The 41,615-nt window shown below is 44.2% G+C and carries 31 protein-coding genes and 1 tRNA gene; 8 read left to right on the top strand and 24 right to left on the bottom strand.

Annotated features, from left to right (window positions below; genetic code table 11):
• Positions 1–100: 100 nt before the first annotated feature.
• The 9 genes from ACED28_RS18095 to ACED28_RS18055 all read right to left on the bottom strand — a co-directional run bounded on the left by ACED28_RS18095 (position 101) and on the right by ACED28_RS18055 (position 11,479).
• Positions 101–193: transfer RNA gene (locus ACED28_RS18095), tRNA-Ser, on the bottom strand.
• Between the two features lie 475 nt (positions 194–668).
• Positions 669–866, bottom strand: a complete 198-nt coding sequence (csrA, locus tag ACED28_RS18090) for a carbon storage regulator CsrA (protein WP_009847619.1) — start codon at positions 864–866, stop codon at positions 669–671.
• 92 nt (positions 867–958) lie between these two features.
• Entirely contained in the window at positions 959–2,140 is a 1,182-nt protein-coding gene (locus ACED28_RS18085) for an aspartate kinase (protein WP_371710406.1), read from the bottom strand.
• 220 nt (positions 2,141–2,360) lie between these two features.
• The gene (gene alaS / locus ACED28_RS18080) at positions 2,361–4,943 is read right to left on the bottom strand and encodes an alanine--tRNA ligase (protein ID WP_371710405.1); all 2,583 of its coding nucleotides are present in this window, start codon (positions 4,941–4,943) and stop codon (positions 2,361–2,363) included.
• 249 nt (positions 4,944–5,192) lie between these two features.
• The gene (locus ACED28_RS18075) at positions 5,193–7,064 is read right to left on the bottom strand and encodes an alpha-amylase family glycosyl hydrolase (protein WP_371710404.1); all 1,872 of its coding nucleotides are present in this window, start codon (positions 7,062–7,064) and stop codon (positions 5,193–5,195) included.
• Between the two features lie 363 nt (positions 7,065–7,427).
• Positions 7,428–8,549 carry an ABC transporter ATP-binding protein gene (locus ACED28_RS18070; RefSeq protein ID WP_371710403.1) on the bottom strand — a complete coding sequence of 374 codons (1,122 nt, stop codon included), beginning with the start codon at positions 8,547–8,549 and terminating at the stop codon, positions 7,428–7,430.
• A 239-nt stretch (positions 8,550–8,788) separates the two neighbouring features.
• On the bottom strand, positions 8,789–9,271 hold the full coding sequence (locus ACED28_RS18065; protein ID WP_167851856.1) for a glycosidase: 483 nt from the start codon (positions 9,269–9,271) through the stop codon (positions 8,789–8,791).
• 98 nt (positions 9,272–9,369) lie between these two features.
• Positions 9,370–10,410 (bottom strand): UDP-3-O-(3-hydroxymyristoyl)glucosamine N-acyltransferase, encoded by a 1,041-nt coding sequence (gene lpxD, locus ACED28_RS18060; RefSeq protein ID WP_371710402.1) that lies wholly within the window; start codon positions 10,408–10,410, stop codon positions 9,370–9,372.
• 37 nt (positions 10,411–10,447) lie between these two features.
• Entirely contained in the window at positions 10,448–11,479 is a 1,032-nt protein-coding gene (locus tag ACED28_RS18055) for a porin (protein WP_371710401.1), read from the bottom strand.
• A gap of 500 nt (positions 11,480–11,979) precedes the next feature.
• Between ACED28_RS18055 and ACED28_RS18050 the strand changes: the two genes are divergently transcribed.
• From ACED28_RS18050 to ACED28_RS18025, 6 genes are all read left to right on the top strand, one after another.
• Positions 11,980–13,224 carry a maltose ABC transporter substrate-binding protein gene (locus ACED28_RS18050; RefSeq protein WP_135444385.1) on the top strand — a complete coding sequence of 415 codons (1,245 nt, stop codon included), beginning with the start codon at positions 11,980–11,982 and terminating at the stop codon, positions 13,222–13,224.
• 127 nt (positions 13,225–13,351) lie between these two features.
• Positions 13,352–14,635 carry a carbohydrate ABC transporter permease gene (locus ACED28_RS18045; RefSeq protein WP_009847628.1) on the top strand — a complete coding sequence of 428 codons (1,284 nt, stop codon included), beginning with the start codon at positions 13,352–13,354 and terminating at the stop codon, positions 14,633–14,635.
• 37 nt (positions 14,636–14,672) lie between these two features.
• Positions 14,673–15,506 carry a sugar ABC transporter permease gene (locus ACED28_RS18040; RefSeq protein WP_029223077.1) on the top strand — a complete coding sequence of 278 codons (834 nt, stop codon included), beginning with the start codon at positions 14,673–14,675 and terminating at the stop codon, positions 15,504–15,506.
• 9 nt (positions 15,507–15,515) lie between these two features.
• Positions 15,516–17,354 (top strand): glycoside hydrolase family 13 protein, encoded by a 1,839-nt coding sequence (locus ACED28_RS18035; RefSeq protein ID WP_371710400.1) that lies wholly within the window; start codon positions 15,516–15,518, stop codon positions 17,352–17,354.
• Positions 17,338–18,399 (top strand): ROK family protein, encoded by a 1,062-nt coding sequence (locus ACED28_RS18030; RefSeq protein WP_371710399.1) that lies wholly within the window; start codon positions 17,338–17,340, stop codon positions 18,397–18,399. Before ACED28_RS18035 ends, ACED28_RS18030 begins: the two co-directional genes overlap by 17 nt.
• A gap of 54 nt (positions 18,400–18,453) precedes the next feature.
• Complete coding sequence (locus ACED28_RS18025) at positions 18,454–19,254, top strand: TrmB family transcriptional regulator (protein WP_009847632.1); 801 nt, start codon at positions 18,454–18,456, stop codon at positions 19,252–19,254.
• A gap of 295 nt (positions 19,255–19,549) precedes the next feature.
• On the opposite strand, the gene recA is transcribed toward ACED28_RS18025, so the two are convergent.
• Positions 19,550–20,590: a recombinase RecA gene (recA, locus tag ACED28_RS18020; RefSeq protein WP_009847633.1), complete on the bottom strand. Its 1,041-nt coding sequence runs from the start codon at positions 20,588–20,590 to the stop codon at positions 19,550–19,552.
• 139 nt (positions 20,591–20,729) lie between these two features.
• Complete coding sequence (locus ACED28_RS18015; RefSeq protein ID WP_135444389.1) at positions 20,730–21,224, bottom strand: CinA family protein; 495 nt, start codon at positions 21,222–21,224, stop codon at positions 20,730–20,732.
• 124 nt (positions 21,225–21,348) lie between these two features.
• Between ACED28_RS18015 and mutS the strand changes: the two genes are divergently transcribed.
• Positions 21,349–23,910, top strand: coding sequence for a DNA mismatch repair protein MutS (gene mutS / locus ACED28_RS18010; RefSeq protein ID WP_122047384.1), 2,562 nt, complete (start codon positions 21,349–21,351; stop codon positions 23,908–23,910).
• Positions 23,911–24,052: 142 nt separating this feature from the next.
• On the opposite strand, the gene rpoS is transcribed toward mutS, so the two are convergent.
• The 13 genes from rpoS to rlmD form a co-directional block, all read right to left on the bottom strand.
• Positions 24,053–25,033, bottom strand: coding sequence for an RNA polymerase sigma factor RpoS (gene rpoS / locus ACED28_RS18005; RefSeq protein WP_041472911.1), 981 nt, complete (start codon positions 25,031–25,033; stop codon positions 24,053–24,055).
• Between the two features lie 98 nt (positions 25,034–25,131).
• Positions 25,132–26,046 (bottom strand): murein hydrolase activator NlpD, encoded by a 915-nt coding sequence (nlpD, locus tag ACED28_RS18000; RefSeq protein WP_029225456.1) that lies wholly within the window; start codon positions 26,044–26,046, stop codon positions 25,132–25,134.
• Between the two features lie 35 nt (positions 26,047–26,081).
• Positions 26,082–26,708 carry a protein-L-isoaspartate(D-aspartate) O-methyltransferase gene (locus ACED28_RS17995; protein WP_009847638.1) on the bottom strand — a complete coding sequence of 209 codons (627 nt, stop codon included), beginning with the start codon at positions 26,706–26,708 and terminating at the stop codon, positions 26,082–26,084.
• Positions 26,709–27,452: a 5'/3'-nucleotidase SurE gene (gene surE / locus ACED28_RS17990; RefSeq protein ID WP_065678044.1), complete on the bottom strand. Its 744-nt coding sequence runs from the start codon at positions 27,450–27,452 to the stop codon at positions 26,709–26,711.
• Between the two features lie 98 nt (positions 27,453–27,550).
• Entirely contained in the window at positions 27,551–28,597 is a 1,047-nt protein-coding gene (truD, locus tag ACED28_RS17985; RefSeq protein WP_371710398.1) for a tRNA pseudouridine(13) synthase TruD, read from the bottom strand.
• Between the two features lie 22 nt (positions 28,598–28,619).
• Complete coding sequence (gene ispF / locus ACED28_RS17980; RefSeq protein WP_029223073.1) at positions 28,620–29,099, bottom strand: 2-C-methyl-D-erythritol 2,4-cyclodiphosphate synthase; 480 nt, start codon at positions 29,097–29,099, stop codon at positions 28,620–28,622.
• Between the two features lie 2 nt (positions 29,100–29,101).
• Positions 29,102–29,803, bottom strand: coding sequence for a 2-C-methyl-D-erythritol 4-phosphate cytidylyltransferase (gene ispD, locus ACED28_RS17975; protein ID WP_371710397.1), 702 nt, complete (start codon positions 29,801–29,803; stop codon positions 29,102–29,104).
• Positions 29,803–30,084: a cell division protein FtsB gene (ftsB, locus tag ACED28_RS17970; RefSeq protein WP_012604777.1), complete on the bottom strand. Its 282-nt coding sequence runs from the start codon at positions 30,082–30,084 to the stop codon at positions 29,803–29,805. Before ftsB ends, ispD begins: the two co-directional genes overlap by 1 nt.
• Before the next feature lie 409 nt (positions 30,085–30,493).
• Positions 30,494–31,792 (bottom strand): phosphopyruvate hydratase, encoded by a 1,299-nt coding sequence (gene eno / locus ACED28_RS17965; protein WP_009847644.1) that lies wholly within the window; start codon positions 31,790–31,792, stop codon positions 30,494–30,496.
• Between the two features lie 81 nt (positions 31,793–31,873).
• Complete coding sequence (locus ACED28_RS17960; RefSeq protein ID WP_012604779.1) at positions 31,874–33,514, bottom strand: CTP synthase; 1,641 nt, start codon at positions 33,512–33,514, stop codon at positions 31,874–31,876.
• A 132-nt stretch (positions 33,515–33,646) separates the two neighbouring features.
• The gene (mazG, locus tag ACED28_RS17955) at positions 33,647–34,462 is read right to left on the bottom strand and encodes a nucleoside triphosphate pyrophosphohydrolase (protein ID WP_029223072.1); all 816 of its coding nucleotides are present in this window, start codon (positions 34,460–34,462) and stop codon (positions 33,647–33,649) included.
• Positions 34,463–34,791: 329 nt separating this feature from the next.
• Entirely contained in the window at positions 34,792–37,017 is a 2,226-nt protein-coding gene (relA, locus tag ACED28_RS17950; RefSeq protein ID WP_009847647.1) for a GTP diphosphokinase, read from the bottom strand.
• 136 nt (positions 37,018–37,153) lie between these two features.
• Positions 37,154–38,473, bottom strand: coding sequence for a 23S rRNA (uracil(1939)-C(5))-methyltransferase RlmD (gene rlmD, locus ACED28_RS17945; RefSeq protein WP_102582621.1), 1,320 nt, complete (start codon positions 38,471–38,473; stop codon positions 37,154–37,156).
• 165 nt (positions 38,474–38,638) lie between these two features.
• Between rlmD and barA the strand changes: the two genes are divergently transcribed.
• Positions 38,639–41,452, top strand: coding sequence for a two-component sensor histidine kinase BarA (barA, locus tag ACED28_RS17940; RefSeq protein WP_017103821.1), 2,814 nt, complete (start codon positions 38,639–38,641; stop codon positions 41,450–41,452).
• The last annotated feature ends 163 nt before the right edge of the window (positions 41,453–41,615 follow it).

Here is a 41,615-nt window from a genome sequence, read left to right as displayed (position 1 = left end):
CCTCCGACCGCCTGGTTCGTAGCCAGGTACTCTATCCAGCTGAGCTAAGGGCGCACATTGTTACTTCTGTGTTTGCTTGCAAATTCAAACGAGCAAGAAATGGCGGTGAGGGAGGGATTCGAACCCTCGATGCGGCTACAAACCACATACTCCCTTAGCAGGGGAGCGCCTTCGGCCTCTCGGCCACCTCACCGTCTTGCGGAGGCACATATTACGTTTTACCGAAAATATGTCAAACACTTTATTGAAAAAAATTGGACAAAAACACTCAACCGTTTGCTATTTAATCAAAGCGCTTGCAAATTGAACTTATAAGCTTCAAATCGCGCTTTTTCCCTTAAAAATTAAGGTGAAAGATTGGCAATAATAAACAGCAGAAAACAATTATCTAATTTATCTCGCAATAAGTGTCACTGCTGTTTGCACCATACTACGGGATGATCTATTTCACCATAGGGTAAGTCAGTAAAACTTGAACTATGGCAAACAAATATCATCATGCTCAACAAGAGTTAACTCAGGCGGCGTAACTTTTCTATATCAAGCATTCAGCCCAACATCTAGAACTAAGCCAGTTATTGAATTAACCAATCACTAACTTGTGATTTTGCTCTCCCAAGATCAAAAAAGGCTAGCAACAATGCTAGCCTCTTCTCTACGCAAAAGTATTAGTAGTTGCCGGGTGCAACGTTACCATTACCTTTTTCAGCTTGAATGCGCATGTAGATCTCTTCACGGTGAACAGATACTTCTTTAGGTGCGTTAACACCAATACGTACTTGGTTACCTTTAACGCCTAGTACAGTAACTGTTACTTCGTCACCAATCATCAGTGTTTCGCCAACGCGGCGAGTCAAAATTAGCATTCTTTGCTCCTTGAGTAATCTCTAAATTTATCTAGCTACGCGAGCATTATCCAACAAAAGTTATATTTTCGTAAACTATCGATTGAGTTTATTTAACCAAAATGCACTTCTTTTTTAGGATAACCCTGTGTTTCACGCGCTACGATGTATGCATTGTGTAATATGTTAGCAGCCATATCGACTTGCGTTGGTGATATCACCAAAGTTAAAGACTGCTGTTGCAATAAGTGATGCTGTACATCAATTTCGCCTTCAGACAACAATCCATGTGAACTGACCACAATTTCTTGTGTTCGGCTTCCTACCACAGTTAACAAACTAACCTGTTCACTATTACGGATTTTCTCGTCAAAAACTAGTTTTAATTTAGCACTTATGTCCGGTTTGATAATGAGTGCTGCCCGTTCTGCTTCCTCGATCACACTACAGACTTCAATCCCTAATAAATGGCAATGCGACATGAGAGACGGTAAATCTTGATTCAAACACTCGACGCGAACCATATCTCTTTGAATGGCTATCCCAGCAATATCATTCAAACAGTCATTACCCGCGATAAGAGTTCCCTCGCCTTCTTCAAAGCTCGAAAGCACTCTCAATGGTACATTGTGTCGCCACGCATGTTGAACACATGGAAGGTGTAAAACCTTAGCGCCTCTGCGAGCCATTTCTTCCATAGAGGGAAAGTCTAAGGTATCTAATTTCTTAGATTGCTTAACCACTCTAGGGTCGCAGGAATATACGCCATCAACATCGGTATATATCTGACACTCTTTCGCTTGAAGGGCGCCTGCCAACGCAACGGCCGTGGTGTCTGAACCACCTCGCCCTAAGGTTGTGATATCACCTTTCGCATTAACGCCTTGAAAACCTGCAACAATGACAATCTGGTCATCATCTAACAGCGCTTTAATAGGAGCGGTATCAATACGCTCAATCGTCGCATTATTATGATTAGAATCGGTGTGTATTTTGGCTTGATAGCCAGTCATCGATGTCGCTTCATAACCCAACTTGTGCAACGTCATCGCCAACAAAGCCATGGAAACTTGTTCTCCGGCCGTTAACAGCACATCCAACTCTCTAGCGTTTGGTACGCTATCAACTTGTGAAGCTAAGTTAACTAACCGATTTGTTTCACCTGACATAGCAGAAACGACAACCAGGATCTGGTTCCCTTCATTTTTCGCTTCAATGATTTTTTCTGCTACATGATGGATTCGTTTAATTGAACCCACCGACGTTCCACCAAATTTCTGCACGATAAGAGGCATTTTCACCCGTCCTCACCTTCCCAAGACCAATGTCTATATATGACAAAAAAACACATACTCCGCGTCATGGCGAAGCAATAAAAAATTAACCAAGGAGTCTAACGTTACCATTAGCCTTCTTGGTTAATCTCAATCAAACCTTTTTCAGACGTTCTTCCAATGGGCTAAATAAAAGATGCCCAATCAGTTGATTGGGCATCTTTGTATCAATTACTTAAGCTTAAAGACGCTCTTCAAGCCAAATACGTACTGATTTAAGCGCTTCAGGTAGTGCTTCAACGTCAGTACCACCCGCTTGAGCCATATCTGGACGACCGCCGCCTTTACCGCCAACTTGCTCAGCAACCATCTTAACGAGGTCACCCGCTTTAACTTTGCCGATAAGGTCTTTAGTTACGCCAGCAATTAAGCCAACTTTACCGTCTGCTACGTTCGCAATCAGGATGATGCCGCTACCCACTTGGTTTTTAGCATTATCAACCATAGTACGTAGGTTCTTGTTGTCTGCACCTTCAATGGCAGCAACCAGTACCTTAATACCAGAGATCTCTTCTACTTTACCCATGATGTTTGCACCTTCAGCTGCAGCCATCTTTTCTTTAAGTAGTTGGATTTCTTTCTCTAGCGATTTCGCTTTCTTAGCTGATTCAGCAAGCTTCTCTTCGTAAGCGTTAGCCTGAGCTTCTACTGCATCTAGAGCTGCTTCACCCGTTACCGCTTCAATACGACGAATACCAGCAGCGATACCACCTTCTGAAATGATCTTGAATAGACCGATATCACCCGTGTTGCTTGCGTGGATACCACCACAAAGCTCAGTAGAGAAATCGCCCATAGACAGAACGCGAACTTCATCATCGTACTTCTCGCCAAACAGTGCCATCGCACCTTTTTCTTTCGCTGACTCGATGTCCATGATGTTCGTTTCAATCACATGATTCTTACGAACTTGTGCGTTAACTAGACGCTCTACTTCTTTAATCTGTGCTGGTGTTACCGCTTCAAGGTTAGAGAAGTCAAAACGTAGGTTGTCTGGCTTAACTAAAGAACCTTTCTGAGCAACGTGCTCACCTAGCACTTCGCGCAATGCTGAGTGAAGTAAGTGAGTTGCAGAGTGGTTTAGTGAGATAGCAGCACGGCGCTCAGCATCAACGCGCGCTTCTACTTTATCGCCTTGAGCAAATACGCCTTCAACTAGCTCACCGTGGTGTGCAAATGCATTACCTAGCTTTTGAGTATCTTGTACTTTGAATAGACCTGACGCTGTGCTTAGCGTACCCGCGTCACCACATTGGCCGCCTGACTCAGCGTAGAATGGTGTCTCTTCAAGGATGATGATTGCTTTGTCGCCAGCCGATAGTGAAGATACTTCTTCACCGTCAACGAATAACGCAGAAATTTCACCCGCACCTTCAGTGCCTGTGTAACCACAGAATTCAGTGTTCGTGTCTACTTTGATCGTTGCGTTGTAATCAGTACCGAACTGACCCGCTTCACGTGCACGCTTACGCTGTGCTTCCATCGCCTTCTCAAAGCCTTCTTCATCGATAGTAAAGTCACGTTCGCGAGCTACATCGTTAGTAAGGTCAGCTGGGAAGCCGTATGTATCGTAAAGTTTAAAGACTGTTTCACCGTCAAGCTCTTTACCTTCAAGTGCGTCTAATGCGTCGTTCAGGATAACCATGCCGCGCTCTAGCGTGCGACCAAAGTTCTCTTCTTCGATGCGAAGTACTTTTTCAACAAGCTCTTGCTGTTTCTTAAGCTCTTCAGCTGCAGAACCCATCACTTCAGCCAGTACACCCACAAGTTTGTGGAAGAACACGCCTTGTGCACCAATCTTGTTACCGTGACGCACTGCACGACGAATAATACGACGTAGAACGTAGCCACGACCTTCGTTTGAAGGCATTACGCCATCAGCGATTAGGAATGAACAAGAACGGATGTGGTCAGCGATAACGCGCAGCGATTGGTTCGATAGGTCGTCGTGACCGACTACTTCTGCTGTCGCTTTGATTAGCTTTTGGAATACATCAATTTCGTAGTTAGAGTGAACACCCTGCATGATTGCAGAGATACGCTCAATACCCATACCAGTATCTACAGCTGGCTTAGGTAGCGGTTCCATAGTGCCGTCAGCGTGACGGTTGAACTGCATGAATACGTTGTTCCAAATCTCGATGAAACGGTCACCATCTTCTTCAGGTGTACCAGGACGACCGCCCCAAATGTGCTCACCGTGATCGTAGAAGATTTCAGTACATGGACCACAAGGACCTGTGTCACCCATTGTCCAGAAGTTATCAGATTCAAACTTCTTGCCACCTTCTTTGTCACCGATGCGAACAATCTTGTCAGCTGGGATGCCCACTTTCTTGTTCCAGATTTCGAATGCTTCGTCATCTGTCTCGTAAACCGTGACTAACAGGCGATCTTTTGGCAGACCTAGTGTTTCAGTCAGGAATTCCCAAGCAAAGCCAATCGCTTCTTCTTTGAAGTAGTCGCCAAAGCTGAAGTTACCTAGCATTTCGAAGAACGTGTGGTGACGAGCCGTGAAACCTACGTTTTCAAGGTCATTGTGTTTACCACCCGCACGTACACAACGCTGAGCCGTAGTTGCTCGAGTGTAGGCACGTTTTTCGGCGCCTAAGAAGCAATCTTTGAATTGGTTCATACCTGCATTAGTAAATAGCAGGGTTGGATCGTTATGTGGAACTAACGATGAACTGTCTACGATTTGGTGTTCTTTGCTCTCAAAGAACTTAAGGAACGCGTTGCGAACCTCATCAGTGCTCATGTACATGCAGCTCTTCCTGAAAATAGTCGAGTTAGAATTTTGCCGTATTGTAGATCATGGTTAAGGCTTCGACTAGTTTTCTTGTAGAAAAGACACCCTTGGGCAGGATTTTAGTTGGAATTCGATAAAATGAAGAATATTCCACTAGTTCAAGCGAAGAAAAACAAAAAAACCTCGCACACTATATGCGAGGTTTATGCTGTTGAGACTCAATCGAAAACCAGTAAAACCGTTATCAATAGCCTGTATTATCTGTTAGTGCTTAGTGCGTAAGATAACCACTTCATTTTGGTCTAGATTAAATGTACCGCTGCCATTAGAAACAACCACTTGGTCAGTGCCTAATACACTGTCGTAAGTTCCATTTGCCAATCCTAAATTCACCGCGTTAACCGATGTACCTTGACCGAGGTTCATTGCAACCACAACTACGTCATCGCCTGCGTTACGTTCATATACCAATACATCATTGCTTATCCAACGCTCGATATAATCACCTTGCTGAACCGCATAGCTGTCCTTACGAAGCTTACTTAATGTTTTTATCATCTTGTAAGCATTGGTCGTTTTATCAAAGCTTGGCATCATTTCACGGTTGTATGGGTCATTACCTTGTTGGCCAAAACCATTGGTAGTGAAGTTAGCTGCGTAGTGCTCTGTTCCATAGTAAATACATGGAATGCCACGAGAGGTCATAATAAGCGCTAAACCCAGCTCCACTCTGTCTTGTGCAAATGCAACACTTTGACGACCACCCCACTTGTCTTTGCCTGCGCCAAAGTTCTTCGCGTCTGAGCGTAAAACGGTAGAGATACGTGACGCATCGTGGTTATCTAAGAACACCACTTGCCAATCACTGCTTGTGAATTTTTGGTCTCTCAGCTTCATGTAGTTATTAATGGCATACATGCCAGTTCCATTGTGTTGTAGCAAGGCGTTTTCGATGGTGTTTCTCAAACCAAAATCAAGCAATGCAGAGCCTGATGTATTGGCAAAATCGATAGAGGCAAAGTTTGATCCCGTTGCGTCAGCACCTGAATCCATCCACTCACCAAAGAAATAGAAATCTTTACCTTGGCTTTTCTTCGCGTACGCGTTTATTTGGCCAGTAAAATCTTGGATAAACTCTTTATCCATATGTTTCACCGCATCAATACGAATCGCATCCACCCCTAAGTCTACCCAGAATTTCGCGCCATCAATCAAGTACTGACGCGCTGGGCCATCTTTACGTTGGTCAAAATCGGTTAAGTTAAACAAGGTTTTATTACGAACTGCCCATGCGTCGTTCCATTCCCAATCTTTACCGTTTTCAGCGATCGCTCCATTATGATGGTAATACCCTGCATTATCATTTTTGTAGTCGGTAACTCGGACACCCTTTTTATAAAGTACACCGTACTCCCCTTCATCATCAGGGTTAGAGTGATTAGGCGCATAGTCCAGCACGAGTTTCATGCCGTAGCTATCCATTTTCGTCTTTAATGCTTTAAAATCGGCAACGGTACCCAGATGCTCGTCGACTTTAAAGAAGTCACGTCCCCAGTAGCCGTGGTAACCCGCTCCCCCCCGACTGTCAGGTACGTTAATATTATCAGCTGGAGGCGTTATCCAAATGGCCGTGATCCCCATATCATGCAAGTAATCTAGCTTTGCGGTTAAACCTTTTAAGTCACCACCAAAGTATTTTTTGAAATCCGATTTGTCTGCCGAATACATGTCGGCACCCGTCGATGTATTATTGGCTGAATCGCCATCATAGAAACGGTCAAGAAACACGAAATACATGGTTTCATCACGCATATCAAAGGGAAGTTTTTCATGGACCACCACTTTATTCGTGTCGTCATAGAAATTAATTTCGTAGGTTTTATTAGGGTCAACAGAGAAATTTGATAGAGGGTAGTTTTCAGACCAATCACCAAAGCGATCAACCTTAAAACTAGGAGAGTTCGTTCCATCACCGGTATTAAATTTTTTCACTATTTGCCAGTGGTTTGCTTTCACTTTAACCATAGATTCAGCTTGCCAGTTATTGGCTGTACCACGGAAATAGGCCTGGTTCCAATCTGCCATAGCAGGTAGGGAAGCCAGTAATGCTGATAGCACAATAAGCTTATTCTTCATGTGTCGTCCTTTATTCACGTTATGTTGGTGTAGGTTATTGTTTTATATTCTTGTCACGCGATTTAACTATCAGGTCGTGTTTCGTGAGCATGCTATATAGTCTCCCTCCCATACAACCATTACGGCCGCGTTAAATAATGTCAGAAGCGATGAAGTCAGCTGTACGAATAAAACCTTCCTTATATAAGTTCTGTTTAATTGAGGCGCGACAGTATCTTGAGAATAATTTCTCAGGATTCATTTATATTTTTATTATACCCTTAAGCCAAAGTGAGATACTTAGGGCATATTATTAAGGAGAGGTGTTAGAACGTTCTATTGAAACCATTCATCTACGATAGTTAATGCCAATAAGGCCTGATTTTACAACGTCAGGTTCTGTTCGGTTTCACCATCAAAAATATGGCAAAAAGCAGAATCAAAATTAAAGCGTACTTGGCTGCCAATATCTGATGTACTTATGCTTTGGTTGTTCACTCGCGCGACAATTTCGTTATCACCCAATTTGAAATACAGGTATTTTTCATTCCCTAAGTTTTCAACCACGGTCAGCTCACCAGGGTGTACGTTCACCATCTCATCATCAGCGGCAATATTTATGTGTTCAGGTCGAATGCCTAGACACACTGGCTTATCAATATGATCCACAAGCTTTTCTTGTAAACGTTTAGGGATAATAATTTGCGCGCCTGGGGCAAGTTCCACGTAAATATCATCACCTAACTTGCGTAGGATTGTGTTCACTAGATTCATGGCTGGGGAGCCGATAAAACCCGCCACAAACTTGTTCTGTGGTGCGTTGTACAAGTTGGTCGGCGTGTCCACTTGCATAATGTTACCTTGATTTAATACACAAATTCGGTCGCCTAAGGTTAAAGCTTCCGTTTGATCGTGCGTGACATAAATCATGGTCGCAGGGTTACCTTCATCTTTAAGAGACTTGTGTAGTTGTGCAATTTTTACACGCATCGAAACACGCAGTTTGGCATCAAGATTGGATAGAGGCTCATCAAATAAGAACACGTCCGGTTTACGAACAATGGCTCGCCCCACCGCGACACGCTGACGCTGACCACCCGACATTTCTTTAGGCTTACGGTACAGGAGATCGGTAATTTCTAGTTTTTCAGCGGCATCTTCTACGCGTTGTTTGATCTCTTCTTTTGGTCGCTTTTGCATTTTCAAACCAAAGGCCATGTTATCGAAGACCGTTTTGTGTGGGTACAACGCATAGTTTTGGAATACCATGGCAATACCACGCTCTTTAGGCGCTAAATCATTCACCACTCTATCGCCAATACGCACTTCGCCTGCTGAGATATCTTCTAAGCCAGCAATCATTCGCAATGTGGTAGATTTGGCGCAACCAGACGGCCCCACAAATACCATGAACTCACCTTCGTGAATATCTAAGTCAATTCCGTGTACGGCTTTAAAACCATTATCGTACTGTTTTTCTACTTTACGCAGGCTAACTGTTGCCATTTGAAACTCCGAATACGGGTTAAATCTTGATAGGTAAAAATCTTTTTAGCCAGTGACTGGAGCTCTCAAGTTACTGGCTAAAAAGACGTAAACGTTAATCATTTAGGGTTTATGTTTAAAACATAGGTACTCTGATATTCAGAGCACCTTTCATCTGTATCACTGCGTTCAACCACGAGTTTATAAAGCGTGGTTATAAATAGTGATATAGAGTGGGTCATGTAGGTTGGCTACATCGCTTATTTACACGCTTTAACCAATGCGCGAACCGGCTTCTTATCTTCGCTAATTTCAACACTCCATAAATATTTGCCATCTTCTGGAATATTAACGGTTGTGTTTTTTGCAAAGCCACCGCGTTTTAGCGCTTTCTCATAACCTGCCGTCATCGACATGCCAGCTGCGGTAAATTGTGGAGACCAGCCCATCGTTGCGAACTGCAAACTTACGTTGCCCGCTTTTTCTTCGCTTACCACTTGGTAAATACCTTTGCCTTTATGCGACATTTGACGGTTTTCCATGTGGATCCACTGGCCATCAGGGAAAGTGCCTATAACATAAAGTGAAGGACGAATTGGCCCGCGATCTTCCACCGTGGCGAGATTACAATCGGCGAAAGGACCTGTTGCTTTCATTTGATCAGCTGCTGGCGTGTCAGCTGTGCTCGCACAGCCCATTAACGCTGAAGATAAAAGTGCGGCTACAAGTAGAGTACGTTTCATTGTCATTTCCTTATTATTTTTTATATATGTAGGGTTCTATTCCGTCTTAGTCATCGCGAGTTAGGGCTTTGATTTTTTAAAGCTCTCGCTTCGGCAACCTATAAACGAAATAGTCTCGCTATTAAGCTCTTTTTCGGTACCACCGCTCTTTTGTCTCTATCAAGTTCTAACGATTTAGAGTTTGGACGGGGGTTACTGTTTTTTTGATGAGTTAATTTGTTCAATACGGCTAAGTTTTTATAATAAGAACGTGCATCTTTCGCCGGATAACCGAACAGATCACTATTGGCAGGGAAAGAGTGGCTCACACCTGATTTGGCTTTAATAACGGAGTTTTTACCGATAGTAAGATGCCCTGCGGTACCGGCTTGACCATGAACAATGACATGATCTTCCAAGGTAGTGTGGCCCGCAAAACCAGCCTGAGATACCAGTAAACAATGCTGGCCTATTTTGCAGTCATGCCCTATTTGCACTAGGTTATCTATTTTGGTTCCACGACCAATAACGGTGTCGCCTAAAGTGCCTCTGTCGATGGTGTTATTACAGCCAATTTCAACTTCATCACCAATGATCACTCGACCCACACTTTCCACGCGTTCATAACGGGTGTTGTGCCCGGTCATGTATTCGAAGCTGTAATTACCAATGGAGTTGTTAGAGTCGATGGTGACATTGTTACCAATCACAGTGCCTTCTTTGATGACTGTATTGGCATGAATTGCAACGTTATTGCCGATTGTTACACCGTTCATGATTTTAACACCGGGCATGAAATGGCAACCTTCACCTATTTGACAATGCTTTCCGATATAAACATCGGGAGTATCTGATGTATTCCCTTGATCAAATAATTGATATTTTTGAACTTTATAATGACGCATTAGTTGATTGAGCTTCTCAGCTTCGAGCTTCTCAATCACGATTTTTGTTTTTGCTTTAGTCTGTAAAATGGCTTCTGGCCCAACAATGACATCAGCCAAAGTTTCAGATAGCCCTTTTAAATCGGCTTTAGCAAAGACAATGGCTAAGCCGCCCTCTTCTACGCTGGAAACTGGGCGAATCTTCGATATTTCTACCGTGTTATCACCTTCAATTTTTCCACCAACGATTTGGGCGATATCTGAAACTTTGATCATAATATTACTCTGTCATTTGAGTTGTGATTAATACCACTTAGAAGCGGTAAAGCGCTTGTAGGTACATTGTTTCTTGTTCTACAGTTTTCTCTTCGCCTTTCAGCTTAGAGAAAGTCTCTGTGTCTTTAGCCCACTCAAGTTCGCCTTTTACCAACCAATCGTCGCCAATTGCTTGCTCATAGCCTAAAGTTGCCTTACGAATATCTTTGAAGAAAGTTTCGTTCTTTGCCCAACCGTCTGTATGTTTCGTTTCGTTTTCACCAATACGAGCACGAACGTACATAGTGCCGGCTTCTTCAAAGCTGTACTGAACGATTGGTTCAATATACATCTCGGTGAAATCGCTGGCTTCATTGAGTGAACCGTTAGCGGTTTTCGCTTTATTTTCTTTAACTTGATAGTAAAGCTCAGCTGCAACTTCCCACTGACCAAAGCGCTTGTAAGGTTTAAATAAGAGGCTGTAACCTTCCTCTTCACGAGAACCCCAAACACTCTTATCTGAATCGTTGTATAGGTACTCTAGGTTTGAATAGAAACCCGCTGAATATTCATTATTCCAGTACGTAAGGTATGGACGAATACTGTGCTCAGCTTTCGTGGTTTTCAAGCCGTCTACTTTCGCAGAGGTAACAATATCACCCTTTGTATATTCCAACTCATAGATCAAGCCCGTTCCCCAGCCATTTCCTAGTTGAAAACTTTTGTTTAATGATAATAAGTGCTTATATCCATTTTCTGTTTCTGCGTAATCGCCTTTCTTTTTCTTACGATTTTCAAGTTTGAACGCGTAAAGTGCGGTCGCATTCCACGCCGCGTTATTATAGAAGACGTTAAACACTTCATGAGTCGTTGTACGCTCTTTAGACTTGCCGCCACCCCATGATGCAAAATCAGTGATGTTTTTCTCTTCGACTTCAATCGATGTTCCAACATGCCCACCAAATTTTAAAGCGTCATAAAAAAAGATATCACTTGGAGACATAGTTCGGTCATCAGCAGCCGAAGCGCCAGCACTAATAAGTAAAGTGTTGGTGATCACTACAGACAATAATGTTTTTTTCACGGTCATTCCTTATTGATTCTTCACTGAATCATTTGTTGTTATTTGTAGGGTTATTTTTGTTCACTGTTTCTCTTTATCTATCCACTGTGTCTCTTGATAGGCTTGCTGATTTCGCAACATTTAACCAGAAAAACATAGTCGTCCGTAATGAACGCCTATTTATTGTTCTAGAATTATAAATGTTTTGCTTCCTATTGAATTTAGAAATGAGAGATCAATCACCCTTGACTGCGGAGATTATTGATCACCATCACAAACGGTAGGCTTTTCATTAATCTAAGTATCAAAAAGAACAAAGCACTGTTCAAAAGCCCCAATAAACAAGACATAAAACCCTATAGCTACTAGATGTAAAAAGCACAAACAGAAGGTGACAATCATCACAAATATGCTGGCATTTTAACCAGGTAATGTTGACATATTGTCGGCGAGACATACCATAGTAGTACTTAACGAACGACTACTAAGAATTTAACTAGCGCGGTGTCAGTATGAAAAATTCAGGAATGAAAAAGAATCTATTCGCGGCAGCCTTAATGGCGGCAACGTTAACGACCAGTACATTAACGGTTGCAGCCGATGCAAACGCAGACACAATTCAGCCAGAAAATGGGGCTGAGTTGTTAATCTGGACCGACAAAACAACACTCGACTACATGGAGTACGCCGCTCAGTCCTTTAATAAGGAGTTAGGATACGATATTGATTTTTCATTCCGTGGGTTAGCGCCTATCGATGCCGCTTCTCGTTTGATTCAGGATGGCGGCTCTGCTCGCGTGGCAGATGTAGTCGAGATTGAACATGACTTATTGGGGCGATTAGTCGTGGCAGGTGGGGCGATGGAGAATCTGGTATCTGCCGAACGTATCTCGAATACTTTTATGCCAAATGCGATTAATGCGTCTCAAGCTGAAGGGGTGAGCTATGGCTTCCCAGTTAGCTTCGCCACTACCGCTCTGTTCTACAATAAAGATTTACTGACTAAAGCACCTGAAACTTTTGAAGAAATTATTGAATTTTCAAAAACTTTCAACAATAAGCAAGAGCATAAATACGCACTGCTTTGGGACATACAGAACTATTACGAGTCTCGTATGTTTGTCACGCTTTACGGCGCATACGAATTTGGTAATAACGGTACCGATGCAAAAGACATCGGCATCAACTCTGAAAAAGCCCAACAAGGCTTAGAAGCAATGAAAACCCTGCAAGTGGCCAACAATTCAAATCCAGTTGATATGCGCAACCCGCAAGTACGTCGTGGCTTATTTAATGAAGGAAAAGTCGCCGCTATTATCGACGGCCCTTGGGCAATCGAAGGGTATCAAGAATCAGGGATAAATCTTGGTGTTGTACCTATGCCAAAATTAGCAGGCCAACAACCACGCACTTTTGCAACTGTTCGTCTTGCGGTTGTGTCTTCTTACACTGAGTATCCGAAAGCCGCACAATTATTTGCTGACTACCTTACTTCCGACGCGATGCTGAAAAAACGCTATGAGATGTCAAGAGCACTCCCTCCTATCCAGTCAGTTATGGAAGAGATCATTGTTGATGCCGATGAAGCAACTTACGCCATTATTACGCAAGGTTTCTACTCAGACGCAATGCCATCTATTCCTGAAATGGGCTTCATTTGGTCACCAATGGCCAGTGCTATTACAGACTACTGGGTAAACGATAAACCTGCGAGTTCTGTTCTAGACCGTGCGCTTTCGATCATCGAAGAACAAATAGAATTACAAGAGTAACCTCTGAACTCCCGTCGCGACTCACAAGCGACTTAGCTCATGCGCTGTGTCATAAAGCCACAGCGCTAGTTCAGGGCGTGACCAGAAAACGAATACATAACGACAACCTAAACAATAGAGATAAACAATGTTGTTAACAGAGAATCAGCCGGCATCGCGAATGCCCGCTTCACTCCTTATTATGGGGAGTACACAGATCGTAAAAGGTCATTGGATAAAAGGCGGTGTATTTTTAGCCATGCAGCTAATCACATTGTTGATTCTCCCGGAGCTGTTGGCCTCGCTAAAAGGCTTAGTCACTTTAGGAGATGTCGCTCAAGTTCGTGAAGGCTTTAAAATATTACAGGGCGATAACTCGGTCTTTATGTTGGTCGAAGGGGTCATAGCCCTACTCTACAGCTTCTTATTCATCTGTCTGTACATCGCTAATGTCCAAGATGCAAAAGTCAGCCTTAAGTCACGACTGAACCTTCGAGAACAATTTAAAGACATTTACGACCAAAAGTTCGCGTTCATCATGCTATCGCCAGCTTTTATTGCCAGTATCGCATTCATTATTTTACCAATCATAATTACGGTACTCGTCTCTTTCACTAACTATTCGGCACCTCATCATATCCCACCAAGAAACCTTGTAGATTGGGTGGGGTTTAAAAACTTTGTTTCACTATTTGAACTGAAAATATGGTCGAGCACTTTCTTCGGTGTCGCTTCTTGGACGGTTCTGTGGGCATTTTTTGCCACCATATGTACTTGTGGGTTTGGTTTTTTACTGGCGCTTGCGCTACAAAATCGAAACATTAAAGCCAAAAAAGCATGGCGCTTTATCTTTATTCTCCCTTATGCCATTCCTGCTTTCGTGACCTTATTGATGTTCCGCTTGCTACTGAATGGTATTGGACCAGTCAACGCAACGTTAAACTCGTGGGGCTTTGATTCGATTGCCTTCTTATCAGACCCTTTCACCGCAAAAATTACCGTTATCGCGGTGAGTGTTTGGGTTGGCGCACCTTACTTTATGCTACTTATCGCAGGGGCGCTGACTAACATTTCAAGCGAACTTTATGAAGCCAGTGAAGTCGATGGTGCAAGCAAGTTCCAGCAATTTAAAGAAATCACCCTGCCTATGGTGTTGCACCAAGTGGCCCCATCGTTGGTCATGACCTTTGCCCATAACTTCAATAACTTTGGGGCGATTTACCTGTTAACCGAAGGGGGTCCTATCAACCCTGAATATCGATTTGCAGGACATACCGACATTCTGATCACTTGGATTTACAAGCTCACGCTCGACTTCCAGCAGTATCAAATCGCTTCGGTTATCTCAATCATTATCTTCTTGTTCTTGTCTGGTATTGCGATATGGCAATTCAGCCGCATGAAGTCATTCAAAGACGATGTAGGTATGTAACATGGCTAATTTAAATAGTACGGATAAGTTAATTAACATGGACAAATACATTGGCAAAATAGGCACCCTAGTCGTGTACTTATTTCTCATTGCCAACGCATTATTAGTACTTGGCCCAGTGATTTGGACAGTACTAGCTTCATTCAAAACGGGGAATAACTTATTCAGTTCTTCTTTCACAAGTATTGACTTTACGCTCGACCACTACCGCGCGTTATTCACGGACACACCCTATTTAGACTGGTATAAAAACACCTTTCTTCTCGCGACAGCGAATATGGTTATCTCACTGGTTGTCGTGACTATTTCAGCGTTTGTGTTCTCTCGCTACCGCTTCAATGGTAAGCGCAACATTATGATGAGCATTCTTGTATTGCAGATGTTCCCGGCCTTTCTTTCGATGACGGCTATCTACATCTTGCTATCGAAAATGGGATTGATTGATACCTATGCTGGCTTGTTATTTGTGTATGTAACGGGCTCATTACCATTCATGATTTGGTTGGTGAAAGGTTATTTCGATGCCATTCCCACTTCATTAGATGAAGCAGCAAAAATTGATGGCGCAGGCCACATGACGATTTTCCTCGAGATCATTCTCCCTCTCGCGAAACCTATCTTAGTGTTTGTTGGTTTAGTGTCTTTCACCGCACCTTGGATGGACTTCATTTTACCTACGCTTATCTTACGCAGCGAAGAAAAAATGACGCTAGCCATCGGTATTTTCAGTTGGATTTCATCTAACTCAGCGGAGAATTTCACGCTGTTTGCCGCGGGTTCATTATTGGTTGCAGTGCCCATCACTTTGCTATTTGTTGCGACTCAAAAACACATTACTACCGGCCTCGTCAGCGGTGCAGTTAAAGAATAATAATTAGGGATGATTTCCGCTATGGCTATTACAAATTCAGTTATCAACAAACCGATTACAAAAAGCTCGCTGACTCACTCAGCAAAAAGTGCAGACAGCTACGCTTACAACAATGAAACGCTTCACCTTCGCTTACGCTGTGCAAAAGGCGAACTAGACAAGGTTTCACTTTGGATAGGCGACCCGTACCACTGGGCAGAAGGTGGCCTCGATGGTGGCAACCTAGGTGGCAGTGATGCACACGGTTGGGTGGGTGGCAATGAAGTGACCATGATTCATGAAGGGGAAACCGAGTACCACGACCACTGGTTTGCAGAGTTTACTCCACCGAAACGTCGTAGCCGCTATGGCTTTATTTTGTACGGAAAAGGCGGCGAAAAGATTCTATTTGGAGAAAAACGCTGCGCCGACATTTCAACGACTGAAAACGCAGAAATCGAGCTGAGCAACTTAAGTAATTTCTTCTGTTTTCCTTACATAAACCCTCGTGACGTTTTAAAGACACCGACGTGGATAAAAGACACCATTTGGTACCAAATATTCCCAGAGCGCTTTGCTAATGGTCGCCCTGAAACATCACCTGCCAACGTGCAACCTTGGGGAACCAGACCTGTATCCGACAACTTTATGGGTGGCGATTTATGGGGCGTGATCGATAAGCTCGATTACCTGCAAGATCTTGGCGTGAATGGTTTGTATTTGTGCCCTATTTTCACAGCCAACGCCAACCATAAATACGACACTGTCGACTACTACAATGTAGACCCGCACTTTGGCGGCAATGAAGCTTTTAAAGCACTCGTCGATGAAGCCCATAAACGCGGCATGAAAATTATGCTCGACGCGGTGTTCAACCACATTGGGTCTCAATCACCACTATGGCTAGACGTTGTGAATAACGGGGCAAAGTCCAAATACGCCGACTGGTTTTGGATCAATCAGTTCCCTGTATACCCAGATACACCAAAAGAAGACTGGGATTTTTGGAACTTAAACTACGAAACTTTCGCCAACGTCGTCGAAATGCCAAAGCTGAATACTGAAAATGAAGAGTGTCGCGCATACTTATTAGACGTAGCGCGCCACTGGGTAGAAGAGTTCAACATTGATGGATGGCGTTTAGACGTAGCCAACGAAGTGGACCACGCGTTTTGGCGTGACTTCCGTAAAGTCGTAAAAGATGCCAACCCAGACTGCTACATTCTTGGTGAGATTTGGCACGAAGGTATGCCTTGGCTACGCGGCGACCAATACGATTCGTTGATGAATTACCCTCTGACACAAGCCATTACCGACTACTTTGGTCTTGGCGACGTTGATAAAGAGAGCTTTGTAAATGCAGTGAACGCGTCGTACATGGCATACCCACGTAACGTAAACGAAGCGATGTTTAACTTATTAGATAGCCATGACACCACTCGCATTATCTCCTTATGTCAGGGCGACAAACGTAAAGCTAAATTGGCCTATTTATTTATGTTCACTCAAGTCGGAGCTCCATGCATTTATTATGGTGGCGAGATTGGTATGGATGGCGGCCGTGGCATGGGCAGCGAAGACAACCGAAAATGCATGATCTGGGAAGAATCAGAGCAAGACTTAGAATTCAAAAACTTCATTCAAGAAATGATCGCTTTGCGTAAAGCTAATCCCGATTTTAATCAGCCTAGCATTGACTGGTTAAACGTGAAGGATGAAAAAGAGACGACAGACAAAGAGTGTATCGCTTACCGCCGGGGCAATTTAATGTTTGTTTTAAACAACAGCGATAAAGATAAACAGATCATACTTGATGGAAAATCACTGACCATTAGCGCTTATGGCTACGTGATTGAGCAAGCGAACTAAATCCAAGTGTGTCATTAATCAAATCATGCCCATTAAAGCAGAACCAAATATAGTGATGGGAATCGCGATTGATTCCCACTCTATTTACTCGGTTGCCAGCACTTCTAACGGACAAGAGGTGTATAGAATAGTGCAGCGCATTCCTGACGACCTTGCCCACTTGACTCAGCATTTGATAAGCCGAATATCGAGCGTCAGCTACCGCTATGGAGGTATCGCCGCGATAGGCATAAGTGTATCCGAGTTTTTTTTATCTCATTGCCAATCCGCACATAAACTTGCAAAGCCAAGTCCTACTCACTCGTCTGAAATCACCCAATTAACACGAAACCTGAATCAGCATTTCAAGGTTGACTGCTCGCTTGTGATGCATTCACACAGTGCGGCCATTGCGTACGACGCTATTAGTAACGCAATGACGAACGCAGACTCAATTGAACAACCACTCTCGGCAGGTTCAAGTCTCAATAAGAGGGCTAGGGATTTACACAAAGAGGCCATACTCAGCGTATTTTTGGGCGATGGTTGTGGCATAAGTTTTTATCAAAATAACGAGCAAGTGCACCACCCATTAAGCTCACATTGGGCACATTCAACGTTACCAAATTTTCAATGGCTCGTTGATGGCTTAACTCCTATATGTCGCTGTGGAAACGAGGCCTGCATTGAACAGTTTTTATCCGCACCAAGTATTGAGCGGCAATATCATCAAGTCGTGCTAAAAGACCAAACTTTAACGCAAATTTTTTCAGGCGTAGACCAAAGTGAACCGCATGCATCGCGCATCTATCGTACTTATATCGACCAATTGGCGCGCAGTTTAGTTAATCCCATTCAGCAATTACAGCCCACACGACTCGTATTATCAGGCGAAGCAACGACCTATCCTACATTAACGGCAGATTTAAAAGTCGCATTGTCTCGCTACATTCACGTTAATGAAATTCCAGTGATTATTCACCCAAAACAAGATGAATTCACCTTTGCTCGCGGAGCGTTTCTCATCGCTGAAAAAAATCACAACAATCATTTACGCTCGTCGTGACAAGAATGGTAACCTTAGAAGGAGAAGATATTGAATAGTTTCAGAGGACAACCCGTGTCAGAGCTAGTCACCAAATTAATGGATTTTGGGTTTACCAAAACCGATGCGCTTGTTTATATTAATTTACTCAAAAATGGCCAATCCAGCGGATATAAAATCGCGAAAGAGATCTCTATCTCCCGCTCTTCTGTTTACTCGTCTATCGATAACCTTTACGCCAATGGCTACATTTTCATGTCTGATGGCGACACTAAAGAGTACGAAGCTAAATCACCAGACTTGATTTTCAGCCAGATAGAAAAAAAGACAGTCACCAATATTAATTTCCTTAAATCAGAATTATCTAAGATGATGCTAAAAGAGGAAAAAGAGTTCGTTTACAACGTATCGGGGTTCGACAACTTACTTCAAAAGGCCAAGGAAATCATTAATCAGGCAAATCTAGAAATTTACCTGAATACCGATTTTAACCTTGAGTTGTTTGGCAAAGAATTATGCGACGCCGTGGAACGTGGAGTTCGAGTGATTGGCTTTTCATTCAACAAAATGGCGAGCCCACATGAAAAGATAGAATTACATTCGCGTTCTGAAAATGAAGAAACCGAATACCCTTCACACCGCTTTATGTGCGTAGCCGATATGAAGCTCGCCCTCATGTTCTCACACCGTGAAGAAACTTTAGGCTTATATGCAAACAATCGCTTAATTGTAAAAATGATCGCAGAGCATATTCACAGCGATATTTACCTAACAGAATACGAGCGCCTGGCTCCTAATCAGCACCAACACGTCAGAGTAAATACGATTCACGAACAGCACAATGCTATGGTACTCGACGAGCTTAAGAAGCACTAGTTCAGAAGATCGAATTCAATAATAAGATACGAACAAAGGTCTAGTAATAGGCCTTTAGGGGCAAGGACTTTTGACGGTAATCGATTTAACCCAAAGGGTTTCTTTGATTATTTGATAAAGAATAGACCTATGAGTGCATGACTGTAAGTAATCTAGAGCAACCACCGTCACTTTCCTCTAAACAATCAAATACCTTACATTTTTACGACTGAAACAATAAAGCCTCGAAAATTCGAGGCTTTAAAATCTTTCAAAGTCATGCTTTCTTATGAAGGTGACTTAACAAAACGTTAGCTTATAGCTCTTCGTTTTCTTCTTCCTTCTCTGCACCTTTCTCTTCAAGCACAGCAGGAGTTAGCAGTAACTCACGAAGTTTAGTATCAATTTCTAGAGCAACTTCTGGGTTTTCACGCAGGTATTTACCAGCGTTAGCTTTACCTTGGCCGATCTTGTCGCCTTTGTAGCTGTACCAAGCGCCTGCTTTTTCTACTAGCTTATTCTTAACACCTAAGTCGATAAGCTCACCTTCGCGGTTGAAGCCCTTGCCGTAAAGGATTTGAGTTTCAGCTTGTTTGAATGGTGCAGCAATCTTGTTCTTAACAACCTTGATACGAGTTTCGTTACCAACAACTTCATCACCATCTTTAATCGCGCCAGTACGGCGAATATCAAGACGAACAGATGCGTAGAACTTAAGTGCGTTACCACCTGTTGTTGTTTCAGGGTTACCAAACATCACACCAATTTTCATACGAATTTGGTTAATGAAGATAGCCATACAGTTAGACTGCTTGAGGTTACCAGTCAGCTTACGCATCGCTTGAGAAAGCATACGAGCCTGAAGACCCATGTGGCTGTCGCCCATTTCGCCTTCGATTTCTGCTTTAGGTGTTAGTGCTGCTACTGAGTCAATAACAAGAACGTCGATAGCACCTGAACGAGCCAGTGCATCACAGATTTCAAGCGCTTGCTCACCCGTATCTGGTTGAGAAACAAGAAGTGCATCGATATCAACACCCAACTTTTGAGCGTAGATAGGGTCTAGTGCGTGCTCGGCATCGACGAATGCACACGTTTTGCCCACTTTCTGTGCTGCTGCGATAAGCTCAAGCGTTAGCGTTGTTTTACCTGATGATTCTGGACCGTAAACTTCTACGATACGTCCCATCGGTAGGCCACCAGCACCTAGTGCGATATCTAGAGATAGAGAACCTGTAGAAATAGTTTCTACGTCCATTGTGCGGTTATCACCAAGACGCATGATTGAACCTTTACCAAATTGCTTTTCAATCTGACCAAGGGCTGCGGCTAACGCTTTTTGTTTATTCTCGTCCATTACTATCTCCACATAATCGGTTGTCTTAACAAGCGATCTAGAATCTATTTCTAACCCACATAGGGGTGACTAATTGGCTTTTATTATACTGTTGATTCATACAGTGTCTATACCTGTATGAAAATAATTTGTACAAATGTTACTTACCTTCCATTGATAGGTAATCATAAATAACTTGTAGGGCATGGTGCGTGGCTTGTTGGCGTACTTGTGATCTGTCGCCTGTAAATACATGCGTTTCTACTTTATCCCAACCGTTTAGTGCTTTCCAAGCGAAACATACCGTTCCAACAGGCTTATCTTCGGTCGCGCCACCTGGGCCAGCAATACCACTGATCGATACAGAGATAGTCCCATTTGAATGTTGCAATGCCCCGCTCGCCATTTCTATTACGACAGGCTCACTCACCGCACCGAACTCAACTAAGGTTTTAAGCTGTACGCCGATCATCTCTTGCTTCGCTTCATTGCTATAAGTAACAAATGCACGATCAAACCAACCAGAGCTCCCTGCGATATCCGTCACCGCGCTAGCAACCCCACCGCCAGTACAAGATTCAGCCGTCACTAAAACGTGTTTATGTTTAGCGAGTAAGTATCCAAGCCGTTCACTAAGATCTTGAGTCATCTGCATCATCAACTTCCCTTTATCTACTGTCATATCATTCGGATTCGCATCTTTTCGCATGTGTCGCTTTTCGCACGAAACGCTTTCACGTATCCTAAGCCGCAATAGAAATAAACGAAAGAAGTTAACTGTGAAAGCCGATCAAAAACATACTCCCATGATGCAGCAGTACCTAAAGCTAAAAGCAGAAAATCCAGAAATTCTGCTGTTCTACCGCATGGGCGATTTCTACGAGCTTTTCTATGATGATGCTAAAAAAGCTTCTCAACTCCTCGATATTTCACTGACTAAACGTGGTTCATCAAATGGTGAACCGATTCCTATGGCGGGTGTTCCTTACCATGCCGTTGAAGGGTACCTTGCAAAGTTAGTGCAGTTGGGCGAGTCCGTAGCGATTTGTGAGCAGATTGGTAATCCAGCAACTTCAAAGGGCCCGGTTGAGCGTGCTGTCGTACGTATCGTTACACCCGGTACCGTGACCGATGAGGCTTTGCTTTCTGAGCGCATTGATAACCTGATTGCCTCTATTTACCACCACAATGGTAAATTTGGCTACGCGACGCTTGATATTACTTCTGGCCGATTCCAGCTATGTGAGCCGGAAACCGAAGAAGCAATGGCGGCAGAACTGCAGAGAACCTCACCTCGTGAGCTACTGTTCCCTGAAGATTTCGAACCTGTAAATCTAATGGCAAGCCGTAATGGCAATCGCCGCCGCCCGGTATGGGAATTTGAATTAGATACCGCGAAGCAGCAATTGAATAAGCAGTTTGGTACTCGCGATCTGGTTGGCTTTGGCGTAGAAGGCGCGAAACTAGGCTTATGTGCGGCTGGTTGTTTGATCCAATACGTGAAAGATACCCAACGTACTGCCCTTCCACATATCCGTTCACTGACGATGGATAAGCAAGATCACTCGGTGATCCTCGATGCAGCGACTCGCCGTAATTTGGAGATCACGCAAAATCTTGGTGGTGGTACTGATAACACCCTTGCCGAAGTACTTGATCACACCGCGACGGCTATGGGTAGCCGTATGCTTAAGCGCTGGTTACATCAACCAATGCGCAATATCTCTGCACTCGATCAGCGCCTAGATGCTATTGGTGAAATGAAAGATTTGGCTCTCTTTACAGAGCTACAGCCAACCTTGAAACAGATCGGGGATATCGAACGTATTCTTGCTCGACTAGCACTTCGCTCAGCTCGTCCTCGTGATATGGCACGACTTCGCCAAGCGATGGAATATTTGCCAGAACTTGCAGAAACACTGACGCAATTGAAGCACCCATACCTAACTCAACTTGCTCAATATGCCTCGCCTGTGGATGAGGTTTCTGAACTACTTGAGCGAGCGATCAAAGAAAACCCTCCCGTGGTTATCCGTGACGGTGGTGTAATTGCAGAAGGCTACAATGCCGAGTTAGACGAATGGCGCGACCTTGCAGCTGGCGCAACCGAATTTCTTGATAAACTAGAGCAAGAAGAGCGCGAACGTCATGGTATCGATACACTTAAAGTGGGCTACAACAACGTACACGGTTTCTTCATTCAAGTAAGCCGCGGACAAAGCCACCTTGTGCCACCACACTATGTTCGCCGTCAAACGCTGAAAAATGCAGAGCGTTACATCATTCCTGAGCTAAAAGAGCACGAAGACAAAGTGCTTAGCTCTAAATCGAAAGCCCTAGCTATCGAGAAGAAGTTGTGGGATGAGTTGTTTGATTTGTTACTGCCTTATCTAGAGCGACTACAAAACATTGCTTCTTCAGTGTCTCAACTGGATGTTCTACAAAACTTAGCTGAACGTGCAGACACCCTTGATTACTGTCGTCCAACCATGACAGAGTCTGCTGGCGTACAAATTCAGGCCGGTCGTCACCCCGTTGTTGAACAAGTGATGGACGAACCCTTTATTGCTAACCCTATCGACCTCAATGATCAACGTAAGATGCTGATCATCACAGGTCCAAACATGGGTGGTAAGTCGACCTACATGCGTCAGACTGCACTCATTGCGCTGATGGCTCATATTGGTTGTTATGTTCCAGCAGAAAGCGCGACGATTGGTTCTATCGACCGTATCTTTACGCGTATTGGCGCATCCGATGACTTAGCTTCGGGTCGTTCAACCTTCATGGTTGAGATGACAGAGACCGCGAATATCCTGCACAATGCAACACCAAATAGCCTTGTGTTAATGGATGAAATCGGTCGTGGTACCAGTACTTACGATGGTCTGTCTCTGGCTTGGGCAAGTGCGGAATGGCTAGCTAATCAAATCAATGCGATGACACTATTTGCAACGCACTACTTTGAGCTAACTGAGCTGCCTAACCAACTTCCAACACTGGCTAACGTGCACCTAGACGCGGTAGAACACGGCGACAGCATTGCCTTTATGCACGCAGTTCAAGAAGGTGCCGCAAGTAAATCTTACGGCCTTGCGGTTGCAGGATTGGCTGGCGTGCCTAAAGCAGTGATCAAAAACGCACGTGCGAAGCTGACTCAGCTAGAAGCATTGAGTATCGACTCTCCGACATCAAAGCCAAGTGGCGTTGATATCGCGAACCAACTGAGCCTGATACCTGAACCAAGTGAAGTAGAACAAGCACTTGCGAATGTTGATCCTGATGATCTGACACCTCGCCAAGCATTAGAAGAACTCTACCGCTTGAAGAAGCTGCTTTAGTTTCTTATCAAGTAGCTTGTTATTGCCGTCCGTGATTTTGATTAGACGGCATGAAATACCAAAGCCACAAACAAAAAAACGCTGACTTTAAGTCAGCGTTTTTATTTGCCTTCTATTTAGAGAAGCAGCATCATCTGTTCAATTAGTCGTTTTCTACGTTGAACAGGTTTTCCATATTCAGACCTTGCTTGATAAGAATCTCACGTAGACGGCGAAGACCTTCAACTTGGATTTGACGAACACGTTCACGAGTCAGGCTGATTTCACGGCCTACTTCTTCTAATGTTGACGGTTCATAACCTAATAGTCCAAATCGACGTGCAAGCACTTCTTTCTGCTTCGGATTCAGCTCATCAAGCCAGAAGATCAACGAGTTCTTAATATCGCTATCTTGAGTTGAAACCTCAGGGTCTGAGTTGTTGATGTCCGGAATTATATCCAGTAGCGCTTTCTCACCATCACCACCAATAGGCGTATCAACAGAGCTCACTCTTTCGTTTAGACGAAGCATCTTGCTCACATCACCAACAGGTTTGTCTAGCTTAGAAGCAATTTCTTCTGCCGTTGGTTCATGGTCAAGTTTTTGTGAAAGTTCTCTTGCGGTACGTAGGTAGATGTTCAGCTCTTTCACAACATGGATTGGCAAACGGATAGTGCGAGTCTGATTCATTAGCGCACGTTCAATGGTTTGACGAATCCACCATGTTGCGTAAGTTGAGAAACGGAAGCCACGCTCTGGGTCAAACTTCTCTACGGCGCGAATCAAACCTAGGTTGCCTTCTTCAATAAGATCGAGAAGTGCAAGACCACGGTTGCTATAACGACGAGAAATTTTTACGACCAAACGCAGGTTACTTTCGATCATGCGTTTGCGTGCTGCTTCATCACCGCGTAGAGCTCGACGTGCATAAAGCACTTCTTCTTCAGCGGTTAATAGTGGTGAGAAACCGATTTCGCCTAAGTAGAGTTGAGTCGCATCTAAGCTTTTAGACGTAACTTCAGTCTCTTCTTTCGCTTCGGTTTTCTTAGTGACTGTTCGTTTTGCTTTTCCAAGAGCTTCCTGTTCCGTGGTTGCTTGGCTAAGATCGAACTCTTCTTTGGTTACTGCATTGCTTATACTCATAACGCCTCCCCCTGGCGAAATTAGCATGACATTACAACTTCATATGTCGCTAAATGACTATGTCACTCCATACAATACGTAATTTTTACATATTGTATTTAAGGTAAATACCGTTTTGGATTAACTGATTTACCTTGGTAACGAATCTCAAAGTGCAGCCTGACACTGCTGGCTCCAGAGCTTCCCATTGTTGCAATCTTCTGCCCTGGTTTCACACTTTGCCCTTCAGATACTAATAGTCGGTCGTTATGCGCGTATGCACTTAAGTAATTATCATTGTGCTTCACAATCACTAGATTGCCGTAGCCTCGTAATGCATTACCCGAATAAACAACCGTTCCCCCTGCAGTAGATACTATTGGCTGACCTCGCTGTCCTGCTATGTCTATGCCTTTATTTCCTTGTTCGCCTACAGAGAAATTCTTAATTACTCTCCCTTTCGTTGGCCATAACCATTTGGATACTTTGTTACTCGTTGGTTTTGTTGGCGGTGTAACATTCTGTTTACCTTTAGAACCAACATACTCCTTTGATTTGGATTGTACAACCTTCTTTTGTGGATCTTTTTTCGCCACTTTGGTGGTTGTTTGAGCGGGCGCAGGTTTAGAGTTTTTACTCTTTTGAGGTGTTGTTTTAGGTTTGCTTGAGGCCAACAAAGTTGTGGATGCGGCAACAGGCGCAGCGACGGCTGCAACCGCTACCGTTGATTTACCATACGCTGGAGCGTTGTAGCTAGGACGCCATAACTTAAGGCTCTGTCCGGGATGGATGGTATAAGGTGCAGACAGATTGTTATAGCGAATCAGCTCTTTAACATCTTTATTTGTTACGTAAGCAATAAAATAAAGGGTATCGCCTTTTTTCACTTCATAGTAACTACCACGATAACTACCACGATCAATCGATGAGTAATTCTTGTTTAAGCTTGAAACTGGCGCAGGCGAATTCGCAGCACACCCAACAAGTGCACAACTAAGCAGTAGAGAACTTCCTTTAAAAACCTTCGAACGCATCGACTTTCTATCCACCTACACCATTAATAATTTTATTAAGCTAACTCACCAGGTACAAGAGGTACAAATCGCACCATCTCGATAACACTCGATAAGAACTCATCACCGTGGCGAACAATCTTCAACAGTTGCTGTTCGTCATCTCCGACCGGAATTAATAAGCGGCCTCCATCTTTCAACTGCTGCAAAAGCGCTTGAGGGATCGACTCTGCAGCAGCGGTGACAATAATCGCATCAAAAGGCGCCTTAGAAGACCAACCTTGCCAACCATCACCGTGCTTGGTTGAGATGTTGTAGAAATCGAGTTGCTTCAACCTACGCTTAGCATCCCATTGTAGCGACTTTATTCTTTCAACCGAATACACGTGATCAACCAACTGAGCCAAAACAGCCGTTTGATAACCAGAACCCGTTCCGATCTCCAAAACGCGGCTGTCTTGTTGTAACTCAAGCAGCTCGGTCATTTTAGCAACAATGTAAGGCTGAGAAATTGTCTGCCCCTGCCCGATAGGCAGCGCATTATTATCATAGGCCTGATGATGCATAGCCTGTGATAAAAAGCTCTCTCTCGGTAGTAAGTAAATAGCATCAAGAACCTTTTGATCCTGAATACCATTTTCTATCAGAAAAGTAACTAAGCGCTCAGCTTGTGGATTACTCACTTATTTATCCCCTAACCATGTAGTCATCGCACCCAACGACTCATGTGCCGTCAGATCAACTTGTAGTGGTGTTACCGACACAAAACCATGTTCAATGGCGTAAAAATCAGTACCCTCACCAGCATCTTGCTCCTTACCCGGAGGGCCAAGCCAATAGATATCATGACCACGTGGGTCTTTCTGCTTAATCATATCTTCAGCATGGTGACGAGCACCTAGACGTGTCACCTGAGTACCCGATATTTGGTCTAATGCTAAGTCAGGGACGTTCACGTTTAACAGGCGATTGGTCGGGATTGGGTTTGCTAAATGTTGTTCGACAATACGGCGAGCAACCGCTGCCGCTGTCTTAAAATGTTGTTTTCCAACCAGAGAAAATGCCACCGATTGAACACCTAAAAAGTGGCCTTCCATTGCTGCTGCGACTGTACCTGAATAAAGCACGTCATCACCAAGGTTAGCTCCGTGATTAATACCCGTTAAAACCAGATCAGGCATGTCACTCTTTAGGAGTTCGTTCAATGCGAAATGTACACAGTCGGTCGGTGTTCCTTGTACCGAATAGGTATTTCTAGCAATCTCTTGAACACGCAAAGGCTGTTCCAAAGTTAATGAATTTGAAGCACCAGAGCGATTACGGTCAGGTGCCACAATGATAACTTCAGCAAGATCACGTAATTCATTTGCCAGCTCATGAATACCTTGAGCATGCACACCATCATCGTTGCTGAGTAAAATCTTCATCTTGTATCCTTTCTTTTGTACCAATGCCAAGTCACTTAAATACCGATATAAAGTCACTTAAATATCAATATAAAGTGACTTAGACCCAAGCAGAATCATTATTGCTCGTAGGTTCTTTCTACGTGTACTTCTTCAACTAACTCACGAACGATAGCGGTTGCGAAGCAGCCTGCGTCCAGAGAAAATTTAAGAGTGATATTGTCTTCGTTTACTTCCCACACTAAACCCATCGGCTTCAACGACGCTTCACGGCGATCATGGCGCATACGGTTGCCACAAATAAGCGCCATTAGATCCGGTTCAGCATCAAGGTGTTTCTGCTCTAGAGCTTGAGACGCATCCGTCGTCGGTAACGCATTATCTCCAGCTAAAGCAACGGTAATAAACGCAGAACCATTGGCGATATCTTGGTTTACAGCTTCGATATTAGCGGCTGTCACAGCAAGTTGAGCATCGTTTTTAACTACAATATCGCCGACCAATGCCGAAGCAAACGCATCGTGCTCAATACGGTCAGAAAGAATTAAGTTGTAGATCCAAGAACGAGCTGCAGAGAGGTACAAGCTGCGCTTATTTTGATTACGCGTACGAACGTTTTCACGCCCCCAACGACGAGCTTCAGATAAGTTGTTACCTTCATTGCCAAACCTCTGAGCACCAAAGTAATTTGGCACGCCCACTTGAGCGACTTTTTCCAAACGTTTGACTACATCATCGCAGTCCGTTACTTCAGACAAAGTTAGCTCGAATTGGTTGCCAACTAAATCGCCTGGACGTAACTTTTTGTTGTGGCGTGCTGTCGCCAAGATCTCAATGCTTGGGTATTGTGCAAGAAAAGCAGAAAAGTCAGGTTCACCTTTTGGTAGATGCACGCTCAACCACTGTTCTGTCACAGCATGACGGTCTTTCAAACCAGCCCAACTCACGTCTTTCGACTTAACACCACACGCTTTAGCCAGCTCATTTGCGACAAAGCTCGTGTTCTCACCCGTTTTACGAATGCGCACCATAAGGTGTTCGCCTTCACCAGTGAACTCAAAACCTAAGTCTTCATTAACGACAAAGTATTCGGCTTTTGCTTTTAGTTTTGCTTTCGCAGTTGGTTTACCGTTTAGATAAGCCAATGAAGATAAAATATCTGACATGCTGTTCTTTTCGTGTTGGTGCTTACGCACTTTTAGTAATTAGGACCACCGCTTCACATGCGATGCCCTCTTTGCGACCTGTAAAACCTAAACGCTCAGTGGTCGTCGCTTTTACATTCACATTGCTAATGCTGGTTTCTAAATCTTGTGCGATAGCGTGGCACATAGAGTCTATATGAGGCGCCATCTTTGGAGCTTGCGCCATGATAGTAATATCGGCATTACCAATCACGTAGCCTTGTTCTTTTACTCGACGATAAACATCTTTTAGAAGTTCACGGCTATCCGCGCCTTTCCACTCATCATCAGTATCGGGGAAATGACGACCAATATCACCGGCAGCAATCGCACCTAATAAAGCGTCACACAACGCATGAAGGGCAACATCACCATCTGAGTGTGCGATAAGACCCTGCTCATAAGGGACTCTAACGCCACCTATAATTACCGGACCTTCACCACCAAACTTATGTACATCAAAGCCATGGCCAATACGAATCATCATTATTCCTTATTCTGACTTAAATAGAACTCAGCAAGTGCTAAATCTTCAGGCTGAGTAATCTTAAAATTATCTGAACGCCCTGCCACTAAAGCTGGCGATAAACCTTTCCATTCAAAGGCTGAGGCTTCATCGGTAATCGAAACGCCTTGTTGCAACGCCTCGCTTAATGCATTCCGCAGAGGCTTTGCTCTGAACATTTGCGGCGTAAGTGCATGCCATAGTTCGGCCCGCTCAACGGTATGTTCGATCTGCCCTTGGGCACCTCGCTTCATCGTGTCACGAACTGGCGCCGCTAAAATAGCCCCTACATCATGGCTCATCGCGCCGGAAATTAGCTTGTCGATATCACTGAGTTGGACACAAGGCCTTGCCGCATCGTGAACCATTACCCAATCGCTAAGCTGCTGCTCGGCGATACAGTTTAGTGCAGAGAGTACCGAGTCCGCTCGTTCGCTTCCGCCAGACACTCTGACCACTTTGGGATTCTGGTTGAGTGCTAACTCCGGGTAATAGGGGTCATCATCGCTGATCGCAACGACAATTTGAGAGACTTGTGGATGAGACAGTAATTTCTCAATGGTGTGCTCTAAAATCGTTTTGCCGTTAATCTTAAGATATTGCTTAGGGCGGTCTGCTTTCATTCGGCTACCGACGCCCGCTGCAGGTACAACGGCAATCACACTTTGAAGTTGAGTCGACATTAATGGGATTCCTCACCAATGATGCGGAAAAACGTTTCGCCTTCTTTTACCATTCCAAGCTCATGACGTGCGCGCTCTTCTATCGCGTCTAAGCCTTGGCGTAGATCATCGATTTCCGCAAACATCTCTGCGTTACGAAGATGGAGCTTTTCGTTTACTTGCTGTTGAACTTGGATTTCGTTGTTCACACCGTAGTAATCAGAAATACCATTTTTACCGAGCCACAGTGTGTGTTGTAGCCAGCCAAACACTATGAGCAGTACTAAAGCAAAAATTCGCATAACACCTTTCGCCGGTTGAAAAAGAAGGAACTAGAATAAGGCACATATATACCATAATGAGCTTATTGGTGCGAGATATGTGGTGTTAGGGAATCAATAAGTCGGAGAATTATTGTCGGGATAAGTATGGTAACAATGAGATTCCCGACTCCTTCCTTCGTCAGTCTAGGGAATGACGAACTTTCGGTATCAAAAAGAAAGCTATATAACCTAGAGCTTCTTTTCTTCACCTTTTTGCAGACAAAAAAATGCCCCGCATAAGCGAGGCATTTAAAAGCATTAGTGCATAATTCTAACTAGTTGGTGCTGTAGCAAGGCAACAAAGAAGATTCAGCTATGGAGCATAGTTTCCTATGTGACTTAGTGAATCTTCTGCAGTTAACGCAGCTACAGTGCCAAATAGGACGAATTATTGACCTTTAACTTCTTTAAGACCGTTGTAAGGAGCTTTAGAACCTAGAGCTTCTTCGATACGGATAAGTTGGTTGTACTTAGCAACACGGTCAGAACGGCTCATAGAACCAGTTTTGATTTGACCTGCAGCTGTACCTACCGCTAGATCAGCGATAGTTGCATCTTCAGTTTCGCCAGAACGGTGAGAGATTACTGCAGTGTAGCCAGCGTCTTTAGCCATCTTGATAGCAGCTAGAGTCTCTGTTAGAGAACCGATTTGGTTGAACTTGATAAGGATAGAGTTAGCTACGCCTTTCTCGATACCTTCAGCAAGAATCTTAGTGTTTGTAACGAACAGATCGTCACCAACGATTTGAAGCTTGTCGCCTAGAAGTTCAGTTTGGTGCTTGAAGCCATCCCAATCAGACTCGTCAAGACCATCTTCGATAGAAACGATTGGGAAGTTGTTCGCTAGCTCAGCTAGGTAGTGGTTGAACTCTACAGAAGTGAAAGTTTTACCTTCACCCTTCATGTTGTAGATACCAGCTTCTTTGTCGAAGAACTCAGATGCTGCACAGTCCATAGCAAGAGTAACGTCTTTACCTAGTTCGTAACCAGCAGCTGCAACAGCTTCTGCGATAACTTCTAGAGCTTCAGCGTTAGACTTAAGGTTAGGAGCGAAACCACCTTCATCACCAACTGCAGTGCTGTAGCCTTTAGACTTAAGAACTTTAGCTAGGTTGTGGAATACTTCAGCGCCGATACGTAGACCTTCTTTAAGAGTCTTAGCGCCAACTGGTTGGATCATGAACTCTTGGATGTCAACGTTGTTATCTGCGTGCTCACCACCGTTGATGATGTTCATCATTGGTAGAGGCATAGAGAATTGACCAGCAGTACCGTTTAGCTCTGCAATGTGCTCGTAAAGAGGCATGCCTTTCGCAGCAGCAGCAGCTTTTGCGTTAGCTAGAGATACAGCTAGGATAGCGTTCGCACCGAACTTAGACTTGTTTTCAGTACCGTCTAGGTCAAGCATGATTTGGTCAACGTCAGCTTGTGCTTTAGCGTCAGAACCTACTAGAGCTTCAGCGATTGGGCCGTTTACAGCTTCAATAGCTTTAAGAACACCTTTACCTAGGAAACGTGATTTGTCGCCGTCACGTAGCTCAAGAGCTTCGCGTGAACCAGTAGATGCGCCAGATGGAGCAGCAGCCATACCTACGAAACCGCCTTCTAGGTGTACTTCAGCTTCTACAGTTGGGTTACCACGTGAATCGATGATTTCACGACCTAGAACTTTAACGATCTTAGACATTGAATGTTTCCTTCTCGTTGAATATATAAATGTCAAATTTAAAGGTAGCAGCACAACTTACGCAGCTACCTGTATTCCTTTTTACTTCTCTAATTCGCCGCGCTGGAACTCGCCAGCTGCTTTAACGAAACCTGCAAACAATGGGTGACCATCGCGAGGTGTTGAAGTGAACTCTGGGTGGAATTGAGCAGCAACGAACCATGGATGGTTCGGGTTCTCGATAACTTCAACCAGTTTCTTGTCCGCAGATAGACCCGATACTTTTAGGCCCGCTTTTTCAATTTGTGGACGAAGATTGTTGTTCACTTCGTAACGGTGACGATGACGTTCATGGATCGTCGCGCTACCGTATAATTCGTAAGCTTTTGTCCCTTTCGCTAGGTGACAAAGCTGTGAACCAAGACGCATTGTGCCGCCAAGGTCAGATGTTTCTGTACGCTCTTCAACTTTACCTTCGCCATCAGTCCACTCAGTGATAAGACCAACAACTGGGTACTTAGTTTCAGTACAGAATTCAGAAGAGTGTGCCCCTTCCATTTTCGCAACGTTACGAGCGTACTCGATAAGTGCTACTTGCATACCTAGACAGATACCTAAGTAAGGTACTTTGTTTTCACGAGCGTATTGAGCAGCAAGAATCTTACCTTCAACACCACGATCACCAAAGCCACCAGGAACTAGGATTGCATCTAGGCCTTCTAAAACTTCTACGCCACGAGACTCAACGTCTTGTGAATCTACGTATTTAATATTAACGCTTAGGCGATTTTTCAAGCCCGCGTGTTTTAGCGCTTCATTTACTGATTTGTATGCGTCTGGTAGTTCAATGTACTTACCAACCATACCAATCGTCACTTCACCCGTTGGGTTAGCTTCTTCGTAAATTACTTGTTCCCATTCAGACAGGTCGGCTTCTGGAGCTGTGATGCCGAAACGCTTACATACAAGTTCATCAGTGCCTTGAGCTTTAATAAGCTGAGGGATCTTGTAGATAGAGTCAACATCGCGCATAGAAATAACGGCATTTTCTTGCACATTACAGAACAGAGCAATTTTCTTACGCTCGTTCGAAGGAATGTTGCGGTCTGAACGACAAACTAGAATGTCTGGCTGAATACCAATAGACAGCAGCTCTTTTACAGAGTGTTGCGTTGGCTTAGTTTTCACTTCGCCCGCAGCTGCTAGGTATGGCACTAGAGTAAGGTGCATGAACATTGCGCGTTCACGGCCTAGCTCTACTGCTAGCTGACGAATCGCTTCCATGAATGGTAGAGATTCGATATCACCAACCGTACCACCAACTTCAACAAGCGCGATATCGTGGCCAGCTGCGCCAGAAATTACACGTTCTTTGATAGAGTTAGTGATGTGCGGGATAACCTGAATAGTTGCACCTAGGTAATCACCGCGACGCTCTTTAGCGAGTACGTCTGAGTAAACACGACCTGCAGTGAAGTTGTTACGCTTAGTCATCTTGGTGCGAATGAATCGCTCGTAGTGACCAAGGTCAAGGTCAGTTTCAGCGCCATCTTCCGTAACGAACACTTCACCGTGTTGAGTCGGGCTCATTGTGCCTGGATCAACGTTGATGTAAGGGTCAAGCTTCATCATAGTCACTTTAAGACCACGAGCTTCTAAAATAGCCGCAAGAGATGCTGCTGCAATACCTTTACCTAGAGAGGATACAACCCCGCCAGTAACAAAAATGTAATTTGTCGTCATGTTTAACCTGAAATTGGTTGAATGAGGGAAATGGATTACTTCTGGACGGGATGAAAATATACCAGAAGCCCCTTATCGCCACAACGTGAAATCTATCACACTGCTATTTTTTATTTTTTGCTTCAAATCAATTCATGATAAAAGCTTTGATGATCTTTTCTCCGCCACTTTGACTTCATCCCATATGGAATCAAGCTGTTGTAGAGAAAAGTCGGTCAAAATTTTATCTTGCTGACGAACTTTTTGTTCCACACCTTTAAAGCGGCGTGAAAATTTCAGATTGGCTTTATTGAGAGCCGTTTCTGGATTTTTACCCAAATGTCGCACTAAATTGACGGTAGCAAACAACAAATCCCCCAGTTCTTCTTCAACTAAATCTTCGTTTGGTGTTACTTGAAGCGCTTCTTCTAGCACCTCATCAACTTCCTCTAAAACCTTATCGGCGACTGGGCCAATAGAGTCCCAATCAAAGCCAAATTTCGCGACTTGCTTTTGAATTTTTGTAGCACGCGAAAGTGCAGGTAGAGAGTTTGGTATTGAGTCTAGAATACTTTCTTGAGTTTTGCCTGCCTGTGCTTTCTCTTTGGCTTTTTCAGCTTCCCAGTTGGCATTAATTTCTTCATCACTGGCAAACTCTGTATCAGAAAACACATGCGGATGGCGGCGCGTTAGCTTCTCATTGATGCCATCGACCACATCAGAGAACTCAAACAGTCCCTGCTCTTTCGCGAGCTGGCTGTAGAAAATCACCTGAAACAACAAATCACCCAGCTCTTCTTGTAGGTTCGGCCAATCTTTGTTGTGAATCGCGTCCACTACTTCATAGGTTTCTTCGATCGTATGCGGGACAATTGTTTCAAAATTTTGTTTCAAATCCCAAGGACAGCCACCTTCAGGATCGCGCAGCTTAGTCATGATCTGTTCAAGTTGTTCAATCGGGTGATTCATCGTTTTATTCCTATTCACTGTCTTTGATTTTTAAATTTAAAACTTCACTAAAACTAAAAAAGGTGAGCAGCCAAAACCACTCACCTTTCTATTCTTTCAGTCATCCTCAAGAGCGAAGAATGAGCGAGTTGGGGATCTCAAATCGCTTAGAGAGATTCCCTATCACGTTCGTCCCTCACTGTAGGGAATGACAACTATCTTTGTTTTACTAAGTAATTGGCTCTTCTAACAAGGCAACAAGCTTTCGCGATTCCTGAGCATAGCTCGCCTATGTGATGGACCAAGAAAGCGCAGTTAACGCAGTAAAAGTGACTAATGCAACGTGAAAGTTAGCCGAGGCGTTTTACGCTCATGACATCTTTGATTTGTTCTACTCGACTCGTCACTCGACTCAGAATTTCAATGTTGGTCACTTCCAAATCGAAATCCATCACCGACAGCTGACGTTTATAGTCAATACGGCTCTTCATTGTCGTCACACTGACTTTTTCGTTCAAGAACAGGGATGTGATGTCTTTCAACAAGCCGGTACGTTCTAGCGCCTCTACACGCAGTGTTAAGATATACGAGCCTACAAAACCATCTCCCCACACCGTATCGATGATACGTTCAGGGGCATGTAGGTTAAGTTCACTTAACTGCTCACAATCGCTGCGGTGTACTGAGATACCACGCCCTTGAGTAATGTAACCTTTGATCACATCACCTGGGATAGGCTGACAACAACGAGCCAAGTGGGTCATTAGGTTATCAACACCTTCAACAACGACAGCATCCTTTTTCGGACGGCTCTGATGTGCTGGCTTATTGTCAGACTCAAGCAACTTCTCGAGTGCTTTCTTGTCTTCTTCTTCAGCCGTCGGCTTATTGACCAGAGCATTGATGTGATTAACCACTTGGTTAATACGCAAATCGCCGCTACCAATACCTGCATACAATTCATCAGGTGTATTGACGTTGAATCGTTTCAGCGCATATTGCTCAGCATCTTTCAGTGTTGCGCCGACTCTGCCTAGCTCGACTTCTAGGATGTCTCGTCCAGCTTCGAGGTTTTTCTCACGACTCTGAGCGCGGAACCAAGCGTTAATTTTTGCTCGAGCTCGACTTGAATGAACAAAACCTGTGGTCGGATTTAACCAATCACGTGATGGATTCGGTTCTTTTTGAGTAATGATCTCAACTTGATCGCCCATCGCCAACTTATGAGTAAACGGAACGATTCGACCTGCGACTTTGGCACCGATACAACGGTGTCCAACCATCGAGTGAATGTGGTAAGCAAAATCCAACGGCGTTGCACCCATTGGTAAATCGACCACATCACCGCGTGGTGTAAAAGCATAGACTCGGTCATCAAAGACTTGGCTACGTACTTCATCCAGCATTTCGCCAGAATCCGACATCTCTTCTTGCCAGTCGATAAGCTTACGCAACCACGTGATTTTCTCATCGTAGCCACTGCGTACACCGCTAGAAGCACCTTCTTTATACTTCCAGTGCGCAGCCACACCTAACTCAGAGTCTTCGTGCATTTGCTTGGTACGGATCTGAATTTCGATGGTCTTGCCTTCAGGGCCAAGAACTACGGTATGAATTGATTGGTAACCATTGGGCTTAGGATTCGCCACATAGTCATCAAATTCACTTGGAAGATGTTTATATTTGGTGTGAACCACACCTAGACCGGCATAACAGTCTTGCAGTTGGTCGGCAATAATACGTACCGCACGCACGTCAAAAAGCTCATCAAACTCTAAGCCCTTTTTCTGCATTTTACGCCAGATGCTGTAGATGTGTTTGGGACGACCGCTGACTTCAGCATTGATGCTTGAACGGTTCATTTCTGATGTTAGGTCATCAACAAAGTCAGTGATGTATTGTTCGCGCACGATGCGACGCTCTGACAGCTGTTTGGCAATCTGCTTGTAGGTATCTGGTTGTTGATAGCGGAAAGCGTAATCTTCAATTTCCCACTTTAGCTGACCAATGCCCAAACGGTTTGCAAGAGGCGCATAGATGTTAGCACACTCTTTCGCTGCCGCACGGCGAACAGCATCAGGGGCCTTTTTTACCTCGATGAGGTTGCAAATTCGTTCTGCTAGCTTGATGACGACGCAGCGGAAATCATCGACCATGGCCAGTAACATTCGACGAACGTTATCTACTTGTCCCGAGGCAGCACTGCCTTCAAGGGTAACGTTGAGCTGGCCCAAAGCTGCCATTTCTTCAACGCCATCAATTAACTTTACGGTTTCTTTACCGTAGCTTTCTTCAAACGCTTCACGTCCAAAAACGCCGCTTGAAACAACGGGGAAAAGTTGCGCTGCAATTAAAGTGGCACGGTCCATCGACAACGTAACCAAGATTTCGATCATCTCACGTCCACGCCAAAGCAGGAGCGACGCTTGCTCGTGATCTTTTAATAGCTCTTCACAGTGACGATAAACTTTGGTCAGTTTATTCGAGGTTTTTACGTCTTGATTCAGTGACGCAATCCAACTTTCTAGCTCAAACTGTTCGCTTGGGTTTAAATGTGCGCTTCGTACCGCAACCATCATGCCTTCCTAGTTATTATGTTTTATACCCAATTCAATATGACTAACTGATTCCAAGTTAGTTCGACTCATATTGATATCAGCGCAGGCTTCCCTGCGCCTTTGTGATTCATTTTTAAGCCTTATTTAAGGGCTTCTAAGCCTTGATAAAGAGAGCCATCGATTCTAGATGACTGGTATGGGGAAACATATCCAACATACCAAGTTTGGCTAATTGATAGCCTTGTTTTTCTAAACTCTCAGAATCTCTCGCTAGAGTAGCAGGATTACACGAAACATAAACCACACGCTTCGCTCCTAACGCTGAAATTTGATCAACGATCCCACTCGCTCCAGCACGTGCAGGGTCAAGTAATACTTTATCGAATTTCTCTTTTGCCCAAAGCTGTGAAGATAAATCTTCTTCGAGGTTCGCTTGGTAAAACTCCGTATTGCCTAACTGGTTTAACGCCGCATTAGCCGTTGCCTGTTGAACCATTTCATCAACGCCTTCCACACCAACGACAAACGCCGATTGTTGTGCGATAGGCAGACTGAAGTTGCCTAAACCACAAAACAGGTCAAGCACACGCTCATCCGCTTGAGGCTCTAACCACTCAATCGCTTGAGCAACCATCTGGTGGTTCACTTTCTGGTTAACTTGTATAAAGTGGTTTGGCTCAAAAGGTAAGGTTACACCGGTTTCACTATAGCTTGGCGAATCACCCACCAAACGAAGCAACTTATCGGTTTCTGGCATCGAGTACAGCGTTGCACCTTCTTCTTTCGCGAGCGTCATCAACGCCTGCTCATCTTTTTCAACCAAAGGTTTAAGGTGACGCAGCACCATAACAGGGCCAGTATCACCCAACACCAATTCAACATGTCCTAAAGACGTAAGGCTACTGAAAGTGTTCAGTAAACTTTTCAGTTTTGGCAGCAATACATTAAGGCGAGGGTCAAGCACCGCGCAGTCGGTGATGTTTTCAATCTGTTTACTTTGTTTCTTACGGAAACCAAACTGGAGCTGCTGTGTCTTCTTATCAACAAATAGACTGATACGCGCGCGACGACGATAACCGGTTTCATCACCGACAATCGGCTGGGCGACTTCGGTGTTAGCCGTTTGGTATTTGCTCATCAGGTGCGTCAAAGATTGTGATTTATGCTCAACCTGAGATGAGTAACCGAGATGTTGAAGATGACAGCCACCACACTGATTAAAGTGCTTACAAAATGGCTTTAAACGCAGCTCACTCGGTTGAAGTAATTTGATGAGTTTTGCTCGCGAAAACTTACTTTTGCTCTCAGTAAGTTGAATAACCACCTTCTCACCGGGCAATGCGCCATCAATGAAAACTGGTTTGTTCTTCTGATAAGCGATGCCAGCGCCATTGTGATCCATTCGTTCAACCAAAACCGATTGATGCTTGGTCTCGAGTTGAGTTTTCTTTTTTGGTTGGAAAAAACGTGCCATTGCTTGTGCCTAATGTATCTTTTAATAAGTAATTGGTATCCAGGACTCACTATTCTGTCTTGGAATCATTGTCGAACGTCACGGCTTTGATTAAGCTTACCGTTCACTTAACCGCCATTGTGTGCGTTATTTTCCCATATCCAGACCTCGATGTAATTAAAGAACATGACCAGATATGGCTTAAGAGCCCGTGTAATTACCTTAACTCTAGCTCCAACCCTAATTATTGGGCTGCTATTGAGTGCATTTTTCTCATTTAACCGCTATCAAGACCTTGAGGGTCAAGTGGTTAACACTGGTACTAGCATCATTGAACCACTAGCGATTGCGAGTGAGTCTGGCATGAAGCTCGAAAGTCGAGAGTCTGTTCGTCAGCTGATTAGCTATGCTCATCGAAAAAATTCTAAGCTGGTGCGCAGTATTGCGGTGTTTGATGAACGTCATGAGTTGTTTGTAACGTCAAACTTCCATCCTGATTTTGAAAGCCTGACCTATCCGAAAGATAAACCGATTCCGCATTTAAGCTCATCGAACCTGCTCGATAACACGCTGATTCTTAGGACACCTATCATCGCTGAGGGACAATACATCAACTCAGCTAATGGCCAGTCTCAAGCGAACCAAGCGATCGGTTATATTGCGATAGAGTTAGACTTGTCGTCACTTCGATTGCAGCAATATCAAGAAGTGTTCTCTGCCTTCTTGGTGCTGATCCTCGGTCTTGGGCTTTCTGGGGTATTTGCCTTCCGCTTGATGCACGATGTAACCCAACCGATCACACACATGAAAAACATGGTCGACCGAATTCGTCGTGGCCACTTAGATGTGCGTATCGAAGGCAAAATGCATGGCGAGCTTGATTCACTGAAAAACGGTATCAACGCGATGGCGGTCTCGCTATCAGAATATCACGTCGAGATGCAACACAGCATCGACCAAGCAACATCTGATCTGCGTGAAACCCTAGAGCAATTAGAGATTCAAAACGTTGAGTTAGACATTGCGAAAAAACGCGCTCAAGAAGCGGCACGTGTTAAATCTGAGTTCTTGGCGAATATGTCTCACGAATTGAGAACACCGCTTAACGGTGTGATTGGCTTTACTCGTCAGATGCTCAAGACACACCTATCGAACAGCCAAACCGATTACCTGCAGACCATTGAGCGTTCGGCCAACAACCTACTCAGCATCATCAACGATATCTTGGACTTCTCAAAACTTGAAGCCGGCAAACTCGCTCTAGAAAACATTCCATTTGAGTTCCAAGCGAGCCTAGAAGAGGTGGTTAACCTTCAAGCCACTAATGCTCATGAAAAAGGTCTTGAGCTTACGCTTAAGATCGACCCGAAAGTACCACCAGGCGTTGTTGGTGATCCACTGCGTATCCAACAGATCCTGACTAACCTCGTGGGTAACTCGATCAAGTTTACCGAGCGTGGCAACATTGACATCAGCGTTGAACTTCGTTCACAAAGCGAAGACAGCATTGAGCTGCAGTTTATGGTTCGAGATACGGGCATTGGTATCTCAGAGCGCCAACAAGCACAACTTTTCCAAGCCTTCAGCCAAGCCGATGCGAGCATCTCTCGTCGTTATGGTGGTACAGGCTTAGGTCTGGTAATCACCCAAAAACTGGTCAGCCAAATGGGCGGAGAGATCAGCCTAACCAGTCGTCTTCACCAAGGCTCCACCTTCTGGTTCACCCTGAGACTATCGACTACCGATATGCCGATGACAGAATTAATTGAGACTCAGTGCCTGCAAGACAAGCAACTGCTGCTTATCGAGCCAAACATGCAAGCGGCATCAATTACTCAGCAGATCCTAACCCAAGAAGGCTTGGTGGTAACGTACCGTTCGGTTATGCCTGACGAATCTACCTCGTATGACTACGTTCTACTTAACTTAGCCGCGAACCAAGAGTATCAATTTGATACCGTGAGTGGTTGGGCGATTGGCGCGAAGAAGATCGCTCAGAACGTGATTATTGGTACACCAAGTACCGAGCTAGCGTTGGGTGAGCAATTGATGAAAGAGGTCGATGTTCAATGCATTACTAAGCCTCTCTCTCGCAAGAAGTTACTGCAAACTTTGGTATCAAATCAAGCGCCAACCTTAATTGCACCCGCTATTGAAACACATTCAGAAGAGAAACTACCGCTTACGGTTTTGGCGGTCGACGACAACCCAGCCAACCTTAAACTGATTACTGCGCTGCTAAAAGAGCGCGTAGAGACAGTGATCAGTTGTACTAGTGGTCAGAAAGCTCTCGACAAAGCGACAGAGACTCCATTTGATGTCATTTTCATGGATATTCAAATGCCGCAGATGGACGGCGTGACCGCTTGCCAAAAAATTAAGGCGTTGGCGAACAATGCAAACACGCCTGTGATTGCTGTTACTGCGCATGCAATGATGGGAGAGCGTGACCGACTACTTGAAGCAGGTATGGATGACTACCTAACCAAGCCTATCGAAGAGCATGTGTTACAACAGGTTCTTATTCATTGGAGCCCTACCTCTGAGATTGAGCACATTGATAAAATAGACCCAGATCACCCGGCGGTCTCTGCTGAAATCGACCACAGCTCTGTTTCAGAAGTTGAAGCCAGCGAGCACAAGAACATCATCATTGATTGGCAAGCTGCTTTGAAACAAGCCGCCAATAAAGAAGACCTCGCACGCGATATGCTGCAAATGCTCGTAGATTTTATTCCTGAAGTTTATGAAGCCGCGGAAAAAGCGATCGAAGACAGTGACTACCCCGTTGAAGCGCTGACACACATCATCCACAAGATGCATGGCAGCAGCTCATACAGTGGGGTACCAAGGCTTAAGTCGGTATGTGCAACGATAGAGAAAGAACTTCGTTCAGGCACTTCTGTTGAAGACATTGAACCGGAGCTTTTTGAACTTCAGGATGAATTGGATAAGGTTCAAGCAACCGCGATTCATTATTTGAAACCAGCCAAGACCTAGCGAATATTTCTTACTCACAAATATTCATTAAACGGTTTACCAGCCAATAAAAAAGCAGAGCTCATGAGCTCTGCTTTTTTCTGTCTAGAACCTAGAGCACCAGATATAATACCAATCACAGTAAGTAAGTGATCAAAAATAGCGTAGGAAAAAAGCTTGAGAA

Origin of the sequence: Vibrio sp. 1F253, from assembly GCF_041439295.1 — a bacterium.
Classification (GTDB): domain Bacteria; phylum Pseudomonadota; class Gammaproteobacteria; order Enterobacterales; family Vibrionaceae; genus Vibrio; species Vibrio tasmaniensis_A.
This window is presented reverse-complemented; position numbering and strand designations above follow the sequence as displayed.

Excerpts from the sequence above, each read along its gene's own strand:
- mazG (WP_029223072.1), bottom strand. The coding sequence starts at position 34,462 with ATGAATCACCCGATTGAACAACTTGAACAGATCATGACTAAGCTGCGC.
- lpxD (WP_371710402.1), bottom strand. The coding sequence starts at position 10,410 with ATGATCAAAGTTTCAGATATCGCCCAAATCGTTGGTGGAAAAATTGAA.
- barA (WP_017103821.1), top strand. The coding sequence starts at position 38,639 with ATGACCAGATATGGCTTAAGAGCCCGTGTAATTACCTTAACTCTAGCT.
- ispF (WP_029223073.1), bottom strand. The coding sequence starts at position 29,099 with ATGATTCGTATTGGCCATGGCTTTGATGTACATAAGTTTGGTGGTGAA.
- ACED28_RS18085 (WP_371710406.1), bottom strand. The coding sequence starts at position 2,140 with ATGCCTCTTATCGTGCAGAAATTTGGTGGAACGTCGGTGGGTTCAATT.
- alaS (WP_371710405.1), bottom strand. The coding sequence starts at position 4,943 with ATGTACATGAGCACTGATGAGGTTCGCAACGCGTTCCTTAAGTTCTTT.
- ACED28_RS18075 (WP_371710404.1), bottom strand. The coding sequence starts at position 7,064 with ATGAAGAATAAGCTTATTGTGCTATCAGCATTACTGGCTTCCCTACCT.
- ACED28_RS18055 (WP_371710401.1), bottom strand. The coding sequence starts at position 11,479 with ATGACCGTGAAAAAAACATTATTGTCTGTAGTGATCACCAACACTTTA.
- surE (WP_065678044.1), bottom strand. The coding sequence starts at position 27,452 with ATGAAGATTTTACTCAGCAACGATGATGGTGTGCATGCTCAAGGTATT.
- nlpD (WP_029225456.1), bottom strand. The coding sequence starts at position 26,046 with ATGCGTTCGAAGGTTTTTAAAGGAAGTTCTCTACTGCTTAGTTGTGCA.
- ACED28_RS18045 (WP_009847628.1), top strand. The coding sequence starts at position 13,352 with ATGTTGTTAACAGAGAATCAGCCGGCATCGCGAATGCCCGCTTCACTC.
- eno (WP_009847644.1), bottom strand. The coding sequence starts at position 31,792 with ATGTCTAAGATCGTTAAAGTTCTAGGTCGTGAAATCATCGATTCACGT.
- relA (WP_009847647.1), bottom strand. The coding sequence starts at position 37,017 with ATGGTTGCGGTACGAAGCGCACATTTAAACCCAAGCGAACAGTTTGAG.
- ftsB (WP_012604777.1), bottom strand. The coding sequence starts at position 30,084 with ATGCGAATTTTTGCTTTAGTACTGCTCATAGTGTTTGGCTGGCTACAA.
- ACED28_RS18015 (WP_135444389.1), bottom strand. The coding sequence starts at position 21,224 with ATGCAGATGACTCAAGATCTTAGTGAACGGCTTGGATACTTACTCGCT.
- recA (WP_009847633.1), bottom strand. The coding sequence starts at position 20,590 with ATGGACGAGAATAAACAAAAAGCGTTAGCCGCAGCCCTTGGTCAGATT.
- ACED28_RS18070 (WP_371710403.1), bottom strand. The coding sequence starts at position 8,549 with ATGGCAACAGTTAGCCTGCGTAAAGTAGAAAAACAGTACGATAATGGT.
- ACED28_RS18035 (WP_371710400.1), top strand. The coding sequence starts at position 15,516 with ATGATTTCCGCTATGGCTATTACAAATTCAGTTATCAACAAACCGATT.
- csrA (WP_009847619.1), bottom strand. The coding sequence starts at position 866 with ATGCTAATTTTGACTCGCCGCGTTGGCGAAACACTGATGATTGGTGAC.
- ispD (WP_371710397.1), bottom strand. The coding sequence starts at position 29,803 with ATGTCGACTCAACTTCAAAGTGTGATTGCCGTTGTACCTGCAGCGGGC.
- rlmD (WP_102582621.1), bottom strand. The coding sequence starts at position 38,473 with ATGGCACGTTTTTTCCAACCAAAAAAGAAAACTCAACTCGAGACCAAG.
- rpoS (WP_041472911.1), bottom strand. The coding sequence starts at position 25,033 with ATGAGTATAAGCAATGCAGTAACCAAAGAAGAGTTCGATCTTAGCCAA.
- ACED28_RS18050 (WP_135444385.1), top strand. The coding sequence starts at position 11,980 with ATGAAAAAGAATCTATTCGCGGCAGCCTTAATGGCGGCAACGTTAACG.
- ACED28_RS18065 (WP_167851856.1), bottom strand. The coding sequence starts at position 9,271 with ATGAAACGTACTCTACTTGTAGCCGCACTTTTATCTTCAGCGTTAATG.
- truD (WP_371710398.1), bottom strand. The coding sequence starts at position 28,597 with ATGTCAGATATTTTATCTTCATTGGCTTATCTAAACGGTAAACCAACT.
- ACED28_RS18040 (WP_029223077.1), top strand. The coding sequence starts at position 14,673 with ATGGACAAATACATTGGCAAAATAGGCACCCTAGTCGTGTACTTATTT.
- ACED28_RS17960 (WP_012604779.1), bottom strand. The coding sequence starts at position 33,514 with ATGACGACAAATTACATTTTTGTTACTGGCGGGGTTGTATCCTCTCTA.